This window comes from Flavobacterium quisquiliarum (assembly GCF_019308285.1).
GTDB classification, from domain to species: Bacteria; Bacteroidota; Bacteroidia; order Flavobacteriales; family Flavobacteriaceae; genus Flavobacterium; species Flavobacterium quisquiliarum.
Genome location: NZ_WWEM01000016.1, coordinates 1 through 57671, shown reverse-complemented (window position 1 = coordinate 57671; position 57671 = coordinate 1). Strand labels below are relative to the sequence as shown.

Here is a 57671-nt window from a genome sequence, read left to right as displayed (position 1 = left end):
AATAAACGGAGTTAGAATAGGAAGGGGTAATGTAAATGGTTCAAGTAGCTTAGCAGTAGGATACAATGCATTATCCGTTAGCGAAACTGGAACTGTACGCAATACCGCTATTGGAACTAATACCTTAAATGTTTTAACTACAGGTAACGATAATACTGCTGTAGGTGCTTTTGCTACTAGATATTTAACGACAGGCAGTTATAATACGGCTTTAGGCTCTTATGCAGGAAGAGACATTACGACAGGCAATTATAATACTGCCTTGGGTTCTTATGCAGGAAGAAGTATAACCACAGGAGCTTATAACACAACAGTAGGATCGGTTGCAGGTTTAAATCTAACAACAGGAAATAATAACACAGTTATAGGTCATAATACTGGTAGAAACTTAACGATAGGAACAAATAATACCATAGTTGGAGCTTTATCTGGATTCTCATTTACTACAGCTTCTTATAATGTAGGGTTAGGTAGTTATACTTTATATAAAAATCAATTTGGATCTGCTAATGTTGCTATAGGAGAAAGTGCTTTAACAAATAATGTTGGCGTCGAGGGTAGCAGTATTTATGGATATAGGAGTGTCGCAATTGGTACAAGTTCAATGTTTAATAATACAATTGGCAATGGGGTCGCAATTGGCTGCTATTCCTTAAACAAGCAAACAACCGGTATTTGGAATATAGCATTAGGAGACCAAGCTGGTTCAGGAATCACAACTGGTTCCAGAAATGTCATTGTAGCAAGTACTGGTTTTGTAACAAGTGGCGGAGGAATCACTACAGGAGACGACAACATGATATTATCTCCCAATAATGGAAACACAACTGGCATAACAACCGGTAATGGTAATGTAATTATAGGAAAAACCACTGGATTATCTGCATCAGATTCGGGGTTAGTAATTTTAGCCAATGGTACAGGGACGGTAGCTATTAGAAAAAACACTAATAATGAGCTAATTGCTCCAAACTTAACTAACGACCTGATTACTTCAGGAGGTAATAAATCTCTTTTAACTAAAGAATATTTTGATTCTAAAATAGGTACAGTTGCGCCTGCATCTTCAGAAGCTACAGGAAATTCAGGAGATATCAGAGTCGCAGGAGACTATATTTATTGGTATGTTGCAGGTACCGGATGGTTACGTGCTTCTGGAACAACTTTTTAAAAATATAATCTTTCATATACAAGAATTTCATCTCCAATAATCAGTATCAAACTGGAAATTGCATACAAAACAATCATAATTATCATACTGACAAATTAGAATTAAAAGCCACCAGTCAAATCACAAAACACGAGGAAATACTTGTGGATTATAGAAAGCTAACCGAACTAATCGGTTTCATTCCTGATTTAAATTTTAAGGAAATTTTTTGATTTTTACTGAAATATACCTTTTTTTCATTCTTACTACAGAAAACCTTCACCATATACTGAAGTTTTTTTTTGATGCAATATTTTCAAGGTAAAGAATAATTCGAAATATAGTTGACAAAAGCAACTATTTTTCATATATTTGTATCTCAACAATACACTTAAATCTCATGAATACCTCGACTTCAAAAATCAGAAGTTTCAACCGCTTTTATACTGCACATCTCGATATTTTAAACCAGCATTATCTGGATAGTAATTATTCTTTGACTGAAGTCCGAATCTTATATGAAATCAGCGAAAGCGAAATCATAACCGCTCAAAAATTAACTGAGATTTTAAATCTAGACAAAGGTTATCTAAGCAGAATCCTGAAACGTTTTTTAAAAGAAAATTTAATCACTAGGGTTTCATCCAATGAAGACAAAAGAGCTTTTAATATCAAACTGAGCAATTCAGGGAATGATTTATTAAGTGCTTTAAACGATAAATCTGAAAAGCTAATCGAGAATAAAATTGAAAAACTGAATTTTACTGAAAAAGAAATGTTAGTCAGTTCTATGCAAAAGGTTAGAAATCTTTTGACAGAAAATAAAATAGAACGCCATGAGATTTCATATCGCCATTCAATTAATCCAGGCGATATTGGATACATCATCTATCTTCACGGTTATATTTACGGAAATGAATCTAATTTTTCTACTGATTTTGAAAAATATGTAATCAAGACTTTTTATCATTTTCTGGAAAATTACGATTCTGAAAATGACCGAATCTGGATGGCAGAATACAATAACAAAATTGTAGGATTCGTAGCAATTCAGCATCAGCCGGAAAATGAAGCGCAACTGAGATGGTTTTTACTTGATCCTGCTTTTAGAGGACTTGGAATCGGCAAAAAACTCTTAACTGATGCAGTAGCTTTTTGTCGAGAGAAGAAATTTAAAAATGTATTCCTGCTTACAACCAATCTTCAAAATAAAGCACTCGAAATGTATAAGCTAGCAGGTTTTGAACTTACATCATCTGAAGAAGTAACGGAATAGGGAAAAACGTTTAATGAGGAACGTTATGATTTAAAACTGTAATAAAAAAAGAACCTCCAAAATCAACTGACTTTTGGAGGTTTATTTTTTTTGTTTTTAATCTAACGAAAACCACTCCTTCACATCTTCCTCAATAGTTTCTTTTATCAGAAGATGATCAAACTCATTGGTTACAGGATTGTATTGATAATCTTTCTGCCATTCTTCAATATTTATAACAACTTCTTTAACTGAATTACAAATAAATAAAAACTCTTCATTTTTCATTGTTGGATGAAGTGAAACCCTAACCCAACCTGGTTTTTCGGTTAAGTTTTTCTGAAGGATTCCGTTTGTAATTGCCGCTGATTTTTCTTCATCAATATTTAAAAGATAATGAGCATAAGTACTGGCACAAGACCAACCACCGCGAACTTGAATTCCAAAACGGTCATTTAAAAGCCTTACCATCAAATTGTAATGAATATTTTCAATCGTAAACGAAACACAGCCAATTCTTTCGGTTTCTAAATCTCCTAAAATGATTAAACCTTTTATTTTCTGTAATTCAGAAAAACAAAGGTGCAGGAGTTCTGTTTCTCTATTTTTCATTTTTTCGACCCCCATTTTGTCTTTTAATTCGAGACATAAAGCCGTTCTCATGACCTGCAGAAATCCTGGAGTTCCACCATCTTCTTTGACTTCAATAGCATCACTGTAATGATATTCTCCCCACGGATTGGTACATTTTACATTTCCTCCGCCTGGATTATCTGGAAAATTAGATTGATATAGTTTTTCATCGAAAACCAAAATACCGCAGGTTCCAGGCCCTCCCAAAAATTTATGAGGCGAAAAGAAAATGGCATCTAATTGCTGTTCTGGATCTTTTGGATGCATATCAATTTTTACATAAGGTGCTGAAGCCGCAAAATCAACAAAACAGTATCCACCATTTTGATGCATTATTTTAGCCAGTTCATGATATGGTGTAATAATTCCCGTTACGTTTGAACAAGCGGTAAACGAACCAATTTTAAGTCTTCTATTTTTATATTTTTTAAGTTCTTCTGATAGTATTTTTGGATCAACCAAATTGTTTTGGCCGCAAGGCAACACGACAACGTCGGCAATGGTTTCGTACCAAGGCACCTGATTGGAATGATGTTCCATGTGTGTGATAAAAACTACTGGTCTTTCCTCATCATAATTGAGTTTTACGCTGTAGATATTGTCTTCAGAAAGCAGTCCCATAATACGCTGCAGCTTGTTTAAAGCTGCTGTCATTCCGGTTCCGGTTGCGACTAAACAATCTGACTCTGATGCATTAACATGTTTTTTAATTAACTGTCTCGCATATTGATACGCATATGTTGATGCTTTCCCTGTCTGGCTGGAAAAAGAATGGGTATTGGCAATCATGGGACCAATTTTTCGCAGCATAATATCTTCAATTGGAAAATACAATCTGCCGCTGGCAATCCAATCGGCGTATAGTAAATTTTGATGTCCGTAAATCGATTCGAACCTGTGATTTACTCCTATTGTGTTTTCTCTAAACTCAGAGAAATAATTTTCCAATTCGCTTGGTTTTGTTTTCAAAATAGTATCCATTTCGTTTATCATTTCTTAAAATGGTTTATTTTTTAAAGTTTTTAATCCCGCTTTGCAGCCAATTGTAATATTCTTCTATATCAGGATTGTATGCAGAAGTCTCCGTTAAAGAATTACTGTTATGATCTACAATTACATAAAATGGCTGCGCATTTGCTTTATAGGTTTTAATCTGTAAATCGCTCCATTTATTGCCAATGGTTTTAATCTTTTTTCCTGTAGTTTCAGAAACAAATTGTTCGTTTTCTGGAAGTTCTTTTTTGTCATCCACATAAAGCGAGATCAGCACCACATCGTTGTTTAAAACGCCTAAAACTTTAGGATCAGACCAAACCAATTCTTCCATTTTTCGGCAGTTTACGCAGGCATATCCTGTGAAATCCAATAAAACAGGTTTTCCCTCTTTTTTTGCATATTCCATCCCTTTCTCATAATCATGAAAAGTGATAATGTTCTGCGGGCCGTGCTCTGCTCCTTCTGGCAATGAACCTGTGATTTTTAATTCTGAATTACCAGAAACACCCAATCCATTTGGAGATTCGCTGTACTGCATTGGAGGAGGAAATCCGCTGATTAATTTTAAAGGCGCTCCCCAAAGCCCCGGAATTAAATAAATGGTAAAACTTAAAACAAGCAATCCAAAACCTAATCTCCCGACAGAAATATGATTTAAAGGCGAATCATGTGGCAGTGTAATTTTTCCGAATAAGTAAAAAGCCAACATACCAAAAACCGCGATCCAGATCGCTAAGAAAGTTTCTCTTTCTAACCAATGCAATTGCAGCACTAAATCGGCATTTGATAAAAATTTAAACGCTAAAGCCAATTCCAAAAACCCTAAAACAACTTTAACGGTATTCAACCATCCACCAGATTTTGGTAGTGCATTTAGCCAGCCTGGAAAAGCGGCAAATAAGGAGAACGGTAATGCAATAGCAATTGAAAATCCTAACATTCCCACAATTGGAGCGATTCCGCCTTTTGAAGCCGCTTCAACCAGCAAAGTTCCTACAATTGGTCCTGTACATGAAAATGATACGATGGCTAAAGCCAAAGCCATAAAGAAAATTCCAATCAGTCCCCCTCTATCAGCTTGTGAATCGACTTTGTTAGCTAATGCATTTGGAAGCATGATTTCGAAAGCACCTAAAAAGGAACAAGCAAAAACAACTAATAAAATAAAGAAAATCAGATTGAACCAGACATTTGTTGAAAGTGCATTTAATGAATCGGCACCAAAAACTGCTGTTACAATTGACCCCAATAAAACATAAATAATTACAATTGAAAAGCCATAAATCATCGCATTTCTAATTCCTGCTGCTTTGGTTTTACTCTGTTTTGTAAAATAACTTACCGTCATTGGAATCATTGGGAAAACACAAGGTGTCAGTAAAGCTGCAAAACCTGATAAAAAAGCAATAATAAAAATGCTTAGCAAACCTCTTTTTTCATTTTTCTTTGGAGTTTCGGCCGTTACCATTTTTTCAGTTTTATCAACCGCTTTTACCAAAGTTACTTCTTCGGTAATTACTGAATCCTTCTCTACTACTGAAGTTTCTTCAACAGCTGTTTTCTTTTCTGCGGGAATTTTAAAGGCTAATTCTTCTGTTGTCGGCGGTAAGCAGTTGCTGTCATCACAGACCATGAATTCTACTTCTCCGTCAATGTTCGAAACACCTTCTGAAGTCAGTTTTATCTTCTGCGTAAAAAGTGCCTTATCTTCAAAATATTTAATTTTAATATCGAAGATTTTATCAACAACCTCATGTCCTTTTTCTTCAGTTGTTTTTCCGATAAGCTCGAACTTTTTATTCGTATTTTTAAAGGTAAAAGCAGTTCTTGAAGGTCCGCCTTCTTCAATATATTGTCCGTATAAATGCCAGCCAGATTGTATCACGGCTTTGGCTTTTAAAACATATTCTTTATCTGATACTTTTTCTACTGATGTTGACCACTTTACGGGATTGTACATTTGGGCAAACATACTCCCCGAAAGAAGTAGCAGTACTATAATAATGCTATTTTTCATTGTTTTTTTTGAATTTGATTTAAAAAAAAGAGCTGCTTGCCGACAGCTCTTGAAAGTCTTTCCTATAAAATTTGGCTTACTAATTCAGATTTTAAAATGAAGTATTTGGAAGACTTTTTTTTAGTATTCAGTAGTCAGTTTTTTAGTGATCAGTTTGAATACGAAGATTTCAACTTTGTCAAAGTTTAAAACTTTGACAAAGCTTTTAACGGTGAACAAACTGACCACTAAAAACCTGAACACTGACCACTATTTCAACGGATTTCCGCTTTGGTCAAGAGAACCTGATTTAATAATGATCATTTTATCAAGCTTAACATACTTTTTGATAGCGTCATTTACCTGCTGTAAAGTCGCTTTTTCAATGTCTTTTGGATACTGATCAATGTAGTTTGGCTCCAATCCTCTTTCCATAAAACTTAAAATTGTTCTTGCCATTCCGCTTGTAGTGGACATTCCAACTTTAAAACTTCCAATTAAATTGGTTTTCTTATTTTCCAACTCTTCTGCCGTGATTCCATCTTTTAGCCATTTATCTACCTGAACCATTGTCGCATCAAGCCCTTTTTGGAATAAATTTGGATTAAAAGATGCATTTACAAACCAGTAACCACCCGTTTCAATATTTCCTCCAATTCCAGATGAAATGTTATATGTTAATCCATCATTATCACGAACTGTCTGCATTAAGCGTCCTGCAAAACCAGCACCAAGAGTATAGTTTCCAATGAAGAACGGAATGTAATCGGCATCTGCCCTTTTTAAACCTGTAAACTGCCCGATGAATAATTCCGCACTTGGTTTTTCAGGTATACTAACTACTTCTGTTTTTGAAGCTGTTTTTGAAGCTTCTTCAAATTTCAATTTTTCTGAAACTCCCCCATTCCAGTTTTTGAATGATTTTTTTAGTGATGCATTTAAATTGGCTCCGTCTGTATCTCCCACAATTACCAGACGCATTGAAACTGGTCCAAAATATTTTTTGTGGAAAGCTTTTACTTCATCAAGCGTTGCATTTTTAATATTAGCAATATTATCTTCAACATTTAAACTATAATTCGGATTTGTCTTAGGATAAATTGCTTGAGATAAGGCTATACCGCCCCTTTCTCCTGGATCATTTAAATTCTGCTGTGTATTCCCAATAAACTGCTGTTTTAAATTTTCGAATTCTTTAGCATCAAACAACGGATTTCTCAACTCTTCAGCCAATAATGCTACAACTTGATCCAAATCTTTTTTCAGGCATTTAAATCCGATATTGATTTTAAATGTAGAAGCGTTTACGTTTAAAGTAACTCCTAATTTTTGAAGTTTTTCTGAGAACTTAAATTTGTCGTTCAGCGTTGTTCCTTTTGACAGCATCGAAGCCGTTAAAGCTGGAATAATATTATTTTTAGTTTCACTCGCATAATTTCCTAATGAAATACTCGCTGCAACAGTAACAAAATCCTTAGCAGAAGTTTTTACTGAAACTACATCTATTCCTGCAACTTTTTCTCTTTTATAAGCTGACGCAGATTTCTCAATTACTTTATCATTAAAAGTAATTGCAGCATTATTTTTTTGTTCTGCTAAAACAGCTTTTACTTCACTTTCTTCATGAATATGTCCTTCTTCTGAATGTCTGTAATAAAACGGACCGTTCTCTGGCATAAAATTACCAGCCTGTGTTGCTTCTTTTTTCTGTGAACCAGTTTGTTTTGGAATAAAATAACCTGTTGTACTTTGGTCTTCAACCAGATATTTATTAGCTACACGAAGGACATCTGCCGGAGTAACTTTTTTCAATCTGTCAACTCCTGTAACATAATCTGTCCAGTCTCCTGCCGCAATAGCTTCATTTAGAGCTGAAGCAATAACTCCCGAACCGTCGCGAGCTAAAACAGTTTGTGCGCTAATTTTTGCCACTACACGATTTACCTCATCCTGAGTTACGCCCTCTTTCTGGATTTTTGCCACAACCTCGCTGATTTTAGCATCAATGTCTTCATGTTTTGAAGCTGCTGGAAATCCTACTCCAATTGTAAATAGTCCCACCTCTTTAAACTCTGTTGCGCTTGCATAAGAATAAATTCCTAAACGGGTATCTACAAAAGTTTTGTTTAAAATAGCTGATGGACCATTACCAATAATCTGTGCCAAAATTCCCAGAGCTGGAAGATCTTCATGTAAAGCACCGGGAATTTTGTAAGCTTTATTTACGACACCCAGTTCTCCTGGTTTTCTAACTACAATCTTGCGCGGACCGTACTGCTGTGGTTCTTCTGTGTAAGGCTGAGGCATTACATGCGGTGCTTTTGTAATTTTTCCGAAATATTTTTCGATTAATTCAAAAACATTTTCTTTTCTGAAATCCCCAATAATGGTTAACGTAGCATTGTCTGGCCAGTAATAGGTATTATAGAAATTTTTTAAAACTTCAATCGGTGCTTTTTCAATATCCGATTTCCAACCAATTGTAGAATGATGATACGGATGTGCAATATAAGCCGAAGCCCAGATTTCCTTATCCAATAAACTGTTCGGATTGTTCTCGCCTCGTTCAAATTCGTTGCGCACTACCGTCATTTCAGCTTCTTTATCTTCTTTGGTTAATAAAGAATTACGCATTCTGTCGGCTTCAATCTGCAGTGCTAGTTCGATTTTATCACTTGGCAGTGTTTCAAAATAATTAGTACGATCGTACCAAGTTGTAGCATTTAACTGAGCTCCTGTATTCTGAAGGACATCAGTAATTGTATTTCCATTTTTTTTATTGAAAGTTGGAGTTCCTTTAAACATTAAATGTTCTAAAAGGTGTGTTGATCCTGTGTTTCCTAACACTTCATGTTTAGACCCTACTCGGTACACAATCTGTACCGTTGCAACTGGTGAAGCATTATCTTGTAAAAGAAGTACGCTCATTCCATTTGGCTGGTATAAATATTCTTCAATTCCACCTAATTCTTTGATTTTCTTAAAATTAACCGATTTATTCTGCGCTGAAATTAGGGTGCAGAAAGCCAGTGAGCAATAGCCCAGAAAGATGTATTTTTTCATTTTTTTGTGATTGAGATATTATTAGAGTGTTCAGTTTTTCAGTATTTAGTGTTCAGTCTAACTCCAGAATTGAAAACTTTGACCGAAACGAGACTGAACACTAAATACTTAAGACTGTGAACTGATTTATGATTTACTGAAAATTTCTTTCAGTTTAGATTGAAGTTCAGCTTCTCTAAGGTTTTTGGCAACGATTTTACCGTCAGGTCCAATTAAGTAGTTGGTTGGCACCATTTTTACGCCATATAAAATAGCAGCTTCATTCTGCCATCCTTTTAAATCTGAAACATGCGTCCAAGTTAATCCATCTTTTTCGATGGCTTTTTCCCAAAGGTTCTTTTTATCATCTAAAGAAACGCCTAAAACATCAAATCCTTTATCGTGATATGTTTTATATGCTAAAACCACATTTGGGTTTTCTTTACGGCAAGGTCCGCACCAAGAAGCCCAGAAATCAACTAAAACATATTTCCCTTTGTAATCTGAAAGTTTTACTAATTTTCCGTTAACATCTGTCTGAGAAAACTCTGGTGCAGCAACACCTACAGCTGTTTTATCATTAAGATCAATTGCTTCTTTTAACTGTTTTCCGTAAACTGATTTTTGCACTTCAGGAGTTAAAATACCGTAATACATTTTTACCTGTTCCGGCGTTCCATAAGACACAATTCTGTCGCTAATTACCAAAGCTCCTGCAATTTTATCTTTGTTTTTTCTAATAAATTTATCAGTCAAATCATCAGCAAAAGTTTGAAGATCTTTCCACTTTTTGTCCATTGCAGTTTGTTGTTCTGCCGTTAATTTTACTTTTCCGTTCTGCGTTAACGAATCTGATAATTTATAAACAGGACCTGCGATGTTCTGTATTTTTTTGAACTCATTATCATAATACGATCTGTAAATATCATTTTGAGTTGCTCCACTTACTTTTGCTTTGTAAATAGAGTCTTTTTTAGCTTCTACTTTAATATCTTCATTAGATAAAAGAAAATAGGCACCGTATTCTTCTCCTTTTAATTTAATAGTATGCAGTAAAGGTTCTGATACTTTTCCAGTAAGAGTAAAAGTTCCGTCTTTTTGTATTTGTGCAGAATCTGCGATTTTTTTGTTTCCTTTTTCATCTGTATTTTCCAGATAAACAGTTCCTTTATCTAATCCGGCAATAGTACCGTTAATAGTAAATCCTTCTTCTTTCTTTGAACAAGAATTTAGCACAGTCAGCAATGCTAATGCCGATAAACCTGATTTTAAGATTGTACTTTTCATGTTGATATTTTTTTTTGTTATTTTTTAATTTCAGTTTAGGTTTTCAGTTTTAATTTTCGACTGTAACTGAAAACCATAACTGAAAACTGAATTACGATTTTAATAGCTCTTTTAATTTCGCTTCTAAGTCTGCACCTCTTAAATTGTCGCTGATAATTACACCTTTACTGTCTACTAAATAAGTTGCTGGTATTGCTTTTACGTTGAATGATTTACTTACTTTATCATCATCTAAAAGATTGTGCCACTGCATATTTTCCTGTCCCAAAGCTTTCTGCCAAGCTTTTTCGTCTTTGTCGATTGAGATACTTAAGATTTCAAATCCTTTTGCTCCATATTCTGCATAGGCTGTTTTTAAATTTGGAATTTCTTTACGACATGGTCCGCACCAGGAAGCCCAAAAATCAACTAAAATGTATTTTTTTCCAGCGACAATATCCTTTGCATTATATGCTTTTCCGTCTTTATCTTTCAAATTGAAATTAGCAATGCTTGTTCCTATTAAAGATTTCGGATTTAGGTCTTTATCTACAACTTGTCCATAATAACTTTTCTTTGCTGCCGCAGAAAATTGCTCATAGATTGGTTTTTGCTCTGGTGTGAAATAGCTGTATTGCGTCATCATAAAAAATGGTCCCCACCAAGAGTCTTTATGTTTTGTAATTACAGCTAAAGTTGTTTTTTCTACTTTAGTAAAAAATGCTTTTTCATCAGCTTCAAATTTTTTCCAAACTGGAAGATTTTGAAGCGAATCTGCTGCTTTTGTATTCTTATCACGTTTAGCTGCACCGATTAATTTACTTAGTTCATTTGATTCTGCAGTATGGTAAGCAGCATAATCTTTTTCAAGTTCGTCTCTAAAAGCAGTTTCTTTTTTATAATAATCATTTGATTTAGAACCAGTAGTTACTTGATTTTTAAAAGTAATTCTTTCATCTTCGTTTTTTGAAACTTCGGCATCTGCCGTAACTTTTATTTTTGCATTTTCAACTAATAAATTCAAGTAACCTTTATTTTTTCCAAATGCGATAAAGAAAAAACGAGGCTCATTCAATTTTCCTGTAAAAGTAAATTTGCCATCCTTAATTGTTGTTTCTGCTACTGGTAATTCTGAAGAATGTGTTGCTCCAGGAATTAATTTTACAGCTGTTCCGTCTGTAAGACCAGTTATAGTTCCCTCGATAATGTAAGATGTTGCTGCAGAAGCTGCTACTTTTTTCTTTTGTGCTAAAACATTATTTGAAATAACAAATAAACAGATGCACAGTCCTAATATCTTATATTTAATTGTGTTCATTTTGATTGATATTTTTAGAAAAGCTTCCTTTTCGGAGTTTCTAATCAGGAAGCTTTTGAGTTATTATTTAGCTACATTTTGTGTAATTGTTCCGTTTCCTGGATTTAACACTGCTCCTTGCGGGAATGGCATTGTCCATAAATGAGAATCAGAAGATAAAGTGTAAGTGTTTCCGTTTGCTGTTTTGGTAAAACTCACTTTATAAACACCTTCTGCATTTAAACGTCTTGCGTCTGCAAATGGAGTAAGTGTCTGTACAAGTTCATTGTTTTTAGTTCTAAGAATCGCATTCATAGCAGTAGTTTTATCAGTAGTCGAAATATCCTGATAAGATGCTGGAAGAATACGAGTTTTACGAACTGTATTTAAAATTGCTAAAGCTTCACTGATTTTGTTATCACGTGCTAGACACTCCGCTTTGATTAAATAAACTTCAGTAGTTGTGATTCCTCCAAAATTGTACATCCCAGATAAAATCGAATAATAATAGGTATCATTAGTTACGGTTCTTATTTTCCATCTTGATTTAAAACGCACATCACCTGTTTCAAAACGCTGTGCTCTTTCTACCGGTATGTTTGGTTCACGCCCTAAGTTACGAGTTGAACCATGTCTAAAGACGTAATTTTCAGTATAATTAAAACCCATTGGAGAAACGGCTGTAGTGTAAGAACCTGGTACATCTATAATAGCTTTATTTGCTTCGTAAAAAGCTACCCAGTCAAACAACTTATTATTTTCTGCCAATGCCAAATCTGCATATTTTAAAGCCTCAGTATAATTATTCATTTGCAGATAAACTCTTGCATAAAATGCATAAGCTGTTCCTAAATTTGGATGCAAAGGAGTCTGAGATACCTTTAATAAGTAAGGTAAAGCTTCTTTAATATCGTTTAGAATAAAATCATACATTTCCTGAATCGTAATTTGTTTACTAGGCGCATTAATATTGGCACTAGTAATTAGAGGAACTGATAATTTTGTAGCAGCCGTAGAAGCAACATAAGTATCTGCATAAAAATTAGTCACATAAAAATAGTTCATGGCACGCATTATTTTTGCTTCTGCCCAAACTACTCTTTTTTCTTCTTCTGTAGCATTAGTTGAATTTAATGCATTTTCGATAATTAAATTGAAAGCCGAAATCCCTCCGTAAGTAGTATAATAAGTCGATTCGTCTGATACTTTCAATGCAATACGATCTGCATTTTCGTCCCACAGATAAAGTGCATTATACAATCTATTGCTTGTTAAAGTGGTCAATAATACATATTGATCATTTAGTAATTGATTAGCCCCTAAAACATCTATTCTTGTGTTGTATTCATCACGTAAAAAAGCTTCATAATCTGCTAATGTTGTTGGTGATTTTGCTCCTTTTGGAACATCATTCAAATAATCTTCACAAGATGCCAAAGTTAATCCTAAAGCCAATAAACACGCTAGTTTTTTATATATATTTTTCATCGTCTAGTCCTTAAAAATTAGAAATTAACATTTACCCCCAATACAAAACTTGGAGATGTGAAACCGCCCAACATATATTTAGCGTCTCTGCTTTTTGCGAAAGTATAGACGTTTTCTGCATTCAAATTGAAACGCACTCCATCTAATTTCACTTTCTTAATAATAGCGCTTGGCATTTGATACGCTAATGATACATTGCTTAATCTTAAATTTGAAGCATCAAGAATGTTAATATCAGCGTATTGATAAATAGTACGAGACTCTGAGTTAAATTCTGGATCATATTCGAAAACTGCTTTTGGAATATTTGTAAAAGCCTCGTCACCTGGCTGTTTCCAACGATCGGCAATATGATTGTTTACTACTGTAATATCGGTTACATAACCTCCCATTGCGCTATTGTAATTATTGTTTAACATTGGCAAGAATGTGTTTCTTACTTTATGCCCTAACTCATAAATGAAAAGAGCTGAAAGTGAGAAGTTTTTATACTTTGCAGCAGTATGGAAAGAACCACTGTGTGTAGGAACTGTTGATCCATAATCATCAATTGCATCAAGACTTGCTGGATTGAATTTTACTGCTGTTCCTGCAGCATTATAAACCTGAGGAACTCCAGTATTACTTAAACCAGCCCATTTGTAGCCATAAATAGAATTAAAATCTGTTCCTACTCTTGGGAAAGACTTAGGATAATCTAATTGAAGAATATACACAGGAGCTTTGATATTTACATAATCTATTCTGTTTTTATTGTAAGCATATAATACCGATGCATCCCAAGAGAATGACGGCGTTTTTACCATTGTTCCCCTCAAAGTAACTTCGACACCTTTGTTAGTCATTGACCCATTGTTAAGTGAGTAAGTTGAATATCCAAATCCTTCTGTTGGAATTCCCTGACTGCTCGACAACAAATCTTGACCTTTTTTTCTGTATAAATCTAAGGTTCCGCTTAATCTGCTTTTAAACATTGAAAAGTCAAAACCAATATTTGTAGTAGTTGTTTTCTCCCAAGATAATTCTGGATTTGGTCGTTTACCAACACTTCCCTGTGTTCCCCCAACATTTGGATTAGCGCTATAAGTTGCTGTTAAATAGGGTGCCGAATCTTTAGCGATATTTCCTGCAATACCATAAGAGCCACGAAGTTTAAGAGCATCAACCCAATCCACATCAAAAAATGATTCGTTGTTAATATTCCAGCCCCCACCTACAGACCAGATTGGTTTGTTTTGGTATTTACTGTCTGTTCCCCAAAGATTAGAGCGATCCCAGCGCACACTTCCAGAAAGCGTATATCTTCTGTCATAAGTATAACCTCCTGTTGAGTATACTGAAACATAACGGTTCTGTAATTCTTTTTGTAATGAAAAATCATTTATCGTCATGGATCCGCCAAAAACAGCTCCATAAACTTTTAGTAAATCGGCTTGATTTATTGCTGTAAATGATAAAGCTTGCGAATCGTAACCGTAACGAGTGTTATTTTCAAATTCTTGTTTTGAATGACGGATTTCCATACCTGCAATTGCAGAAAAATCATGTTTTTCAGCAAAAACCTGATTGAAATTTAACTGCTGACGGAAATTATAAGCATTAGAAAACTGATTGGTTTCTTTTATAATATCTCCGTATGGTAAATTGTAAACTGCTTTATTATTAGTAATAGTTACCAAACCATTTACTCTATTTCTTACATAGTATGAATTTCTGTCAAATAACTGATTAGCACGATCAGACCCAAATTCATATTGGAACATCGCATTGTATGTAAAGGCTTTACTGAACTTCACATTAAACTTTGCATAAGTTCTGTTTAGGAAACTTTTGTTTTCAACAAGATTTCTTCCAAATTCATCCATTGGAGTAATATCCATATTATAAAGACCATAAGTCTGCATTGACTGAAGTGTGAAGTTGTTATAACGAGAGGCAGCTGTAGAAACAAAATTAGTTCCGTCGTTATTCACTAATTGATTGTATGGCTGATATTTAAATCCTGGACTTGAAGCAAAATAACTCTGTGTATCTCCTTTTCCAAAATTGGTATAAGTTCCTAAATCCAAAGACAACCAGCTGTTAATTTGTGTAGAGTTTTTGATATTGATTCCAACTGTTTCATTTTCAGAATACACATCTTCAAGCTGATTACTTTTGTAAGTAATAGAGGCATTAAAAGTATTGTTTTGTGTTGCTTTACCTAAACTAAGGTTGTGCTGTAAAAAATATTGATCACGTTTTGCGTATCGTGCCACATCATCATAGTATTTATAACCTTGAGAACCAAGAGCGTCCAAACGGCTGTTCATTTCTGCCATTGAAGTTTTTCCTGCGTAACCATTTAAAATAGTCTGCATTCCTAAACTTGTAAATACAGCATTAGTCAGTGCTGATTGTGCATAAGTAGCCGCATTAGCAGTTTTCAAATTAGGATTTCCATTTGCCCATTCTCTTTCTAAACCAATAATATCAGCAGAATCTGTAAGGTTTCCAGTATAGTTTCTATAAGGAGTAACTGTTAAGTTGCTTGAAAATGAAATATTAGTTTTTCCTTCTTTCGCTTTTTTTGTAGTAATTACTACTACTCCATTTGCTGCGCGGGCACCATAAATAGATGAAGCTGCAGCATCTTTTAAAACCGTAATCGTTTCAATATCTTCCAAGTTCAAACTAGGAACATTTTCTTCTATTGTAGCAAATGGAGTAAGCTTTGTATTTTCGACAGGAAATCCGTCAATAACATATAATGGAGCGGTAACACCATTCATAGAAGTTGTTCCTCGAATTTTTCCATCTTGATATCCAACAACACGCCCTTCTAAAATATTATCTAAACTGCTTAGACGCTGTTCTTTAAAATCTTCAGACTTTAAATTAGAGAAAGATCCTGTGGCCTGTTCTGCCTTTATATTTTGATATCCAGTTTTTAATACTAAACCTTCTAATTCCTGTACATCTTCTTTTAAGACAACATTGATAACACTTCTGCCTTCAACTTTTATTTCTTGTCTAATGTATCCTAAATAAGAATAAGCCAATGTAGTTTCACTGCTGACAGCAATAATCTGATATTCTCCGTTAAAGTCTGTGTTTACGCCTCTTCCAGAACCATTATCGGCAACAGCTGCACCAACTAAAGGCATTCCTTTTTCGTCAGTAACACGCCCCTTTACGATAAAATCTTTTTCTGCTGCAACTGTTTTTTCTTCTGGCGCTTTTTTTGCCATCAAAACAATATGGTTTCCAGAAACTTTATAGTCTGTACCCGTATTTCCAAAAATGGTATTTAAGATCGTTTCGATAGAAACATTATTCTCATTAACATTAATTGTTCTGTTTAAATCAACAGATCTTACATTGTAAACAAATCTATAATTAGTAGTATATTCAAGCTTTTCGATAACTTTTGCAACGGTCATGTTATTTGCATTAAAAGACATTTTGGCCTTTTGCGAGTAGCTTACTCCCGCCTGCATAACCGTAAAAGTGGTTAAAATAAATAATGTGGTCAATTTCATTTTCAAATCGAATTTCAAAAAAGGCTCGTCGAACCTGATTCTGTTCAATAGTTTTTTCATACTTTTAAAATGTTTTTTTTAATGTTGGTTGGTTAATTAACTGATCGCATTTATTCTACCGGGAAATGTTGGCGCATTTTCCGGTTTTTTTATAACGATCCTTTTCATTTTTGGATTTTGTTACATAGGCGTTTAATTTATTTTAGATTTCTGATTTTAGATTTTAGATTCTAACTATAATTCTTAATTCTTAATTCTTAATTCTTAATTCTTAATTCTTAATTCTATTTAATAGTAATTTTATCCCGATCTATATCGTAATCAATAGCATAACTATCGCTAAAATATTTCAAGACTACTTCAATTGGTTCGTTATCAAAACGGGCATTGAAAATTTCCTTTCCTAGTGCTTTATTTCTATTGATAAAAGTCACATTATAACGACGTTCCAGTTTTTTAATAATATTCTCAAATGAAGCATTTTTAAATACCAGACTTCCTGTTACCCAAGCGGTATAATATTCTGTATTCACCTGCTCTTTTGTAATTTTTGACTGCCCTCTTTCATTTGAGCCTTTTTCTCCAGGCTTCAGATATACTTGATTTTCTTTTGTTTTTTGATCTTTATATAAAGACACTTTACCTTCAACCAAAACCACATCTGTACTTGAATTTTCACTATAGGTATCAACGTTGAACTTAGTTCCCAAAACCTCAACATTTATGTTTTGTGTATTTACGTTAAACGGATGTTCTTTATCTTTTTCAACTTCAAAATAAGCTTCACCTAAAAGATACACTTGTCGGTTTTGATTTTTGACAAACTGCACTGGATAACGTAATGATGTTCCAGCATTTAAATGTACCAGCGTTCCATCAGACAATTGTACTTCAAACTTTTTCCCGTACGGAATTCGGATTGTATTGTAAACCAATGCACCTTCGGCATAAGCTTTAGTATAAACCAATCTATCTTTTTCCTGTCTTCCAATTACATTTCCATTTTTATCAGTTATATTTCTTGCTTCATTTAGCTTAAGATTCTGTGATTCGTTTCCAAGTTGCAATACAATTTCATCTTCTCTCGGAATTACTACATTTTGTTTTGGTTTTGTTACGGTATCTGAATTTTTATAAAAATAAAATCCACCCAAAGCCACAATCAAAATCGCTGCATATTTATAGTATGATGAAAATCTTCTTTTATAAAAAGCATTATTTTCTTTTCTGATTCTTTCTGAAAGCTGTTTTCTAACTTCAGTAGAATCAAAATTGTTCATAGCAGTATCTATTGCGTAATTGGTTTTCACAAAATCCTTAAACACAATTTGATTTTCATCTTGCTTCAGCCATTCAGTCAGCTGTTCAATCTCTTCCTGACTTGCCTGATTTGTGATAAATTTCACGATTAATCGTTCTGATTTTTTCACGGTCATTTTAGTTGTTTTTAATATTATTACGAAGCAAAAAAACAAAACCCTAACAATTTGATAAAGTTTTTTTCATTTTGATGCTTTTTTTATTTTTCACAAGTTTTTTCTCTCAATAAATTCTACTAATTTGATAGAAATAAAAGAATAAATGTTTTTATCTTTGCCTTTTTTCGGGTTTTTATTTGTAATAAATTTCAAATAGAAATTATCAAAAATGAAGATTTTTAGCAAATAAAGGTCTTATTTGGACAGTGAAAATTATAAATTTATATATTTGTTTTTATGAAAACGGGTGATTACAGCGATAATACTATACTTATTGAATCTCTAAAAAATGGAGATGAAATGGCGTACACTTATTTAATCGATACCTATCACCATAAACTTTGCGTTTACGCTAACAGTTTGGTTAAGAATGTTTACAGCGCGGAAGATATTGTACAGAATGTTTTTATTAAGGTTTGGGAACAGCGTACGAGATTAAAACCGGAACATTCCTTAAAAAGTTTTCTTTATAAATTAACTTATAATGAGTTCATCGATTTATATCGAAAAAATCAGTCTTTGTTTTCATTAGAAAAATCCTATTACGATGCTTTGAACGGAATTGTTCAGGAAGAAGATTCTGAAGCTTTTCAGAGAGTTTTAAATGCTGTGAATAAAGAAATTCAGAATCTGCCTCCAAAATGCAAAGAGGTTTTTATTCTGAGTAAAAAAGAAGGTTTGACCAATATTGAAATAGCGGAACATTTGGATGTTTCGATTAAAACCGTTGAAGCCCAGATCACTAAAGCGTTTTCTATACTGCGTTCTTCGTTGGAAGAAAAAGTGAGAAGTGTTTTGTTTCTGCTGTTTTCGGCTAAAAAAAAATTCAGACTAAGTAAATTAATCTGAATTTATTGACTTATTGTTTTAAAGCATAAATAAATCCTATTCCCTTTTTTCCGGTTTCGAGTTCATATTCGGTTTCGATACGAGTGTAACCGTCGCCTTCAAATTCGTCTAGATAATCCCAATTTGCTGTTAGATCTTCTGAAAAAAGAACATAACAATTTATAATTTCGGCTTCTTCAGAATTCACAGGAATAAAACCATTATAACCTAATGACGAACCCCAGCCTCCTTCTTCCAATTTTCCTTTTATAATCGCTTTATGCCATTCTCCTTTTATAGGATCCATAACCGAATGATTGGATTGTCCAGGCGTCAACGAACCGTAAATAACTAAAGCAGGAATTGATTTTAAATCTTTCATTTAGGAAACGTTTTCCATTTTTTGCTCAAAAATTTCTAAAACAGGCATTTTCATATCGTGATAAAAAAGCACTTTCCAATTTTCGTCTTTGGCCTGCTGTTCCCATTTTTTACGAGATTCTCTAGCACGTTTTCCGTCAAAATCCGTTTTGTAGGCGACATGCATCGACCAGTATATTTTTTGAGGTAAATCATCTGCTCCGTAAAAAACAATTTCATCATCGGCTTTGATCCAGAAAACTTGATGAAATTTTGTATGTCCTGCTGAAACTTCGTAGAAAATTTCATTTGTAATATTGCCTTTATCATCATTCATTAACTCGACATTAGGCAATTTTTTCAGTTCATTTAATATCTCAAAAACATAAGAAGGATTATTGATTTGTTCCAAAGCAAAATCTATTTCTCGTTCCTGAATGTAAATTGTTGCATCAGGAAAATTTTGAACCAAATTTCCATTTTCAAAATAACCAATTCCTTCAATATGATCTTTATGCAGATGCGAAACCAAAATTTTTGTAATTTGTTCTGGACCAATATTATTTTTTCGAAGCATTTCATGAATAAACGGAATTCCATCATTCATAAATCCTAAACCAAAATCTAATAATATGACGTCATTATCTGTAATAACAACAAAAGGCTGGATGGCCATTTTAAGCCCCATTTCGGTGGTGTTTTCTGTAATTAATTGAAACTCTTTTTTAGAATTGGCAATATAATTTCCTTCTTGTAAAGCTATAATTTTCATTTTTGTTCTGCTTTGATTTTGAAACATTACAAAGTTCTTAAGAATTTCTATATTTGTAAAACCTTATTTTTCGATAAAATCAATCGATAAAACCGATTTAGAAATGGAACTTCGACAGCTTAAATATTTTCTGAAAGCAAAAGAATTATTGAATTTTACTGAAGCCGCGTCGGCACTTTATATCAGTCAAAGCACATTATCACAACAAATTAAACAATTAGAAGACGAATTGCAGGTACCACTTTTTAATAGAATTGGAAAACGGATTACGCTTACAGAAGCTGGAGATTTATTCTCGGTTTACGCGCAGCAATCTGTCAACAAAGCTTCTGACGGATTTGAACTTTTAAAAGATTTGAATAATCTTGAAACGGGGAAAGTTGCTATTGGCGTTACATACGCCTTACGTCATGTAGTTACAAAAGCGTTAATTGTTTTCAGTTCTGAATTCCCTAAAATTCAATTCGAAATCGTCTTTGGAACTTCACAAGAATTAATTCATAAACTAAATCATTTTGAACTTGATGTAATTTTGACTTTCGAAGAAATTGCTTCTGAAGCGCATTTCAAATACAGGGAATTATTTACATCTCCAATGGCTTTAGTTACCTCAACTGAAACGTCATTTACCAATAAAAATAGTATTTCTTTAAGCGAAGTGAGTTCCTTACCGCTTGCACTTCCATCGAGTGGTTTTAGCACAACACAATTCATCAATAAAGCTTTCAAAAATGACAATCTCAATCCAAAAGTTACCATCGAAATCAATGATATTCCAACTTTACTCGAACTGATTAAAACAGGAAAATGGCATACCATTTTAACGAAAACGACAATTGAAAACGAAAAAGATCTGCACGCGATTCCCATAAGCGGCAAAAATATGACGAGAACTGCCATGCTGATTTCTTTGAAAGAAGCTTATGAGAAAAAAGCGGTTACTACTTTTTTAAAAATGCTGATGACTGTTAATTAAAAATTGAGAATTAAAATTGTCTTTGAGGTTTTCGTATAGTTTGTCATTTCGATTTCTATGATAAAACTAGATGTCTAAATAGACTAACAACTTTGTCAAAGTTTAAAACTTTGACAAAGTTCTCGCAATCAAAATCTATTTCAACCCTGCTTCAAACGGCGAAGCTGGCAAATTTTCTTGATTATATAAATTAGCATTAAATGGATTATCTGCCCAAGCATAACGCACTTTTACAGGATTACGAATATCATTATTCCACACCATAACTTTATCGCCTTCGATAGTTGCTTTTGCCCAAACAAACTTTCCATCTGCACCAGCAACTGCAAAACCGTTTAAAGTATTACCGCCTTTGTTCATTAAACCCGTTCCTAAACTGTCAAAACTTAAAACAAGCTGTTCATCTTTTTGTTCCATTGATTTAAAAATAGGACCGGAAGTGACTAATTTTTTTTCGCCGTAAACTAATTTTCTAGCCTGTAAAGCTAATCGTTTTCCCACATCAGATTTATTCAAAGGATGAATGTCATTCCATTCTCCTAAATCTATGGCAACTGCCATTCCGGTATTTGGAATTTCTAAAACCTTACTTTGCTGCTGTCTTAAAACTGCCCAATTACTTTCAGTTGGTTCTGGTTTTGGATCCATAAAATTTGGCAGTTGAACAAGTAGAAAAGGAAGTTTTTCCTGTTTTAATTCTGTACGCCACGTATTTATTAATGTTTCCATTAAAGCGGTATATTCCAAAGGCTTTTTTGTATTGGCTTCGCCTTGATACCACAAAACTCCTTTCAGAGAATAATTTTTAATTGGCGCAATCATAGCATTATACAATCCAACTGGTTTCCAGCGTACAAAAGTCTGTCCGGGTAACGGAAGCATTTTTGAGCCTAATTTATAATTCCAGCTTCCTTTTAAATCAATAGTTTTATCGTCAATAATTAGTTCATAAGGTTTATCCGTTACAAAACCGCCTCTGCCTGAGTTGTTAATAACACGAATTGTAATCTCGTTTTTTCCTTCTTTCAAAATAGATGAATTGAAAAAATAAATTCGAGGTGGATATTGATAAGAAGTGGTTCCCACAAAACTTCCGTTTACAAAAACAGAATCGGCATCGACAATTCTTCCTAGAATAATTTTCGCTTGGCTCTCTTTGATTTTACCTAAAGTGAATTCTTTTTTAAACCAAACAGGACCATTTAAATTTCCCAGTTCTCCATCGGCCCAATAACCTGGAATATTCATCGTTTTCCAGTCGGAAACATCAGTTGTATTTTTCCATTTATTTTTTAAGCCAAGATCTGTATCGTTTAATAGTTTATACCAATCTGAACTTACTTTTCGGTCGTTTGCATCAATTTCTTTTTCAAGTTTTCCGTCTTTAAATTTTAAAAATTCCTGATAATATTCTGGAAACTTTTTAATTCCTTCTTCATTAATCCAAGATTCTGCCGGAGAACCACCCAAAGCGCTATTGATTAATCCGATTGGAACTTTGTATTTCTCATAGATTTCTAAAGCAAAAAAATAACCAACACCCGTAAATTGCAAAACGTTCTGCGGATTTGCTTCTACCCATGCCCCTGTTGAGAAATCGTTTCTTTCTTTTTCGAAGTAGTATTCGTCTGGAACTAAAAATTGTCTGATTTTTGAATTTTCAGATTTAGTAATTACTTCTTTATATTTATCCTTCAATCTGTCCATTGGAAGTTCCATGTTCGATTGTCCTGAACACAGCCAGACATCTCCAAAAAGAATATTTTTCAGAACAATTGTATTGATTCCTTTTAAAGTCATTTCAAACGGACCGCCTGCTTTTTGTGACGGAAGCTGAATGGTCCATTTTCCATCTTCGGCTGTAATGGTTTTATATTTTTTCCCTTTAAAATCGAGTTCTATATTCTCTTTCGGCGATGCCCATCCCCAGATATTGATTTTGGTATCACGCTGTAAAATCATTCCGTCGCTTATTAATCGCGGCAGTTTTATCTGTGCATTGATTGCAAAAGATATTAGAAATGTAAGTAGTATTATTTTTTTCATGCTATTTAGTCTTTCTTGGTGTCAATTTTTTCGCCACGAATTCACGAATTTATCTAATTCTTTCTTTGTGTTTTAATTATCAGCAATTACACAAATTAATTTGTGTAATTTGATTATTCTGCAGACAAAGATTTTAATAAAAAAATTCGTGAAATTCGTGGCTAAAAAAACTTATTCATAACTATACAATTTTATTTTCTGGATTTCGTAATCGCCAACTGAAATTCTCAAATGTCTGCCTTGATGCGTTTGGTCGCCATTAAAATGCCTGATGGTTCTCCATTTTTCATTTTCAAATCTCCCTTGATCGGTTTTTAAAATCCCTGCGTTTAGATTTTCTTTTAAAGATTTAAAAGTGACCACAATACCAGAACCTGCAATATAAAATTCGTCTTTAGCAATTTCTATAATAATGGAACTTGACATTGGCCAAACATTCTCTTTTGCTCCATCAGACCAATTTAGCGTATAATCATGCTTAAAGGTGAATTCATAATTACCCATTTTTATAATCTGAGTATTATTTTCTTTGTCTAGTAAAACACCATCAATTTTTCCTTGTCCTTTATTGGCTTCAATTGTTGGTGTTAACTGCTGGACTAAATCATAGATTCTCCCAAGCGGTTCTTTTTTCGCATCGGCAACCGATTCTATTGAGAAAGGCGAAAATCCAATGGCTTCATAATGTCCGATAGCATACAAACCTTTAAAAGGCGCCGTTTCATCAAAACGATGTTCTGGAATAAATAATGGATCGCCTTGTCGCGTAAACAAATCGTTCCATTGTTTGAATGACGGATTATAAAAATCTGGCGCTAGAAAATCAATTGAATTTCCTGCTGCTTTCCAGACATCCATAAGATGTGGCAACGGTCCAGCACTTGGATATTGTCCCGGTTTTTTCTCTGGTGCATTTAAAGCTGCATTCACAAACATCGGAATTGGATAGACATCCTTTCCTGCTTTTGCAATTATATTAGTAAATTTTGAAAAATACCAAGCCATAAAAATTTCATCGGTATGCAGGCCTTTTCCAAAAATGTCTTCCCAATTTCCAGCAGTTTTGAATCCGTTTTTCTTCCAGATTTCCAAGAATTCTGGAACCAGTTTTTCTTTGTTTTTCTGTAAATATTGAATCAATTCTTTTGGCACTTCTTTTTTGAAAGCGGTATTCGCTAAAGAGTTATAATCACGAGCCGTTGGTAGCATTCCGATTTCGTTCTCAACTTGAATCATAATTACGGTTTGTTCTTTTTGGTCGAAATCTTTAATGTGCGACATTAATTTTTTGAATGCATTTAAATCTGCCTGTAGATTATTTTCGCTGAAAGGTGTTAAAATCTCATGACTTTTATCTTTGTCATCTTTAACTCTAGGATATTTTTTCTGATTTAGTTTAACCCAAGCTGGCGCATGACTTGACATACTGTTTTTCCATGATCCAAACCACAAGAAGACCAATTTTAAATTTTCTTTTCTGGCTCTAAGAATTAAATCATCAACCAAAGCAAAATCAAATTTCCCTTCTTCTGGCTCTATAAGTTCCCAATAGATTGGTGTTAAAACAGTGTTGAGATTCATGTCAACCAATTTGGGCCAAATGGTTTCCATGCTTTCCATACTGGTGGCAGAAGAATTTCCTAATTCTCCACCTCGTATTATAAAAGGTTTATTATTGATAATGAGCTGCGTTTTATTTCCTTTTTGCTGCAGATGAGGTATTTTCTCTTGAGAAAAACCAAATTGAGTCAGAACAAAAAATAGTATTACAGCCGTACTTTGGGAAAATTGGAACATTCTAATTCTTTTAAAAAATTAAAAAATAAATAATCCATAATATAAACTTTTTACGGTTCATATTATGGATTAAAACTAACTTAAAAATTACTTAACTAATTCTCCTGAAAAATCTTTACTTACGTCTTTTCCAGCAAGACCATCAGCAGCTCCTTTATAAGCATGTTTACGAACGTAATTGGCATCCCAAAGGTTTGGGGATTCATTTGGAAGCCAGTATTCGTGCTCTTTAGCATTATCAGAAACACCCCAAATCGTGATTCCGTATTGTTGTCCCACAGGAATGTATTTTTTGTACATATCGATTACGTACTGATACATTTCTGCTTGCGAAGCCTGTTGTGCTACAGTTGGTGTTGCAGTTCCTAATCTTATGTCTAATTCAGAAATTTTAATCAATTTTCCTGATGCCGCCAATTTTTGGAACATCTGAACAATTTTATCTTTATCTGTTGTTAAACCAATGTGCATTTGCGTACCAATTCCATCAACTTGAGCTCCTTGGCTTTCGATATATTTTACATATTCGATTAATCCATCGCATTTATCCAATCTAGATTCTAAATTGTAATCATTAATGAAAAGTTTATCCGTTGTATTTCCGTACTGACGTGCTAATTTGAATGCTTTTACGGCATAATCTTTTCCAAGATATTTTACCCATGAGAAATAATCTGTTGCTGTATCGCCTTCGGTTCCATTTCTTAGAGTTCCGTCTTCTTTCATTGGTTCATTTACAACATCCCATGCAAAAACACTAGTTTTGTAATGTGTCATCATTTTAGAAATCCAATCGGTCATAGCATCGCCAATAATTTTGGTTTTCTCAGCATCGGTTTTTTCGATTGTAATTGGGGCTGTTGCTCCTCCTCCAGAAGATGTTCCGTCTGTTACTAGAACATTATCAATATAATAAGTTCCTGCAGCACCACCTAAGTCAAAACCAAAACCTGTCTCACCGCCTTTAGCTGTTATTTTCCATTCTATCAGTTTCCATGCTGTAGTAGTTGTCTGATCTCCTTGATAACTAGCCAATGATCCTGGTGTAGTAGAGCATCTTACAGAACCATTGGCTTCAGAACGAATCATATAAGAAATTGTATAACTTTTTCCTGCTACCAATGCAGAAGTAAACGTAGTCTGAATTTGAGTTTTCCATTGGTTCGTAGCATCAGATGTTGCATTTACCACTTTCATCGATCCGCTTCCCTCATAAACATTTGTAGCTCCTGTTCCTGCGCTTAAAGCATCCACGGCCCCATTGGCTTTAGTCCATCCCGTAATTCCTGAATTGAAATTTCCATTAGAAACTAAATTAACAGGTCCTGTTGCAGCATCAAGATCCACAACTGCCAAAGTATTAGCATCAATTAAATAGGTTACATTTGGAAGATATCCTAAATCTATATTAAATTGAAATGTTGTACTTCCTGATTTAAAATCTCCTGGAGCCAATTTAATTTTAACTTGCTGCCAAGAAGATGTTGTGGCAAACGCTTCTGTCCCTGTTCCAGTATTCATCCAATCTTTGTAAGGATATTGAGAGTTTAAAGAAGCATTAAATGAAATACGTCCTTTACCTGCAATATCTGATTTGATATAGAATGAAATCTCATAATTGTGTCCAGTAACAATTGGCACATTTGGAGATGTCAATTGAAGACTATAAGGCAAAGAAGATGAAGCACTAGATGCCAGCTGAATTGCTGCTGATGTACTAGTTAATCCTGAATTGGCAACAGTTGTAATTCCTTTTCCTGAATTATATGTTGTCCAGCCTGTGAAGGTTCCGTTTTTAATAGGTGTCAGGTCTAGAATATTAGTTCCACTTGAACCAGGAATTACTGTTGGTCCAATAATACCATTCAAATAACTTGCATTTTGATTGGAATGCCAAATTAAGGTATGACCAAAAACAGTTAATCCAGCACTTTTTGTTGCCGCAATAAAAGCATCTACATTGGTAAAATTAATCTCTCCTTTAGAGTTTACCATAGCACCATGCTTCATTTCATAACCTGGAGTCACCTCATCAAAATTATCATTTACGATTTTTCTATAAGCTGCATCACTCATGTATAAACTGATTCCGATTCCATTTCCTAATGAAAAATCTGAATAGTTTTTTAATGGCTCGTAACGGCTGATTTTTTCTACTAAAGCTAAAGGAAGCTCAGCTCCTGTAACTGCTCCATGTTCTGGGTCTTTTCCCCACTCCATCAAATTATCATCACATGATGATAAAATCATTAGCGATGAAGCGATTATTGGTATGATATATTTAGATTTCATTTTGTGGTTTTTGTTAGTTAAAATCATTGTAAACTGGCGTATCTAATGGTACAATTCTCCAATTATCTGTGTACACTTTTACAGAAGTTGCTTTTGAAGGGAATTCTACTGTACTTTCTGTTCCCAGTACATCTTTCATTTTTACATCTGCATTTTCAAACCAAATACCAAAGTTTTGATACGTTGCAGCTTCACGATAAGCTAAAACGGTTTCAAACGTAGCAGCTTCTTTAGACCATTGATAAAATTTATTTAATGGAATTGTAACCGTTGTCCATCCCGTAGTTTGGAAAGCGACAGATTTTCCATCAACAAGCCAAGGAATGTAATTGTAAACTCCTCCAGACCATGTTCCTGCATTGAAATTGTTAATTGTACATATTTTTAAATAACCTGAATCTTTCCATGCATCTGGTACATAAATATCAAACTGAAAGGCTACTTTATCGAGCGGTGTGGTTGTTGGGATAAAAGGAGTGAATTGAGCTCTCCAGTTATCAACACCAGTTCCTCCTGTCCAAACCTCTGTTGCTCTGCCTGTTGCTGCTGCAATTGAAGTAAGGCGAGCTGGACGATGCGGTACATATTTACCATGAGAAAGGTTTCCTGTACCTATTGAAGCCGATTCCAAATCAGTACCCAGAATCATACCTTCAGCAGGTGGATTTCCCCAGAAACTATGTTGTCCTCTTCCATCAAAATCCAAAATAATACCTCTTTTGCAATTAAAATATGCCGGAGAATAAACACCTCCGTTTGAAGTTTGAACGAATAATGAACCTCCATTATCCGAAACACCGTTTGGTACTGTAACTGTAAAGAATTCACCATCTTCATCAGATGTAATTCCTGATTTTACTTCTATATTTCCTGGAAAAACTACTTTGCTTACTTCCGTTAAACCAGATCCTGAAACAATAATAGTTTCACCTGGATTTGGCATTGTATTCGAAATGGAGGAAATAGCTGGTTTTCCTGCACGAATTTCAAAAGAAAATGTTACTTCATGAGAATCGTTTACAAAACGGATTGTATTTCTTACTGAAGGATCTGCATCTGAAACTGGAGTATCGGCAGATATACTGACCAACATCGAATTGTTTGTTACAAATACCACATTAAAGTAAGTGGAATATCCATTAATATAAACCTTCTTCAGTCCTGTAAATCCTGAACCTTCGATACGCAATAATTGTCCTAAACGAGCAAAACTTACTTCTCTATCTGGCACAGAAGAGTTTATATCTTCCAAAAATACTCTTGTAATTGTCATCGAACCGCCTTCAGAATCGTTGTTGTCACATGAAGTAAACAACATACTGAAAACCATCATTCCAAGAAGTGCGATGGGTGCCCAATACTTTTTATTTAAAATATATTTCATATTACTATTTCTTTAGTTTTTTTATTTCTGCTAACTAGAATAAATCTTTAATCTTCTCTTCTGTAAACTGATACGGAACAGGATTTTCTCTCAATAACGGATTCTGAACTAACTCAGATTCTGGATAAGGAAGAAGGAAAATTGTCGTATCGATAACACCAATGGCACGTGGACTGCTGCTTCTTGCTGGGTCTATGGAAACTGTATTCGTTGCAGCATCATAAAGAATAGGCTGAACTGTACCTCTGTCTTGTCCTGTTATATAATTAATCACTTCCTGCTGTTTGTAATACGCTCTTCTTACCAAATCATACCAGTATTGACCTTCCATAGCCAATTCTACTCTTCTTTCGTGTATAATATCTGCATAAGTTAAAGTTGTTTTTGGCGTAAGACCTGCACGTGTTCGTAATTTGTTTATGCCCTCTAAAGCCATCGCATCAGAAGTAGAAGTATTGTTTCCTAAGGCAGCTTCTGCATAATTTAGATAAACTTCGGCCAAACGCAGCATATTGGTATTCAAAGCAGAATTCATACGGGTAATTTTCGAATTGTCTTTAGTAGACCCCACAACTCCTTTTTTTATGTTCACAAATTCTTTGCTGTGATTTACTGTATAGCCACCGTTTGATTTATTAATTTCTGGATAAAAATCATCATCAGCCATCCATGTAGCTCTTCGGCGAAGATCTTTTGATTCATATTCTTTTAAAACATCATACGATGCTCTTGTCCAATACCCCCAAGCCGCATCATCTCCAGTAATATCAGAACCTAATGCAAAATAAGCCTGCTGTGTATTGTTAACGCCATAATCTCCGTTTGGAACCCATTGTAAAGCAAACATAGATTCCGAGTTGTTGTTGTTATCGATCATGAATAAATCTTCATAATTAGCCATCAAACTGTAAGGGCCAGAACTCATTACTTTTTCTGCAGCTTTTTTAGCCAAATCAAGATATTCCTGACTGCGAGTTCCACTGTTTGGATTGTCGCTAACTCCTGAAAATGATAAATAAACACGAGAAAGCATTCCGAATGCGCTGTACCTTGTCAAACGTCCAGCCTGACCTGCGGTTTCTGGAAGGTATTTAGCGGCAAATTCTAAATCACGTATCGAAAATTCGTAAACATCTTTCATTGGATTTTTGTTTACAATTGGATTTTTCACCAATTCTCTCGGATCTGTAGAGATAATAACGTCTCCCCATAGAGAAGCTAGATACCAGTAAGCTGTTCCTCTCATAAAACGAGCTTGAGCAATATATCTGTTTTTTATATCATCATTAAGCGGACTTCCGGAAATCCCAATAATAACATTATTAGACTGCTGTACTACATTGTACAATGAAGCCCAAGCAGAAACTAATGGTCCTGTCAATCCAGTTTCTGTTAAATCTGTAAAAGGATATACATAGTCTGAAAAGGGAGCATACATATTTGCCGCACGTCCATCTCCTAAACCATAATAAAATTTATCATTAAAATCGAACCATACTTTGTTGTATAACGGTCCTGTCGCAGCCTGAAAATCGGATTCAGTCTTATAAAAATTTTCTTTAGTAATTACATCATTCGGTTCAACGTCCAAAATGTCGCTGCAACTCGTCCAAACAAATGGCAATGCAATAATTAAAGCCGTGTAAAATATTTTCTTTGTTTTCATTGTGCAGTTTTTAGAAATTAATGTTGATTCCAAGTGTAGTTGTTACTGGTGAAGGATAACGTCCATTATCGATACCATTTAAAAGCTGATTTTGATTTATCGCACCAACTTCAGGATCATATCCTTTATATTTAGTAAAGGTTAAAACATTCTGCATGTTTGAGTAAACTTTGATATTTGAAATTCCATATTTAGAATACAAATCCTTTGGTAGATTATAACCAATAGAAATGTTTTTAAGTCTAACATAGGAACCATCTTCTACAAACCTATTGCTCAAACGATAGTTAGAAGCAGAAGATGCTGATGAGGCTCCAATTCTTGGCATATACGGATCACCTCCCACAATTTGTACGTTTCTGTAATCATTAGGACCATTCGGATCTATTAATTCTAATTGCGCATATCCCAATGCTGTTTTCAATAAATTAGTATTTTCACGAGGATTTTCTAACCAGCGTCTTTGATAATTTAAAACATCATTTCCATAAGAACCTGTAAATAAAATGCTCACATCAAATCCTTTGAATGAAAAACTATTGTTAAAACCAAAAGTGAAATCTGGATTAGGGTTTCCAATATAACCAGCATCTTTTTCGTTGATTACACCATCTTTATTGACATCTTCAAACATATAATCTCCAATCCAAACACCGTTTTCGCCAATAACCATTCCTTCTGGTAATGCTGTAGGTTTTATAGTTCCTGATGCATCTTTATAATAGAAATCTGTTGCTTTTTCAAAACGTCCAATAACTTTATATCCATAAAATTGTCCTAATGTTTGTCCTACTGCACTACGAGTAACCACTGTTACATCTGAACCTTGCTGTAAAGTCTGATCATAAACTCCTGACTCAGAATTTAATTTCAATACTTTAAACCTATTCATAGAGATATTAAAGTTTGATTTCCAAAGAAAATCTGGTCTCTGCATATTGATTGTGTTTAGAGTAAACTCAATACCTTTATTTTCAAGAGATCCAATATTTGCAAAAGGCGGAGAAGTCGATCCTTGTCCTGTTGTTCCTACGTATGCAGGAAGTGACAATCTTAATAATAAGTCATCTGTTCTTTTGTAATAAACATCTGCGGTAATCTCCACTCTATTATTGAAAAGTCCAAGATCTAAACCAATATTAGTCTGGTTTGATTTTTCCCACTTCAAATCTGGATTTGCCGTATTGGTTGCAATCTGTCCGCTTCCCCAATTCGTTGCCGAAGTACCATAAACAGAAGTATAAGCATTGTTTGGAACACTTGAATTACCCGTAACTCCCCATCCAGCACGTAATTTAAGATTATTAATTGTCTGATTATCTTTTAAGAATCCTTCATTTGATATCTTCCAAGCCAAACCTGCAGCTGGGAACCAGTCCCATTTATTACCTTCTGCAAATTGTGAAGATCCATCTCTTCTAATCGTTCCTGTTATAAAATATCTGTCATCAAAAGTATAAGCTACCCTTCCAAAGTAAGAACTTAGAGAATTTGTAGAACTTGCATTAGAATTTCGTGCTGTTGTTGGATCACCCGCATTCAAGTCTGTTGCTCCATTTGTCAAATATCCAGAACGATAGCCGTAAAGATTTTCCCAGTTTCTTTCCTGAAGTTCTTCAGCCAGCATCGCATTAACGTTATGTTTTCCAAATATTTTATTATAAGTCAAAGTGTTAGTCCAGATCCAGTTTTCGCTGGTAGATTTTGTTCTTGTTCCTTCTCTAACCTCATTTGATAATGCACCAAAAGTATAAGATGGATTAAAAGTATATCGGTTTCCAAAACCATAATCTATAGAATATTGTGTTCTAAGTTTTAAATCTTTTGTAAAACTAATTTCTGCATAAACATTTCCTCTAACTCCATAATCTTTTCCATGATTATCTTTCAGCATTGCAATTCCTAATGGATTGGTTTGAACGAATTCAGTTGTATCTGGTCCATCAAAAGTTCCATCAGCATTTCGGGCTGCCACATTTGGCGTTTGTTTTAAAGCTGTCAGGATTACCGAATCATCATTAACAGTGGTCACTTGATTGGTTTTAAAAACATTCATATTTACCCCCACTTTCATCCATTTCTTTACCTGAGAATCGATAACACCACGAATAGTCATACGATCGAAAGAGGATCCAATTATAGTTCCTTCTTGATCAAAATAAGACATCCCTAATGCATAAGTTGTAGTATCAGAACCACCAGACGCAGATAAGTTATAGCTTTGAATTAAACCTGTTTGAAACAATTCATCCTGCCAGTTTGTTCCTTCGCCTAATAAATCAGGACGGATAAAATAAGGGTCTCTTTGTACAATTCCCAAGTCTGAGCGCGTATTTTTAAGGGTTCCATATTCTCTTAAATTAAGGACTTGCAACTGTTTAGGCATTTCCTGCCATCCAATATAACTGTCAAAATTTAAAGTCAAGTCTCCTTTTCTCCCTGTTTTAGTTGTTACCATGATTACACCATTTGCCGCTCTAGAACCATAAATTGCAGTTGCAGAAGCATCTTTCAAAATATCAATAGAAGCAATGTCGTTTGGATTAATTCCCGCAAGCGGGTTGGTATTTAAAGAACCTGAATTTCCATCAATAATAACACCATCTATCACATAAATAGGTTCATTTGAACCGGTTATAGAGCTAATACCACGAATACGCACTGAAGAACTTCCTCCTGGTGTACCGCTATTTTGCTGTATCTGCACACCCGCTGCACGTCCTTGTAAAACCTGATCAATAGTTGTAGCAACTGATTGAGTTACTGCAGCGCTAGAGATAGACGAAATAGAACCTGTTAAATCTGCTCTTTTAGCAGTTCCGTATCCAATTACAACAACTTCTTTTAAGTCATTTAAATTTTCTTCTAATACCGCATCTATTTTAGTTTTGTTGTTTACTAAAACTTCATGAGGCTTATATCCTATAAAACTAAAAACCAGAATACTATTGGCAGGAACAGATTGTAGTGTATATGTTCCGTCAAAGTTAGAAACAGTACTGGTTTTAGTTCCTTTTACAATAATATTGACACCTGGTATTGGTCCGCTACCATCAGATACAGTACCCGAAACAGTAATTTGCGCATTTACCGCAGCAGAGCATACCAGTATCAGAATTAGGACTCCCAAATTCTTAAAGTATTTTGATCTGCTTTTAGTAATTAAAAAGTTAGTCATAAATAATTGGTTTAATGAGTTAATAAGTATGGTTTAGTTAGTTTACTTTTAATTGACCTATAGTTTGTTTTTTTTATGTTAAAAGAAATCAAACAAAAACAACTTATAGTCAAAACAAATATATACAAAAAACAACAACACACAATCGGTTGCGTTAATTTTTTTTGTCATTTTAAAAAAAATACCTCTTCAAAAAAACATATTATTCGTTTATATTATTAAAAATTTAAATAATAATCAAAAACAAGAATTAATACAACGAAAACGTTAGAGATAATAAATCAATTACCTATAAATCTTAAAAAAAACATAAAAAGTTAAAATTTCATATTTTTTCAAAAACCGCTAAAACGTTGTAGTGAAACTGCAAAAAAGAATTGAAGAGAAAATCCTTATCCAACCCTTATACAATAAGGATTTTATTCAATTATCAACTACTAATCAATCTATTAACCGCTAAACAATATATTTCTTACAAAAGCACAAAACAAACAATCGGTTGCTTTTATTTCAAAAAAAATCCCCTCCAAATATCTTAGAGGGGATTGTAAAAATGATCGAAAACTGATCTTAAATAAGACTATAAATTCATCTTTTTGGCATCTTCAACAAACTGTTTTAATCCAATATCTGTTAACGGATGTTTCAATAATCCTTTGATTGCTGAAAGTGGCCCAGTCATAACATCTGAACCAATTTTTGCACAGTTAATAATATGCATCGTATGTCTTACTGATGCTGAAAGGATTTGTGTCTGATAATCATAATTATCGTAAATTTCTCTAATTTCAGCGATTAGGTTCATTCCGTCAGTCGAAACATCATCTAATCTTCCTAAAAATGGGGAAACATAAGTCGCTCCAGCTTTAGCAGCTAATAAGGCTTGTCCAGCAGAAAATACCAAAGTTACATTGGTACGAATTCCTTTTGAAGAGAAATATTTACAGGCTTTTATGCCATCACCAATCATTGGTAGTTTTACTACAATTTGAGGATGTAAAGCTGCCAGCTCCTCTCCTTCTCTAACCATTCCTTCAAAGTCAGTCGAGATTACCTCAGCCGAAACATCGCCATCAACGATATTACAAATAGCCAAATAATGATTTAGGATGTTTTGTTTTCCTGTAATGCCTTCTTTTGCCATCAAAGACGGATTGGTGGTTACGCCGTCTAAAACGCCTAAAGCCTGCGCTTCTTCAATGTCCTGAAGATTGGCAGTGTCAATAAAAAATTTCATAAGTTTTTGGTTTAAGTTAAAAGTATTTTTGCGTAAAAAAAACTTTGTCAAAGTTTAAAACATTGACAAAGTTCTCAGTGTGTTCTAGTGAGTGAAAAATGTGCATTTCGATTGATTCTGCTCTTCAAAAAACCTTTAATAAAAAATACTCACTTATTATTTTATCAAACTGACTTTTTCTCAATTTCAATTTTCAAAAAACAGTAACTAAACCTTCAATCTGTTTTCTTAAATCTCAGTGTAAAAAGCCATAATCTTAATACACATTTTCGAAGTTTTTATCTAAAAACGTTTTACAACTATCATAATGTAATTTATTTTCAGATAGTTTCTCACTAATAAAAATTTAAACACATAGAAACATAGATTCACTTCATCTATAAAAGGCATTTCACTAGTTTAAACACACATAGCTATGTGTGAAAATCTAGATTTTCTTTCATCTCTTTTCTTTTCAACAAATCAAAATCTATGTTTCTATGTGTTTAATTAATCTCAAACCAATTAAATATATTGGTTGATGATATTTTCAAACAATTCTTGTTTACCGCTTTGAAGATTTAATTCTCCATTTTCGTGAGCGATAGTATAAAGATCTTTCAGGTTTAATTTTCCATCAGCAAAATCTTTTCCTTTTCCAGAATCGAATGAACTGTATCTTTCTGTTCTCAATTTTTCGTAAGGAGAAGAAGTGATGATTTTATCTGCAGTCAATAAAGCTCTTGCAAATGTATCAGCACCGCCAATGTGCGCTAAGAAAACATCTTCTAAGTCTGTAGAATTTCTTCTGATTTTAGCATCAAAGTTAACTCCTCCGCCTTGCAATCCGCCAGCTTTTAAGAAAACCAACATGGCTTCAGTTGTTTCTTGAATGTTATTTGGGAACTGATCTGTATCCCATCCGTTTTGGTAATCTCCTCTATTAGCATCGATACTTCCTAACATTCCTGCTTTTGCTGCTACTTCTAATTCGTGTTGGAAAGTATGCTGAGCCAAAGTAGCGTGGTTTACCTCAATATTAATTTTGAAATCTTTATCTAACCCATAATTTTTCAAGAATCCAATTGCTGTAGCCGAGTCAAAATCGTATTGGTGTTTAGATGGCTCCATTGGTTTTGGCTCGATGAAGAAAGTTCCTTTAAAACCTTGAGATCTTGCGTAGTCTCTAGACATTGCTAAGAATTGCGCCATGTGGTCTAATTCTCTTCCCATATCTGTATTTAGTAAAGACATATAACCTTCTCTACCACCCCAGAATACGTAGTTTTCTCCACCTAAAGCAATTGTTGCATCCAAAGCTAATTTTACTTGACCTCCAGCTCTCGCTACTACATTAAAATCTGGATTTGTAGCGGCTCCGTTCATGAATCTTGGGTTCGAGAAACAGTTTGAAGTTCCCCAAAGTAATTTAATTCCAGAATCTGCTTTTTTCTGTTTTAAGTAATCTGTAATAAAAGCCAAACGTTTTTCTGATTCTGCGAAAGTTGCTCCTTCAGCAATCAAATCGTAATCGTGGAAACAGAAATAATCGAATCCCATTTTGCTGATAAATTCAAAAGCAGCATCTGCCTTATCTTTTGCCGCTTGATATGGATCTGATGAAGCATCCCAAGCAAATTGCTGTGTTCCTGGCCCGAATGGATCGCTTCCTTGTCCGCAGAAAGTATGCCAGTAAGCAATAGCAAATTTAAAGTGCTCACGCATTGTTTTTCCAGCTACAACTTGGTCTGGATTGTAATATTTAAATGCCAACGGATTATCAGATTCTTTTCCTTCAAATTTAATTTGGCCAATACCTTTGTAGTATTCTTTATCTCCTAAAACTATCATTTGATTTTTTTATTTATTTGTTAATATTAATTCTAATTCTTGTTTCCATTTTTTATATGCCGTTTCGTATTCCTCTTTATTTTTTAGAGGCAAAAAGGTCATTACGTGATCGTTTGTTGTAATTCCTGAACCAAATTTTTCAAAGTCGCCATCTGTCAAGCCAACTGCTCTTGCCGCTCCTACTGCTCCGGTTGTATTGTAAATTTCTATTTCATGTCCAATTAATGTTGCCACTGTATTAGAGAAAATTTCGGAACGGAATAAATTATCATTTCCAGCTCTAATTACATTAATCGTTGCATTATCATCTTTCAAACATTCCATTCCGTAAACAAAAGAAAATGCAATTGCTTCTAAAGATGCTCTGAACAAATGCGCGTTGGTATGAATATTAAAATTCAGGTTTAAAATATGAGATCCAATATTTTTATTATTGAACATTCTTTCGGCGCCATTTCCAAACGGAATGACAACCAATCCTTGTGAACCTACATTTATCTGAGATGCTTTTTCATTCATTTCTTCGTAGGATTCATTTCCGATATTGTTTCGCATCCATCGGTATTGGATTCCTGCTCCGTTTATATTCAGCAATTTTCCAACTCTCGGATTTGATTCCGTATAATTTACATGAACAAAGTTGTTTACACGAGTACTTTTTCCTGAGTTTGTTTCTGTAACAGCATAGAAAACACCCGACGTACCACCTGTTGCTGCAACTTCACCTGAACGAAGTACATTTAACGACAAAGCATTATTTGGCTGATCTCCTGCTCTATAAACAATCGGAATTCCAGCAGGAAGACCAGACTCTGCAGAAGCTTTTTCGGTCACAACTCCTTGATTTGTAAAATTTTCTACGATTTTCGGAGTCAATGTGGTATCAATTCCGTAATATTCTAAAAGCCAATCGGCTACTTTATTTTCTTTATAATCCCAAAGCATTCCTTCAGACAAACCATTTTTAGTTGTCGTTACTTCGCCTGTTAATTTCAAAGCGATATAATCTCCCGGAAGCATGTATTTAGCAATTTTATTGTAAACTGCTGGTTCGTTTTCTTTCACCCATTTCAGCTTTGAAGCAGTAAAATTCCCTGGCGAATTCAATAAATGTGACATACATTTCTCTTCTCCAATTTCGGCGAAAGCTTTATTCCCAATTTCAACCGCACGGCTGTCACACCAGATAATAGAATTTCGCAACGGAGCGCCTTCTTTGTCCACAATCACCAATCCGTGCATTTGGTATGAAATACCAATTCCCTGAATTTTAGACGCATCAATATTTGCTTCTTTAATCGCTCTTTTAGTCGCTGTACAAATGTATTGCCACCAAATTTCAGGATCCTGCTCTGCCCAGTCTGGGTGAATTGAAAGGATTTCCATTTCGTTTTGCGGTTCATTCAAAACGATCACTTTTTTACCCGTTTCTGCTTCAACAATTGCTGCTTTCACAGAAGAACTTCCAATATCATATCCGATATAATACATACTTACAATGATTCTCTTATTATTAATTTTGTCGGCACATAACACTTCGTTTCTTCGTCATGCGTAATAAATGCCGCTGCTTTGGTTCCTATTTCCTTAAAATCAGTTGAAACAACCGAAATTCCTTTGTATATAAATTTCTTCATCGGGGTTTCGTTGTATGACAAAAAGCCAACATCTTTTCCCGGTTCGTAATCTTTCTCTTTGCACTGCTCTAAAAAATGCCCTAAAATCCTGTCGCTTACACTGATATAAGCAATTCCTTTTTCGATATTGAACTTCTTCGGATCTGTAATCACTTCGTATTCAAAACCAAAATCAGCACAGAATTTCTTAAAAAATTCCACTGTTTCCCACGGGTGATTCGTAAAATCAGGATAGACAAATTGTATCTTTTTATACTTTTTAAACAAATAAACTGCCTCTGTCAAAGACTCATAAAATGCTTTTCCAAAATCCTGAAAAACATAATTGTTCGTCTTTTTCGCCTGAATATTCCAGTCAATCAAAAGCAATTTGTCACTTGAAATTGCCGACAATGCCGGAGCAATATCCCGATGATCAAAATTCATCACCACGTATTTATAATACTTCCCAATTCCGTTATTGATGATCGTTTTAAAAACATCAATATTATAATGATGAAACTGCACATCAATAATCACATTATCGGGCAGATTATTCACAACCGAATGGTACAAAACCTCTTTATATGCCTTAAACGTATCTAAAACCAAAAGCACTTTTCTTGTTTCTCCCGCTACATAATAGCCTTTATTCGGTACAGATTCAATCGTATTTTGGTCTTTTAAAATCGAATAAGCCTTAAAAACCGTGTCTCTCGAAAGCTGATATGTTTTGCAAATCACATTCACCGACGGAAGCAAATCTCCTTTTTGCAGAATATTCTCCGCAATCGAATTTGTAATTCCATCCACCAACTGCTGATACTTTGGAATATCACTTTCGTGATTGATTATAAACTCAAATTTTTCTTCTTCTTTTAGCATACCGTTCTGTTCCGTTCTGTTATGCTAAAGTAGCTAAAAATATTTTATAAAAAATTGTTTTTTGTATTAATTATGTTAAGTTTTTAAAAATCTATTTTTCAATAATTTGGGCGTGTGCTTGTCCCGATAGCTATCGGGAGGCTATCCGTTACAAGTCCTCGCACTTCCTTCGTCAGGCTCCGGGCTTTCCACTGCTATCCCTCACGCAAGCGGGTTCAAGAGACACAATCTTGTCATTTCCATTTAAAAGGAAAAATCACAATAGTAACTACATAAAGTGATTTAACCGAAAAGTTCGCAAGGGATTACGCAAGGTTCGCAAAGGGTTTCTCCACAATATTTCTAATCCCTGCATAGCTCTGGAAGAGCGCAATATTTATAGAAAACCTAAGCCCAACAGATTAAAAGCTCCAGCGGAGCGACACATTTATCGTTAACAACATATCGCTCCGCTGGAGCTTTTTATAATCGGACGTTCCAAAAAATCTATAAATATTTCGTCCCTCCGGGACTTTATCCGAAAAATCTAAAAAATCTATCTCGCAAAATGCCTACTCGACGCATACATCCCTAAATACGTTCCTACAAAACCTCCAGCTTCTTTTGTACTTAAAATAGCCCCGTCAACATCTTTAATTAACAAATTCCACTTTTCTTTTTCTTTTGTTTTAAAATAAAAACTATATAATCTTCCATTTCCTTCAATTTTCACTAATAAGTCTTTATCAGAATCAAAAAGATCTTTTTTAGCAATTATCTCCGATTTTCCATTATTGATTTTACCCGCAGTTCTTTCTACAAAAACCTCTTGCTTCTTATCAGTATTCAGGCGCTTTCCAATTAAAAAATAATGCTTTTCATTCTGGAAAGCAGTTAGACCCGCAACTTGTAAATTATCTTTTGGGGTAAACTCAAACTTCACTGAAGCTTCAAACTTTAAATGCTGTTGTCGTCTTCCAATAAAAGAGAAATTAGTTTCGGTATGAATCGATTCATTTCTCGGTTTGATATATAATTTTCCGTCTTTTAAATCATACCATTTTTCTAAAGGAGTTCGAATAAAATTCCATTTCAAACCCAATTCATCCGAATCAAAATTATCTTGCCAAACAAAATTCCCGTTATTGGCTTCTATTTTTTCTTTTGAAAGAATAAGATTTGGTCGTTTATGAATCATCGGAATAGGCTCATTTCCGCCGACAATTTCTGGCCAATCGTTTTTCCATTGCACAGGCATCATGAAGGTCTCTCTTCCAGTATTATACAAATCACCTTCATAAGGACGACAGCCCAAAAATACTGACCAACAATCGCCGTTTGACAATTGAACAAAATCAGCATGGCCAGTTGTCGAAACTAAATTTTTACGATTTGGGTCTAAATGCGATTGTGTCAAAATCGGGTTATTAGCATAACTTTCATAAGGTCCATAGATATTTTTACTTCTAAAAACCACTTCAGAATGATTGAAACCTGTGCCACCTTGAGCACAAATCAGATAATAAAACCCTTCTTTTTTAATCACATGCGGCCCTTCAATCCAAACAGGTTTTATAGCCATATCGGTTCCGCCGTTAATAACCAATTTGGGAGCTGTTGTGGTTTTTTGTTTTTCCAAATCATATTCCAGCATATAAATGGCGCGATGGCCATCGTGAAGCGAAACATTATTAGGCGGAGGCCCGTTATGTGTAATATAAACTTTTCCGTCTTCATCAAAGAAAATATCAGGATCAATCCCGTTTACTTCTGGAAGCGCAATCGGATTTGACCAAGGCCCAGACGGATTTTTAGCCGTAACAATAAAATTACCGACTCCGCTGACATTGGTACAAATCACATAAAAAATGCCTTTGTTGTATCGAATTGTTGGCGCGTACATACCGCCTGACAAACGAGAATTTCCAAAATCGGCTTGTTCACGACGGTTTATAATATTTCCAATCTGTTTCCAGTTTACTAAATCGGTACTTTCAAAAATAGGAAGACCAGGAAAATAGCAAAAAGAAGAATTCACCAAGTAAAACTTATCCTCAACCCTGCAGATTGTAGGATCAGGATAAAAACCAGCCAAAACAGGATTTAAATACTCAGCATCAGATTTTGTTAGATTTTGATACGCATCGTCATTTCCTCGGTAATCAAACCAGTCAAAAACAGCATAATCGGAATACACAACCGATTGTGGTTTTTGCGAAATTTTTTTACACGATGAAAAAGCACTCATTAAAATGACTACGCTTATCAATGCACTACCTAATCTGCTTTTTTTAAACATCTTTTTTTGCTAAAATCTTAATCAAATAATCTTCTAATTCCGTATGGATCAATTGTTACTATGGAACCATCGTCAAGATAATCGATTTTGGTTACTTTCATGCTTCTTAAATGTGTTACGCCTTTTGACAAACTCGAATCGTGGTAAAACAAATACCATTCTCCTTCTACTTCACAAATAGAATGGTGCGAAGTCCAGCCTACAACGGGATTCAAAATTCTTCCCTGATACGTAAACGGTCCATACGGATTGTCACCAATAGCGTAACAGATAAAATGTGTATCGCCTGTCGAATAGGAGAAATAGTATTTTCCGTTGTATTTGTGAACCCAAGAAGCTTCAAAAAAACGACGGTCGTTATCGCTTGCCAAAATCACTTTTCCGTTTTCATCCAGAATCTGGATTTCTTTTGGTTCTTCTGCAAATTCCAGCATATCATCGCGAAGCATAGCTACGATTGGCCCTAAAGCAGGTTCATTTCCAAACGGTTCTTCGTTATTGGAATCGTATACATTATTTCGGTATTTCTGAAGCTGTCCGCCCCAAATACCTCCAAAATAGATATAATGTTTTCCGTCTTCGTCTTCAAAGACAGCGGGATCGATACTGTAACTCCCTCTTATAGCATCCGGCTGAGGTATAAACGGGCCTTCCGGTGTATCGCCTATTGCCACTCCAATCTGGAAAATTCCATTGGCACGTTTGGCTGGAAAATACAAATAGTACTTTCCGTTTTTATGTCCAGCATCGGGTGCCCACATTTGTTTTTCGGCCCAAGCCACATCATCAACATGAAGCGCTACTCCGTTATCCACAACTTCTGATGATATCGTGTCCATCGAAAAAACGTGATAATCTTCCATCCCAAAATGATCGCCGTTATCGTTAAACGGAATTCCAGCATCTATATCATGCGACGGATAAATGTAAATCTTCCCATTGAATACATGCGCCGAAGGATCGGCTGTATACATATGAGATACTAATGGCTTTGAAATCGCCAAATCATTAATTTCCTCAAAATTAATGTGTTCAATGCTATCTTCAGGCATAGTGGTATCTTTGTTTTAAATAATTAAGTTCTTCTTTGTTTAAGTTCTGTTTCAATTTGCACTTCCATCGCTTTGTCGATTTTATAGAAAAACAGCAATCCAACTCCAATCAAAAAAGGGATTGCAGGGAAAATACTAACCAATAATTTAATTCCATTTATAGCTGTTTCCGACTGCTGAGGTGTATTTGGGACATAATGAAAATAGCCCAGGAATAATGTCGTTAAAGCACCTCCAATGCTTAATCCGCTTTTCAAACCTACCATCATTGCTGAAAAAATAATTGCTGTCGCTCTTCGATTATTAAGCCATTCTGAATAATCGGCAACATCGGCAATCATTGCCCATAAAATTGGGATTGTGATTCCGTAGAAAAATCCGTGCAGTATTTGAGAGAAAAATATCAATCCGATTGATGCTGGCGGATAGAAATAAAAAGCGATGATAAACAGTGTCGAAATGAATAAAAACAATCTGAATATGTTTCGTTTTCCGTATTTATCAGCCAAGTTTTTAGACAACGTAATTCCGACAATCATAAAGATAATTCCGCCCGCATTAAAGAGTCCGAAACCTGCAGAAACAGGATCATTCCCAAAATGATTCAATCCGATATTGGTTAAAAAATCCAATATAGGCTGAATAAAAACGGCTAATTGCTCTTTATCTACATAATTCTCAAAATAATACACATACGAACCGCCTTTCATAGCCAAAGTCACAAAAACCAAAGTTGTCAGCGAAAGCATAATAATCCAAGGTCTGTTTTTAATCAAATCACTCAAATCTTCTTTTACGCTTGACTTTTGTTCTGGTTTTGGAATAATTCTTTCTTTAGTCGTTAAAAAAGTAATTAAAAGCATGATCGTTCCGATAATCGCCAAAGCGGTCATTACTTTTTCAATCCCGATTGCTTTATCTCCGTTTCCAGCGCTTTTGATAATACCAAGCATAAAAACCTGAACGAAAAACTGTGCAAACATTACCGCAACAAACCGATACGATGACATACTGTTTCGTTCTTTCATATCGCCCGTAATTACTCCGCTTAAAGCAGAATATGGCAGATTGTTTCCAGCATAAAAAAGAAGCAGTAAAGTATACGTTACAACGGCATAAATTACTTTTCCTTTATAAGAGAAATCAGGAGTTGAAAAGGCTAATAATGCCACTACACCAAGCGGAATTGCGGTCAATAAAATCCAAGGTCTGAACTTTCCCCATCTCGTACTGGTTCTGTCTGCCAAGACCCCAATAATCGGATTGAAAATAAAAGCTGCAACCAATCCTACAATCAGCATGATGATGGAAGAATCTGTTGGTGATAATCCGTAAATATCGGTGTAGAAATACGCCAGATAGGTCATCAAAGTCTGAAAAACTAAATTGGCAGCTAAATCTCCTAAGCTGTATCCAATTTTTTCTTTGATGGATAATTTTTGTGAAATGTTACTCATTGGTGGTTTTGTGGTTAGTTAGTCCCGATCCTGCAAGGTTTTCAAAACCTTTGAGGTTTCAGTTGTTTTTTATACAATTTTAAAATCCATACCTACAAGGTTTTGAAAACCTTGCAGGAAAGCGAATTACAACTAAAACAATCGGTTGTGTAAAATTAGACAAAAAAACATATTATGCAAATTTAGTTTACTTTATTTAAGTTATTTTTCATTTCACAACCGATTGTTGATTAATTCATCAAGCTTAAGCTATTTCGACTGCTTATTCTTTAGTTTCTTTCAACTTTAAGATGCTGTCGTAAGCTGGTTTATGTTTTAATTCCTTGTCAAACGGAAGCGGGTAATTGGTTCTTCCTTTTATCGGCCAATCGTTTAGCCAGGATTGACCGTCATGAACGCCCCAAAACGTAACTCTGCTAATTTTGTCTTTATGCTTTAAAAATAATTTAAAAATCGATGCATAACGTTCTGCTAATTGTGTCTGAACGGAATCAGGTAATTTTTCCGGAAATGGATTCATTTTAGGATTCCCTTCAAATTTCTGATTTACGTCTGCTCCCTTTAAATCCCATGGATTTGGCAAAACGGTGATGTCCAATTCTGTAAACGCTACTTTGATTCCTAAAGCCGAATATTCTAAAATACTTTTTTCAATTTCTTCTATCGAAGGACTTTGCAATCGCCAGTGTCCCTGAATTCCGACTCCGTCCACTTTTCCGCCTTCAGCTTTTATTTTTTTGATTAAAGCAATTGCTCCTGCTCTTTTTGCTGGTTCTTCGATATTATAATCATTGTAATATAACTGCGCTTTTGGATCGGCTTTTTCTGCCAGTTTGAAAGCATCAACCAAATATTTCTCACCAAGTGTATTCAAAAAAACTGATTTTCTCAAAGTTCCATCGTCATTTAAAGCTTCGTTGACAACATCCCAAGAATTGATTCTGTCTTTGTATTTAGAAACGATGGTTGTAATATGATCTTTCATAAAAGCTTTCATTTCTGTACTGTCGGCAATTTTCTCCATCCAAGGCGCCAACTGACTGTGCCAGATTAAAGTATGTCCATGAACAAACATTTTATTCTTCTCACCATATGCCACGAATTTATCAGACAAAGCAAAATCATATTTGTCCTTCTGCGGATGCATGTACATAGATTTCATAATATTCTCGGCAGTAATCGCATTAAACTCTTTTTTAATCAATGAATCTTCTTTTGTATTTTTTTCTTGAATTTGGTCTGCGCTTAAAGCCGTTCCGATATAAAAATCGTTTTTATAGGCGTCTTTTAACGACAGCGTTTCTTTTTTCGAAGAACAGCTTACCAGTAGTAACGTTGCCACGGCAAACACATAAGGATTAATAAATTTCATATATTTTGGTTTTAATAGTTAATAGTTTTTCTTTCTCAATCTTGTCATTTCGACGGAGGAGAAATCACACTCGGGATTCGACAAAGATTGGCAACATTCTGCGCGGAGTTTCGAGTGTGATTCCTCGTTCCTCGGAATGACAAACAGCATGGATTATCTCCTTTAGATTATTCCTTCCTAAAACTCTCTGGCGGTCCTAAATACGACTCTAAAACTTTTCCTTCTTGTGTTTCAATTACAATTTTCTGAAGTACCAAAGCCGGATCAACAGCATAAATTTTCAAAACATGATTTCCTGATTTTTCAATTTGATGTTCCGATGTTATGATTTTAATATTATTCGCAACAGATTCTGCCCAGGCTTTTTCTGAAGCATCTTCGTTGAGGTTCATGATTTGCGGTTTCTCATTGTCAAAAGCAATTCCGTATTTTAATCCGCCGCCTTTTTTAAAATTGATTGTTGGCGAAAAATAGGCTTTAACTTTTATCTTTCCTTTACTAAAAAAATGAACATTGTACTCTAATCTTGGGGATTGTTCTGAAATTTCAATCGACTTAATATTCGAAGGTTTTAAAGTTACTCCAGATGCTGTTTTTCCAAGATTTGGAATTGTTGTCCATTTTATTGAATCAGAATTTATTGCTTTTGAATAATTCTGAGCTTCTATCGAAATGTAACCGTTGTTTTCAGCAAAGCCATGAACTTTATCAGCTTTAATATTATTAGTTCTTAATTGAATAATAAATTTCTGATAATTAGCAACAACTATAAATTGACTCTTAGTTATTCCTTTTGGAGCTTTTTTCCAATCAATATTTACTAAAATTCTTTGTTCTGTATCAACTATACCCTCAGATTGAGAAAACTGAATCCAATTATGATCGCAAAAAATTTTAAATGTATATTTTTTTATTCCAGAATTTAATAAATCGATGTATGATGTATTATTTTCTAATGATGAAAAATCCACCAAATCTATTTTATTTTTAAGAACTCCATCAAAAGACTCTTCTTTTCCTTCAACAGCAATTCTCTGATTTACTGCTGTACTATGAAAAAGATATCTCGTGCCTGGAATCACATTTTTATCCGGCTGTTGCCAATTATCATAACCAATATGCGTCTGCGACATCATATGATTCCATTTACCATTGGCTAATTGCGTATGATAATAATTCGTGAGCTCGGCATCTTTTTCAAATAACTCTTTCACTTTTTCTTTGTATTCATTTGCAGAAAGTCGCCACTGTTCTGAGTATAAATAATTTTTAGCCTGTGCCACATACAATTCGTTTAAATTGGCGCTTGCCAAAACAGGAAACAAAACCAGTTGATAAAAAGCATCTTTGTATTCTGGTTTTAATTTTTCATTTATAATTGTAGCCAATTTGACCAATTTTTGATAATCGGCTATAACCTCGTCTGCTTCATTATAATTAGTGACACTATAGGTTTTACGATCTAATAATTCAGGTTTTCTTCGGGAATTGTATTTTGTATATAATTTTAAAATCTGAGCGATTTCACCTGTAAACTGATTATCAAAATTCTCTTTAGCCCAATCTACATAATACTGTTCTAAATTCTCAGCATTGAACTTTTCAGGATTCCACGCCATGTCTAAGAAAAACTCAGTCGGAAATTCCATTGGTTTGATGTCGCCCACATTTACAATCCAGATTTTATCGACACCATATTGATAAGCCAAATCCATTTGTTCCCAAACTCTTTCAATTTGATTGGTGTTAATCCATTTGTAATTTCTTGGTCCGCCCACATAATCGTAATGATAATAAATACCGTAACCGCCTTTTCTAGGTTTCGAATTCAGTTCCGGAAGTTTGCGGATATTTCCCCAGTTATCATCACACAATAAAAGCGTGATATCATCAGGAACGGCCATGTCCTTGTCATAATAATCCTGAACTTCTTTGTAAAGCGCCCACATTTGGGGCGTTTCTTCCGCTGGTTTTTTCGTAACTTCTGAAATGATATTTCGTTGCGTTTTCACTATATTTTCTAATAATTCAATCGCAGTTCCTTCAGTCATCGGTTCGTCGCCGTCACCGCGCATTCCAACGGTAACGATGGTTTCTTTGTTTCCCATTCGTTTAATTCCGTCTTTCCAGAATTGAATTAAAGCTTCTGAATTGGTGTTAAAATCCCATTTCCCTTTTTCTTTTCCCCATTCAGCGTGTGCTCTTGTCAACGGTTCGTGATGCGAAGTTCCCATTACGATTCCGTATTCATCGGCCAAAACTGCGTTCTGCGGATCTTCAACATAAAACATTCTGCCCCACATGGCCGGCCATAAATAGTTGCCTTTCATTCGCAGAATCAATTCAAAAACTTTGTCATAAAATTTCGAATTGAATCCGCCGAATTTCTCAAAAGCCCATCCAGATAAAGCCGGAGCTTCATCATTTATAAAAATTCCTCTGTATTTTACTTTGGGTTCTCCCTGCGAATGAATTCCAGGTAAAACATGCAATTCTGATTGTTTTTTAACGGGAACATCTGCCCAGTAATACCAAGGCGAAACGCCAATTTGATTAGACAAATCATAGATTCCGTAAATCGTTCCGCGTTTGTCTGAACCCGCAATTACCAATGCTTTCCTGATTCCTTTAAATGGATTTTCAACTATCTGTGTGGTAAATTTTTCCCATTTTCCCTTAAGCTGATTGGCATCAATTTTTCCTTCTTTGGCTAATTGATCGATGATTTCATTTTTTCCGAGTGTTCCTATAATGACAACAAAATCTTCTGCCTCCGAAATCTTTTTTATTCTCTTCGAATGTAAATCAGAAACTTTAAAAAGATCGTTTTCTAAATGTCCTGTTACTTTTAAAACTCCTGCATGATCTCTATCGTCAACCAAAATTGAAGCTATTTTTCCTTTTGAAACTAACGGAAAATTTTCACTAGAAGCCTGATGAACTACATATTTCTCTGGATTTATGGCATACGAATTTGTTCTTAATCCGATTAGGAGAAGTGATAAGATTATGTATGTTATTTTAGTTTTTAAACACATAGATCATAGATTTTCGTCAGTTTTGTCATTTCGACCGAAGGGAGAAATCACACTCGGTAATCGACAAAAATTGGCGACATTCTATGTGGAATTTCTTGTGTGATTTCTCCCTTCGGTCGAAATGACAAATGATACATATTATTTTAAAAATAATTACAAATTCAATTTATACCCAATTCCCATTTCCAAACCTCGTAACTCTGCCAAACCTTTTAATCTTCCAGTCAACGAATAACCAGGATATGTTTCGGTTTCTTCATCAACTCTATGCAGAAAACCATGATCTGGGCGCATTGGCAGGCTTGTTTTGGTTTTATGCATTAATAACAATAATTTCTCAACAATGACTTCCATTTTGACATCACCGTTTAAATGCTCTGATTCCCTAAAAATAGTTTCGCTTTCGCGGATGGTATTTCTAAGATGTAAAAAGTGAATTCGGTCTCCGAAATCGTCTATTATTTTTTCCAAATTGTTCTTTGGATCGGCGCTTAATGAACCTGTACAATAACATAATCCGTTAGCTATTGATGGAACGGCATCAAAAATCGCTTTCAAATCTTCTTCAGTTGAAACAATTCTCGGAAGTCCTAAAACCGAAAACGGTGGATCATCGGGATGAATCGCTAATTTTTGTTGGTTTTTCTCCACAATCGGAGTTACTTCTGATAAAAAATAAATCAGGTTTTCTCTTAATTTTTGATTGTCGATTTCGGCATAATTTTCTAAAAGAGACAAAATCTGTTCTGCCGTAAAATTGATTTTACTTCCCGGCAATCCCAACAAAACATTTTTAAATAATAATGCTTTTTCATCTTCCAATAATTGATTTCCGAATTGTAACGCTTTTTCTTTTTCAGTATCAGAATAATCGTTTTCAGAATTAGGTCTTTTCAAAAGAAAAACATCAAAAAAAGTAAACGCATCCTGATTGTACAGCAAAGCTTTGCTTCCGTCTTCGTTTATAAAATCATGATTCGTTCTAACCCAATCCAGAATCGGCATGAAATTATAGGTTATAATTTTGATGCCGCACTCCGCCAGATTTTGCAGACTGATTTTATAATTTTCAATATATTGCTGATAATTTCCCGAAGCTCGTTTGATTTCTTCATGAACAGGAAGACTTTCAACCACAGTCCATTCCAATCCATAATTGCGAATGATTTCCTGTCTTTCTTTTATGGCTTCAACAGTCCAGATTTCACCAACGGGAATTTGATGCAATGCGGTTACAATTCCCTTTGCACCTGCTTGTCGAATGTCTATTAATTTGACGTTATCGTTTGGCCCGAACCATCGCATGGTTTGTTGCATTTTTATCATACTTCTCTTCTGCAAAAATTAATTAAACACATAGAAACATAGATTTATATTTAGCTCAAAAAAAGATTAAAGAAAGAAACTAGTTTCTCACACATAGCTATGTGCATTAATGCAAGTGAAACGCCTTTGCAGACAAAGTAAAACTATGTTTCTATGTGTTTAAAATATTTAAAAATTAAAACCCTATACTGTTTCCGCCATCAACTGGCAAAACTGTACCTGTAGTATATTTTGATTCGCTTAAAGCGAAATAATAAACCGCATCTGCAATATCTGATGGTTCTCCCAAATAGCCCATTGGCGTTCTTCCCAATACTTTATTTTTTCTTTCCGGATCGTTATCAAGTGCTGTTGATGACATTTTGGTTTTAATAAATCCCGGAGCAATACAATTGGCACGAATACCAAACTGAGCTAATTCAACCGCCATAGCACGAGTCATCGCTTCGATTGCGCCTTTACTTGATGAATAGGCAATTACTTTTGGAATTCCGTATTGTGATGCCATCGAACTGATGTTGACAATGCTTCCACCTCCGTTTGCTTTCATATTTTTTACAACCTCTCGGCTCACAGCAAAAACACTTAAAAGATTGGTGTGAATGATTGATAAAAAATCTTCATCACTTACATCTGCAAATTCCTTTTTCATATTGATTCCCGCATTATTAACCAAAATATCAATCGGATTATCTTTTGTGATGCTTTCAATCAAGGCAGGAATTCCGGCCAAATCATTCAAATCGAAGATTACCGGAATAGCATTTTCGCCAATTTCCTTGCAGGCATCTTCTGTTTTTTCTTTTGATCTTCCTATTATGTAAGTTGTGATTCCGTTATCACAAAGTTTTTTTGCTGTTGCAAATCCTAAACCCGAATTTCCTCCGGTTACTATTGCCGATTTTTTGCTCATAATTTTAAAAATATATTTATTCGTACGCTGATGAAACGGATTCGCTATCGCGAAAACGCTGATTTACACGGATTTTTTTATTTATATTTTTATTCAAAAAATCTGTTTTTTTCCGTGTCTTCGCGATAGCGAATCCGTCTAATCCGCGTCACATTTACTCAATTTATTACCCATTTCCCGGCGCAAAAGGAAATTTTAATGATTTAAAATAATCTAATGTTTGTGTTGGTTTTTCAACTCCAGCAGAAAGCTCTTTTCCTGAAAACTGCTGAAAATACAATAAACAGGCATCGCGCCACCATTTTGCCTCTTTGTGCTGAATTTCTAATAACATTTGAACTTCGTTAAAACGTTCGCTGTCGATATATTTTTCTGCTTGATTCCAAACATTCTGCATTGTTGCCACTTGATTTACGCCTTCTTGATATTTTAGCGCCAAACCATTCCAAAGTGTTTGACCATTTTTCAGTTTATAATCCCATGAAACGTGATGAAACCATAATAAATCTTTCTCTGGACAAGTTTCTAAGTTATCAAAAAGTTTTTCGACTTCTGTTGCATATTGTGCAGTTGCATTAGTTCCTGTTTTTGATCGGTCGAAACCAATTCCGTTTTTGCCCGCTTTATGATAATAGGTCGGATTCCATTCTGGTCTTGATAAATTGGAAACCCAAGGTCCTGGTCCGTAATGATGTCCTGTATCCATAATATGATGCAAACCCAACGGAGTCATATAATTGACAACAGCTTCACGAGATTCTATCATGATCTTTTTGACGGGTTTTATAAAATTTTCATCGTTAGAAAAAGTGCTTCTTAACCATTCGTCAGCAATGGTTTCCGAATCCAAATACGGATTCCATGCCAGTCTTCCGAAACCATACCAATTAGCCTGCGCAAAAGGATGTCCTGTCCAGTTTAAATCGTTGCCGATATTGGCAACGCCGGCAATTCCCGTTAGTTTATTTTGATATAAAGTGCCGTCAACGACTTTGGCAACTGTCGAGCCTTTTCCCTTTTGATACGTATCAGCTTCTAAAACTTCCTGAAATAATTTAGGCAGAAAAACCAAATGCGTGCTGAAACCCAAATATTCCTGCGTAATTTGAAATTCCATCATGATAGGCGTTTTTGGCATCGCTCCAAATAATGGATGAAATGGTTCTCTAGGCTGAAAATCAATCGCCCCGTTTTTTACCTGAACGATTACATTCTCTTTAAATTTTCCGTCGTACGGTTGAAATTCAGCATAAGCCTGTTTAGCCCGATCATTGGCATCATGTTCAGAATATACAAAGGCTCTCCACATAATTACACCACCAAAAGGTGCAACGGCATCAGCAAGCATATTTGCTCCATCAACATGATCTCTGCCATAATTTTGAGGACCAGGCTGACCTTCAGAATTGGCTTTTACTAAAAACCCACCAAAATCTGGGATTCGTTTATAGATTTCAGCCGACTTATTTTTCCACCAATTAATAACTTCAGGATCTTTTGGATCAGCAGTTTTTAAATTTCCGATTTCAATTGGTGCCGAAAATCTTGCGGTTAAATAGACTTTTATTCCGTAAGGCCTGAAAACATTAGCTAAAGCTTCTACTTTTTCTAAATACTGCGGAGTGAGAATTAAGGCGTTTGCATTTACATTGGTTAAAACTGTGCCGTTAATTCCGATTGAGGCATTCGCTCTGGCGTAATCAATATAACGCTGGTCTATAAAATCTGGAAGTTTCTGCCAGTTCCATAACGAAAATCCAGCATAACCACGTTCTACCGTTCTGTCAAGATTGTCCCAATGATTTAAGATTCTGATATTTGTTTTTGGAGAATCAGTAATATGTAAATTTTTAACTGATTTATTGGTTTGCAAAATTCTCAAGAAATGAAAAACTCCATATAAAACAGCAACATCGTTTTTTCCTGTAATAACAATTTGTCTTTTATTTTTAAGTGAAATAGATTTAATGATAAAACCTTCATTATTTATTTTATCAAAATCAGATCGCAATTCTTTTTTGATTTCAGCATTTAAATTCGACTGTGAACCAACGATAAGATTGTTCTCTCCTTTTATATCTGATTTAATTTCAGGTATATTTCCTAACATATCCAAAAATCCTGTTTTGAGTTCTTTTTCAGCAATTCTAATGGTTTCTGAATTTCCCAAAACAACAACGCCTTTAAGATTGTTTTTGTATTCTAAAACTACTGTTGAATCCGCAACTGTATTATACTGCATCCACAATTTATAATCTTTTTGTGCCGAAGCTGAAAAGAAAATTAGAAGAAACAGAAAAACAAATCTTAATGAGGTCATTGGCTTAAATTTATTCTTTAAAAACATATTTTAGAAAGAATCAGCATTTTATTCACAATTAAAAGCATTTAATAAAATTTTAATTTAAAAAATACATTATTCCAAATAAAACAACAATTGCAATCGGTTGCGTAAAAATATAGGATTGTTGTTTAAGAAAAAAATTTTGACTGTCTTTTTTTTCGAAAAAATTATTTCTATAACAAATTAAAGCAGGATAATTATAAAAACTATCCTGCTTTAACGGGGTTGAATTTTATATGTAAAAATCCTATTTTGAATTTATTTTTGAGATGATTCCCTTGCTAATACTTCAGTATTTAAGAATGTAATTTCTTTAGCATCATCATTTTTTGATGATTTTAAGTTTTTGATAATAATTTCTGCAGCTGCTTTTCCCATTTTTTCAGCGGGATGTGTGATAGTCGATAAATTGGGGTCAATAATTTGTGAAATCGGGTCATTATTAAAACCAATTACTTTAAATTCTTCAGGCACTTTTATACCTCGCTTTTTTGCAGTTTGAACGGCACTTACAGCCAAGATATCCCCAGGTGCAAACAAGCCATCTGGAATTGGGTTTAAGTCAAACAAAGCATTGCTAGCCTTTACACCGTCTTCGTAGGTAACAGAATTTAGATTAATAATCAATTCCTCTTCTACTTCAATGTTATGATCTTTTAAGGCTTCAATATAACCTCTCTTTCTTTCATTATACAAGTTACCTAATTCTGAACCAGCAGTTAAATGTGCAATACGAATACATCCTTGTTCAATAAGATGCTTGGTTGCTTTGTAACCTGCTGTATAATTATCGATTACTACTCTGAAAGTATTATACTCTTTCGGAACCCTGTCAACAAAAACCAAAGGAATATTATTGTTTGAAAACTGATGAAAATGTGCCGTATCTCTGGTTTCCATGGCCAGAGAGCAAATAACACCGCTCACACGATTGCTGTACAGAGATTTAGCCATATTAACTTCTTCTTCATACGAGTCATGCGACTGCATAATGATAACCGTATAATCCGATTTTTGGGCTGTAATTTCGATTCCACTGATTAATGAAGATAAAAAGGGCTGTGTAACGGTTGGGATTAAAACACCAATAGTTCTGGTTTTGTTCCCGCGTAAACCAGCTGCTAAAGTATTAGGAACAAATCCCATTTCTTCGGCGGTTTTTTTCACTTTCTTAATCGTCTTATCACTAATGGTATGATGGTCTTTTAAAGCTCGTGAAATAGTAGATGTTGCCAAATTTAATCTCTCGGCAATATCGTATATCGTTACATGTTTATTTTCTTCCATGAAATAAAAAATAAAAATGTAAATATAAACTATTTTCGTTCAAGATGTCCTCTTACCAGATTTCGTCTAAAATAAAATTTGCAGTCTAATTTTTGACATTATTCTTTTTGTCTTTTAAAATTTTACCGTCTTTTGTAAATTCCAAATCAATTTTATTCGTCAAATCAACATCCAGATCTTTGTGCCCATAGTCGATGTGCGTTATTTTTTCATTCGGATGATTTTTAGCTACGTAAGCTTTAATATTAGCAGGTATAAAATCCGTCGGAATTGGGTTATCTCCGCCGTCCACTTCACGGTACGAACCGTCTTTCCAAAACTCTACTTCTGTTCCGTCTTTCAGTTTAACTTCATAGCCTTTTTCTCCGTGTTCGGGATCCTTTTGCGCTTTCACCACTGTAGTATGGCTAAAATGTTTCTTTAAAAATTCTTGTGCTGGTTTTGGCAATTCGGTTACTTCAATTTTCTTCTGTGCACTGGCCGAAATTGTTAAGATTAACAATATCATGGCTAAAAATATCTTCGTTTTCATAATTCGTTACTTTACAATATAGCATTACTAATTTACTACTTCAAAAAATGCATTCAAATTAATTTAAGAAACATTTAGTTTTTCAGAAACATCACAAACAATTAATTCACAAACACTTAAATTAATATTTCACGTGTAACTATAATTCGTAAATTAGTAGAAATCCTTAAAACTAAACCTATGCGTACAATTATTGCTCTCTCGGCTTTTTTTCTTTTAACCTCTTGTAAAAAGGAAAGCAACACAAATATTTTATCAGATTATTTTACTTATGATAAAGATAAAGTAGAAACAGCCGGAGTAAAAATGATTCCTATAAAAACACCTGCTGGCGAATTTAAAGTCTGGACTAAACGGTTTGGCAATAATCCGAAAATTAAAGTTTTACTCTTACATGGAGGTCCCGCAATGACTCATGAATACATGGAATGCTTTGAAACCTTTTTCCAACGTGAAGGATTCGAATTTTACGAATATGACCAATTAGGTTCTTATTATAGTGATCAACCGAAAGATAGTAGTCTATGGACAATTGAGCGTTTTGTTGATGAGGTTGAGCAAGTTAGAAAAGCCATTAATGCTGATAAAGATAATTTCTATGTTTTAGGTAATTCATGGGGCGGGATTCTGGCAATGGAATATGCTCTAAAATATCAGCAATATATGAAAGGATTATTGGTGGCAAATATGATGGCAAGTGCTCCAGAATATGGAAAATATGCTGATGAGGTATTAGCCAAGCAAATGAAACCGGAAGTTCTTAAAGAAATACGAGATTTAGAAGCAAAAAAAGACTTCAGCAATCCAAGATATATGGAATTACTAATTCCTAATTTTTATAAAGAGCATTTATGCCGTTTAGAAGAATGGCCAGACGGTTTAAATAGAGCCAGCAAACATGCAAACGGAGAAGTTTACACTCTAATGCAAGGTCCAAGCGAATTCGGAATCAGTGGAAGATTAGCAAAATGGGACATCAAAAACCGACTGCACGAAATCATTGTCCCAACTCTTATGATTGGTGCCAAATATGACACTATGGATCCAAAAGCAATGGAAGAACAAAGCAAATTAGTCAAAAATGGAAGCTATTTATACTGCCCAAACGGAAGTCATTTAGCCATGTGGGATGACCAAAAAGTTTTTATGAATGGAGTAATTAAGTTTATTAATGATGTTGATGATAAAAAAATATAAATTAAAAATAACTAAAAACCAACATCATAAATATTATATCGTCTCCCTGCTGTCCGGGCTGTCTGCTGTATCTTTTGTTTTTTAAAGAAAAAAAAAAAAAGGATGCCGCTTCCATCCCTGACGCATCAGGGTTAAGAGAGCCTTTTTTTGATTTCAGGCTTAAAACAAAACATTTATAAAACAAAAAACCCTGTTTCTTACGAAACAGGGTTTTCAAAAGAAAGGCGACGACATACTCTCCCACAATAATGCAGTACCATCTGCGCAGGCGGGCTTAACTTCTCTGTTCGGGATGGGAAGAGGTGAGCCCCGCCGCAATAACCACCTTAAGGTCATTCGCTGCAAGCAGCTTTGCAGTTAATTAAAAATCAAATAACTGCAGCAATATCTTAACATACTGGGATAAAGAAACATAAGTTTTTAAGAAAGTTCCTTCCTCCTCCCGTCTGGGACGGGAGAAGGAAAAGTTTTGTACATAAGCTTACGGATTATTAGTACTACTCGACTATGACATTACTGCCTTTACATCTGTAGCCTATCAACGTGGTCATCTTCCACGATCCTTAAAAGAAATCTCATCTTGTGGTGGGTTTCGCGCTTATATGCTTTCAGCGCTTATCCCTTCCAAACGTAGCTACTCTGCGGTGCCCCTGGCGGGACAACAGATACACCAGCGGTTTGTCCAATTCGGTCCTCTCGTACTAGAATCAGATCCACTCAAATTTCTAACGCCCGCAGTAGATAGAGACCGAACTGTCTCACGACGTTCTGAACCCAGCTCGCGTGCCACTTTAATGGGCGAACAGCCCAACCCTTGGGACCTTCTCCAGCCCCAGGATGTGACGAGCCGACATCGAGGTGCCAAACCCCCCCGTCGATATGAGCTCTTGGGGGAGATCAGCCTGTTATCCCCGGCGTACCTTTTATCCTTTGAGCGATGGCCCTTCCATGCGGAACCACCGGATCACTATGCTCTACTTTCGTACCTGATCGACCTGTATGTCTCTCAGTCAAGCTCCCTTATGCCATTGCACTCTACGCACGGTTACCAAGCGTACTGAGGGAACCTTTAGAAGCCTCCGTTACTCTTTTGGAGGCGACCACCCCAGTCAAACTACCCACCAAGCAATGTCCCCCGATACTCGGGGTTAGGCCTCAGATAAACAAAGGGTTGTATTTCAACAATGACTCCAAAGCGCCTGGCGACGCCCCTTCAAAGTCTCCAACCTATCCTACACATCATTTATCCAAGGTCAATACTAAGCTATAGTAAAGGTGCACAGGGTCTTTTCGTCCCACTGCGGGTAAACGGCATCTTCACCGTTACTACAATTTCACCGAGCTCATGGCTGAGACAGTGTCCAGATCGTTACACCATTCGTGCAGGTCGGAACTTACCCGACAAGGAATTTCGCTACCTTAGGACCGTTATAGTTACGGCCGCCGTTTACTGGGGCTTCAATTCAATGCTTCTCCGAAGATAACATCTCCTCTTAACCTTCCAGCACCGGGCAGGTGTCAGGCCCTATACTTCATCTTGCGATTTTGCAGAGCCCTGTGTTTTTGATAAACAGTCGCCTGGACCTCTTCACTGCGGCCCCCATTGCTGGGGGCGACCTTTCTCCCGAAGTTACAGGTCTATTTTGCCTAATTCCTTAGCCATGAATCTCTCGAGCACCTTAGGATTCTCTCCTCAACTACCTGTGTCGGTTTACGGTACTGGTTCTCATTGCCTGAAGTTTAGAGGTTTTTCTTGGAAGCCCTTAGGCGCACTATCTCTTTGTCCGAAGACTCCGAGTACTATCGTATTTCACCATGTTTTACGGATTTGCCTATAAAACATATAGCTAGGTACTTCAACGAACTATTCCGTCAGTTCGCGGCGC

At 34.9% G+C, this 57671-nt stretch carries 35 protein-coding genes and 2 rRNA genes (1 of these 37 running past the window's edge); 5 read left to right on the top strand and 32 right to left on the bottom strand.

All coding sequences use genetic code 11. The features are described 5' to 3' along the window. Together GSY47_RS06375 and GSY47_RS06370 are read left to right on the top strand one after the other, a co-directional pair. Positions 1–1171, top strand: partial view of a hypothetical protein gene (locus tag GSY47_RS06375; RefSeq protein ID WP_179002482.1) — the 3' portion only. Its footprint begins 440 nt before the window's first position; 1171 of the gene's 1611 nt are visible here — the last part of the coding sequence; the start codon falls outside the window, past its left edge; its stop codon occupies positions 1169–1171. Between the two features lie 379 nt (positions 1172–1550). Then, positions 1551–2426, top strand: coding sequence for a bifunctional helix-turn-helix transcriptional regulator/GNAT family N-acetyltransferase (locus tag GSY47_RS06370; RefSeq protein ID WP_179002483.1), 876 nt, complete (start codon positions 1551–1553; stop codon positions 2424–2426). Positions 2427–2522: 96 nt separating this feature from the next. On the opposite strand, the gene GSY47_RS06365 is transcribed toward GSY47_RS06370, so the two are convergent. From GSY47_RS06365 to GSY47_RS06330, 8 genes are all read right to left on the bottom strand, one after another. Continuing rightward, a complete protein-coding gene (locus tag GSY47_RS06365) occupies positions 2523–4031 on the bottom strand; it encodes an aminotransferase class V-fold PLP-dependent enzyme (RefSeq protein WP_179002484.1) in 1509 nt (502 codons plus the stop codon). Positions 4032–4044: 13 nt separating this feature from the next. Then, positions 4045–6051 carry a protein-disulfide reductase DsbD family protein gene (locus GSY47_RS06360; protein ID WP_179002485.1) on the bottom strand — a complete coding sequence of 669 codons (2007 nt, stop codon included), beginning with the start codon at positions 6049–6051 and terminating at the stop codon, positions 4045–4047. Positions 6052–6300: 249 nt separating this feature from the next. After that, positions 6301–9093 carry a M16 family metallopeptidase gene (locus GSY47_RS06355; RefSeq protein WP_179002486.1) on the bottom strand — a complete coding sequence of 931 codons (2793 nt, stop codon included), beginning with the start codon at positions 9091–9093 and terminating at the stop codon, positions 6301–6303. A 126-nt stretch (positions 9094–9219) separates the two neighbouring features. Beyond that, positions 9220–10359: a TlpA disulfide reductase family protein gene (locus GSY47_RS06350; RefSeq protein WP_179002487.1), complete on the bottom strand. Its 1140-nt coding sequence runs from the start codon at positions 10357–10359 to the stop codon at positions 9220–9222. A gap of 91 nt (positions 10360–10450) precedes the next feature. Next, positions 10451–11656 carry a TlpA disulfide reductase family protein gene (locus GSY47_RS06345; protein ID WP_179002488.1) on the bottom strand — a complete coding sequence of 402 codons (1206 nt, stop codon included), beginning with the start codon at positions 11654–11656 and terminating at the stop codon, positions 10451–10453. Between the two features lie 63 nt (positions 11657–11719). Further along, positions 11720–13123 (bottom strand): RagB/SusD family nutrient uptake outer membrane protein, encoded by a 1404-nt coding sequence (locus GSY47_RS06340; RefSeq protein WP_179002489.1) that lies wholly within the window; start codon positions 13121–13123, stop codon positions 11720–11722. A gap of 17 nt (positions 13124–13140) precedes the next feature. Continuing rightward, the gene (locus tag GSY47_RS06335) at positions 13141–16704 is read right to left on the bottom strand and encodes a SusC/RagA family TonB-linked outer membrane protein (RefSeq protein ID WP_179002490.1); all 3564 of its coding nucleotides are present in this window, start codon (positions 16702–16704) and stop codon (positions 13141–13143) included. 224 nt (positions 16705–16928) lie between these two features. Beyond that, the gene (locus GSY47_RS06330) at positions 16929–18080 is read right to left on the bottom strand and encodes a FecR family protein (RefSeq protein WP_179002491.1); all 1152 of its coding nucleotides are present in this window, start codon (positions 18078–18080) and stop codon (positions 16929–16931) included. Between the two features lie 279 nt (positions 18081–18359). On the opposite strand from GSY47_RS06330, the gene GSY47_RS06325 reads away from it, so the two are divergent. After that, on the top strand, positions 18360–18971 hold the full coding sequence (locus GSY47_RS06325) for an RNA polymerase sigma factor (RefSeq protein ID WP_179002492.1): 612 nt from the start codon (positions 18360–18362) through the stop codon (positions 18969–18971). 10 nt (positions 18972–18981) lie between these two features. On the opposite strand, the gene GSY47_RS06320 is transcribed toward GSY47_RS06325, so the two are convergent. Then, positions 18982–19332: a gamma-glutamylcyclotransferase family protein gene (locus GSY47_RS06320; RefSeq protein ID WP_179002493.1), complete on the bottom strand. Its 351-nt coding sequence runs from the start codon at positions 19330–19332 to the stop codon at positions 18982–18984. After that, positions 19333–20082, bottom strand: a complete 750-nt coding sequence (locus tag GSY47_RS06315; RefSeq protein WP_179002494.1) for an MBL fold metallo-hydrolase — start codon at positions 20080–20082, stop codon at positions 19333–19335. 103 nt (positions 20083–20185) lie between these two features. On the opposite strand from GSY47_RS06315, the gene GSY47_RS06310 reads away from it, so the two are divergent. After that, complete coding sequence (locus tag GSY47_RS06310; protein WP_179002495.1) at positions 20186–21058, top strand: LysR substrate-binding domain-containing protein; 873 nt, start codon at positions 20186–20188, stop codon at positions 21056–21058. Between the two features lie 135 nt (positions 21059–21193). On the opposite strand, the gene GSY47_RS06305 is transcribed toward GSY47_RS06310, so the two are convergent. The 20 genes from GSY47_RS06305 to GSY47_RS06210 all read right to left on the bottom strand — a co-directional run bounded on the left by GSY47_RS06305 (position 21194) and on the right by GSY47_RS06210 (position 54588). Next, a complete protein-coding gene (locus GSY47_RS06305) occupies positions 21194–23104 on the bottom strand; it encodes a sialate O-acetylesterase (protein ID WP_179002496.1) in 1911 nt (636 codons plus the stop codon). A 171-nt stretch (positions 23105–23275) separates the two neighbouring features. Continuing rightward, positions 23276–24901, bottom strand: coding sequence for a GH35 family beta-galactosidase (locus GSY47_RS06300; protein ID WP_179002497.1), 1626 nt, complete (start codon positions 24899–24901; stop codon positions 23276–23278). An 87-nt stretch (positions 24902–24988) separates the two neighbouring features. Continuing rightward, positions 24989–27193: an endo-1,4-beta-xylanase gene (locus tag GSY47_RS06295; RefSeq protein WP_179002498.1), complete on the bottom strand. Its 2205-nt coding sequence runs from the start codon at positions 27191–27193 to the stop codon at positions 24989–24991. Positions 27194–27206: 13 nt separating this feature from the next. Further along, complete coding sequence (locus GSY47_RS06290; RefSeq protein ID WP_179002499.1) at positions 27207–28577, bottom strand: glycan-binding surface protein; 1371 nt, start codon at positions 28575–28577, stop codon at positions 27207–27209. A gap of 34 nt (positions 28578–28611) precedes the next feature. Further along, positions 28612–30243: a RagB/SusD family nutrient uptake outer membrane protein gene (locus tag GSY47_RS06285; RefSeq protein WP_179002500.1), complete on the bottom strand. Its 1632-nt coding sequence runs from the start codon at positions 30241–30243 to the stop codon at positions 28612–28614. A 10-nt stretch (positions 30244–30253) separates the two neighbouring features. After that, the gene (locus GSY47_RS06280; protein ID WP_179002501.1) at positions 30254–33421 is read right to left on the bottom strand and encodes a SusC/RagA family TonB-linked outer membrane protein; all 3168 of its coding nucleotides are present in this window, start codon (positions 33419–33421) and stop codon (positions 30254–30256) included. A 580-nt stretch (positions 33422–34001) separates the two neighbouring features. Continuing rightward, on the bottom strand, positions 34002–34658 hold the full coding sequence (fsa, locus tag GSY47_RS06275; RefSeq protein WP_179002502.1) for a fructose-6-phosphate aldolase: 657 nt from the start codon (positions 34656–34658) through the stop codon (positions 34002–34004). A gap of 504 nt (positions 34659–35162) precedes the next feature. After that, complete coding sequence (xylA, locus tag GSY47_RS06270; RefSeq protein WP_095931314.1) at positions 35163–36488, bottom strand: xylose isomerase; 1326 nt, start codon at positions 36486–36488, stop codon at positions 35163–35165. A gap of 9 nt (positions 36489–36497) precedes the next feature. Next, complete coding sequence (locus GSY47_RS06265; RefSeq protein ID WP_179002503.1) at positions 36498–37979, bottom strand: xylulokinase; 1482 nt, start codon at positions 37977–37979, stop codon at positions 36498–36500. Between the two features lie 2 nt (positions 37980–37981). After that, the gene (locus tag GSY47_RS06260; RefSeq protein WP_179002504.1) at positions 37982–38989 is read right to left on the bottom strand and encodes a GntR family transcriptional regulator; all 1008 of its coding nucleotides are present in this window, start codon (positions 38987–38989) and stop codon (positions 37982–37984) included. A gap of 535 nt (positions 38990–39524) precedes the next feature. After that, entirely contained in the window at positions 39525–41267 is a 1743-nt protein-coding gene (locus GSY47_RS06255; protein ID WP_179002505.1) for a glycoside hydrolase family 43 protein, read from the bottom strand. A 17-nt stretch (positions 41268–41284) separates the two neighbouring features. Further along, entirely contained in the window at positions 41285–42319 is a 1035-nt protein-coding gene (locus tag GSY47_RS06250; RefSeq protein WP_179002506.1) for a glycoside hydrolase family 43 protein, read from the bottom strand. A 23-nt stretch (positions 42320–42342) separates the two neighbouring features. After that, entirely contained in the window at positions 42343–43776 is a 1434-nt protein-coding gene (locus tag GSY47_RS06245; protein ID WP_179002507.1) for an MFS transporter, read from the bottom strand. Between the two features lie 262 nt (positions 43777–44038). Continuing rightward, the gene (locus GSY47_RS06240; RefSeq protein ID WP_179002508.1) at positions 44039–45148 is read right to left on the bottom strand and encodes an endo-1,4-beta-xylanase; all 1110 of its coding nucleotides are present in this window, start codon (positions 45146–45148) and stop codon (positions 44039–44041) included. 167 nt (positions 45149–45315) lie between these two features. Next, positions 45316–48186 carry a glycosyl hydrolase 115 family protein gene (locus GSY47_RS06235; RefSeq protein WP_179002509.1) on the bottom strand — a complete coding sequence of 957 codons (2871 nt, stop codon included), beginning with the start codon at positions 48184–48186 and terminating at the stop codon, positions 45316–45318. Positions 48187–48339: 153 nt separating this feature from the next. Next, on the bottom strand, positions 48340–49503 hold the full coding sequence (uxuA, locus tag GSY47_RS06230) for a mannonate dehydratase (RefSeq protein WP_218651389.1): 1164 nt from the start codon (positions 49501–49503) through the stop codon (positions 48340–48342). 184 nt (positions 49504–49687) lie between these two features. Next, positions 49688–50425 carry an SDR family NAD(P)-dependent oxidoreductase gene (locus tag GSY47_RS06225; protein ID WP_179002511.1) on the bottom strand — a complete coding sequence of 246 codons (738 nt, stop codon included), beginning with the start codon at positions 50423–50425 and terminating at the stop codon, positions 49688–49690. Between the two features lie 166 nt (positions 50426–50591). Then, positions 50592–52745 carry an alpha-glucuronidase family glycosyl hydrolase gene (locus GSY47_RS06220; RefSeq protein WP_179002512.1) on the bottom strand — a complete coding sequence of 718 codons (2154 nt, stop codon included), beginning with the start codon at positions 52743–52745 and terminating at the stop codon, positions 50592–50594. 282 nt (positions 52746–53027) lie between these two features. Then, positions 53028–54056, bottom strand: a complete 1029-nt coding sequence (locus tag GSY47_RS06215; protein ID WP_179002513.1) for a LacI family DNA-binding transcriptional regulator — start codon at positions 54054–54056, stop codon at positions 53028–53030. An 85-nt stretch (positions 54057–54141) separates the two neighbouring features. After that, positions 54142–54588 carry a PepSY-like domain-containing protein gene (locus GSY47_RS06210; RefSeq protein ID WP_179002514.1) on the bottom strand — a complete coding sequence of 149 codons (447 nt, stop codon included), beginning with the start codon at positions 54586–54588 and terminating at the stop codon, positions 54142–54144. Between the two features lie 180 nt (positions 54589–54768). Between GSY47_RS06210 and GSY47_RS06205 the strand changes: the two genes are divergently transcribed. Beyond that, positions 54769–55785 carry a proline iminopeptidase-family hydrolase gene (locus GSY47_RS06205; protein WP_179002515.1) on the top strand — a complete coding sequence of 339 codons (1017 nt, stop codon included), beginning with the start codon at positions 54769–54771 and terminating at the stop codon, positions 55783–55785. 219 nt (positions 55786–56004) lie between these two features. Here GSY47_RS06205 and rrf read toward each other — a convergent pair. Both rrf and GSY47_RS06195 read right to left on the bottom strand, forming a co-directional pair. Further along, positions 56005–56114: ribosomal RNA gene (rrf, locus tag GSY47_RS06200) — 5S ribosomal RNA — on the bottom strand. A 142-nt stretch (positions 56115–56256) separates the two neighbouring features. Continuing rightward, positions 56257–57671, bottom strand: a 23S ribosomal RNA gene (locus GSY47_RS06195); the annotation flags it as partial.

Coding starts and splice junctions, on each gene's coding strand:
- GSY47_RS06370 (WP_179002483.1), top strand. CDS start 1,551: ATGAATACCTCGACTTCAAAAATCAGAAGTTTCAACCGCTTTTATACT.
- GSY47_RS06365 (WP_179002484.1), bottom strand. CDS start 4,031: ATGATAAACGAAATGGATACTATTTTGAAAACAAAACCAAGCGAATTG.
- GSY47_RS06360 (WP_179002485.1), bottom strand. CDS start 6,051: ATGAAAAATAGCATTATTATAGTACTGCTACTTCTTTCGGGGAGTATG.
- GSY47_RS06355 (WP_179002486.1), bottom strand. CDS start 9,093: ATGAAAAAATACATCTTTCTGGGCTATTGCTCACTGGCTTTCTGCACC.
- GSY47_RS06350 (WP_179002487.1), bottom strand. CDS start 10,359: ATGAAAAGTACAATCTTAAAATCAGGTTTATCGGCATTAGCATTGCTG.
- GSY47_RS06345 (WP_179002488.1), bottom strand. CDS start 11,656: ATGAACACAATTAAATATAAGATATTAGGACTGTGCATCTGTTTATTT.
- GSY47_RS06340 (WP_179002489.1), bottom strand. CDS start 13,123: ATGAAAAATATATATAAAAAACTAGCGTGTTTATTGGCTTTAGGATTA.
- GSY47_RS06335 (WP_179002490.1), bottom strand. CDS start 16,704: ATGAAAAAACTATTGAACAGAATCAGGTTCGACGAGCCTTTTTTGAAA.
- GSY47_RS06330 (WP_179002491.1), bottom strand. CDS start 18,080: ATGACCGTGAAAAAATCAGAACGATTAATCGTGAAATTTATCACAAAT.
- GSY47_RS06325 (WP_179002492.1), top strand. CDS start 18,360: ATGAAAACGGGTGATTACAGCGATAATACTATACTTATTGAATCTCTA.
- GSY47_RS06320 (WP_179002493.1), bottom strand. CDS start 19,332: ATGAAAGATTTAAAATCAATTCCTGCTTTAGTTATTTACGGTTCGTTG.
- GSY47_RS06315 (WP_179002494.1), bottom strand. CDS start 20,082: ATGAAAATTATAGCTTTACAAGAAGGAAATTATATTGCCAATTCTAAA.
- GSY47_RS06310 (WP_179002495.1), top strand. CDS start 20,186: ATGGAACTTCGACAGCTTAAATATTTTCTGAAAGCAAAAGAATTATTG.
- GSY47_RS06305 (WP_179002496.1), bottom strand. CDS start 23,104: ATGAAAAAAATAATACTACTTACATTTCTAATATCTTTTGCAATCAAT.
- GSY47_RS06300 (WP_179002497.1), bottom strand. CDS start 24,901: ATGTTCCAATTTTCCCAAAGTACGGCTGTAATACTATTTTTTGTTCTG.
- GSY47_RS06295 (WP_179002498.1), bottom strand. CDS start 27,193: ATGAAATCTAAATATATCATACCAATAATCGCTTCATCGCTAATGATT.
- GSY47_RS06290 (WP_179002499.1), bottom strand. CDS start 28,577: ATGAAATATATTTTAAATAAAAAGTATTGGGCACCCATCGCACTTCTT.
- GSY47_RS06285 (WP_179002500.1), bottom strand. CDS start 30,243: ATGAAAACAAAGAAAATATTTTACACGGCTTTAATTATTGCATTGCCA.
- GSY47_RS06280 (WP_179002501.1), bottom strand. CDS start 33,421: ATGACTAACTTTTTAATTACTAAAAGCAGATCAAAATACTTTAAGAAT.
- fsa (WP_179002502.1), bottom strand. CDS start 34,658: ATGAAATTTTTTATTGACACTGCCAATCTTCAGGACATTGAAGAAGCG.
- xylA (WP_095931314.1), bottom strand. CDS start 36,488: ATGATAGTTTTAGGAGATAAAGAATACTACAAAGGTATTGGCCAAATT.
- GSY47_RS06265 (WP_179002503.1), bottom strand. CDS start 37,979: ATGTATTATATCGGATATGATATTGGAAGTTCTTCTGTGAAAGCAGCA.
- GSY47_RS06260 (WP_179002504.1), bottom strand. CDS start 38,989: ATGCTAAAAGAAGAAGAAAAATTTGAGTTTATAATCAATCACGAAAGT.
- GSY47_RS06255 (WP_179002505.1), bottom strand. CDS start 41,267: ATGTTTAAAAAAAGCAGATTAGGTAGTGCATTGATAAGCGTAGTCATT.
- GSY47_RS06250 (WP_179002506.1), bottom strand. CDS start 42,319: ATGCCTGAAGATAGCATTGAACACATTAATTTTGAGGAAATTAATGAT.
- GSY47_RS06245 (WP_179002507.1), bottom strand. CDS start 43,776: ATGAGTAACATTTCACAAAAATTATCCATCAAAGAAAAAATTGGATAC.
- GSY47_RS06240 (WP_179002508.1), bottom strand. CDS start 45,148: ATGAAATTTATTAATCCTTATGTGTTTGCCGTGGCAACGTTACTACTG.
- GSY47_RS06235 (WP_179002509.1), bottom strand. CDS start 48,186: ATGTGTTTAAAAACTAAAATAACATACATAATCTTATCACTTCTCCTA.
- uxuA (WP_218651389.1), bottom strand. CDS start 49,503: ATGCAACAAACCATGCGATGGTTCGGGCCAAACGATAACGTCAAATTA.
- GSY47_RS06225 (WP_179002511.1), bottom strand. CDS start 50,425: ATGAGCAAAAAATCGGCAATAGTAACCGGAGGAAATTCGGGTTTAGGA.
- GSY47_RS06220 (WP_179002512.1), bottom strand. CDS start 52,745: ATGACCTCATTAAGATTTGTTTTTCTGTTTCTTCTAATTTTCTTTTCA.
- GSY47_RS06215 (WP_179002513.1), bottom strand. CDS start 54,056: ATGGAAGAAAATAAACATGTAACGATATACGATATTGCCGAGAGATTA.
- GSY47_RS06210 (WP_179002514.1), bottom strand. CDS start 54,588: ATGAAAACGAAGATATTTTTAGCCATGATATTGTTAATCTTAACAATT.
- GSY47_RS06205 (WP_179002515.1), top strand. CDS start 54,769: ATGCGTACAATTATTGCTCTCTCGGCTTTTTTTCTTTTAACCTCTTGT.